The organism is Psychroserpens sp. (assembly GCF_034670085.1).
GTDB lineage: Bacteria > Bacteroidota > Bacteroidia > Flavobacteriales > Flavobacteriaceae > Psychroserpens.
In genome coordinates this window covers 1-57,671 of the sequence record NZ_JAXMOD010000006.1, presented here as the reverse complement: position 1 = coordinate 57,671, position 57,671 = coordinate 1, and the positions used below count along the sequence as shown (strand labels likewise).

At 32.8% G+C, this 57,671-nt stretch carries 56 protein-coding genes (1 of these 56 running past the window's edge); 28 read left to right on the top strand and 28 right to left on the bottom strand.

Annotated features, from left to right (window positions below; translation table 11 throughout):
* The 19 genes from VOI25_RS11110 to VOI25_RS11020 form a co-directional block, all read left to right on the top strand.
* Positions 1 to 132: the 3' end of an HTTM domain-containing protein gene (locus VOI25_RS11110; protein WP_323789149.1), read on the top strand. 1,191 nt of this gene lie to the left of the window's left edge; the window shows 132 of its 1,323 coding nt (coding positions 1,192-1,323); the start codon falls outside the window, past its left edge; the stop codon is at positions 130 to 132.
* A 35-nt stretch (positions 133 to 167) separates the two neighbouring features.
* Positions 168 to 1,436, top strand: coding sequence for a serine--tRNA ligase (serS, locus tag VOI25_RS11105; RefSeq protein WP_323789148.1), 1,269 nt, complete (start codon positions 168 to 170; stop codon positions 1,434 to 1,436).
* A gap of 389 nt (positions 1,437 to 1,825) precedes the next feature.
* Positions 1,826 to 3,604, top strand: a complete 1,779-nt coding sequence (locus VOI25_RS11100) for a tetratricopeptide repeat protein (RefSeq protein WP_323789147.1) — start codon at positions 1,826 to 1,828, stop codon at positions 3,602 to 3,604.
* A 22-nt stretch (positions 3,605 to 3,626) separates the two neighbouring features.
* Positions 3,627 to 4,139: a GNAT family N-acetyltransferase gene (locus tag VOI25_RS11095; RefSeq protein ID WP_323789146.1), complete on the top strand. Its 513-nt coding sequence runs from the start codon at positions 3,627 to 3,629 to the stop codon at positions 4,137 to 4,139.
* Positions 4,140 to 4,148: 9 nt separating this feature from the next.
* Positions 4,149 to 4,472 carry a DUF4286 family protein gene (locus VOI25_RS11090; protein WP_323789145.1) on the top strand — a complete coding sequence of 108 codons (324 nt, stop codon included), beginning with the start codon at positions 4,149 to 4,151 and terminating at the stop codon, positions 4,470 to 4,472.
* 5 nt (positions 4,473 to 4,477) lie between these two features.
* Positions 4,478 to 5,257 (top strand): 16S rRNA (adenine(1518)-N(6)/adenine(1519)-N(6))-dimethyltransferase RsmA, encoded by a 780-nt coding sequence (rsmA, locus tag VOI25_RS11085; protein WP_323789144.1) that lies wholly within the window; start codon positions 4,478 to 4,480, stop codon positions 5,255 to 5,257.
* Between the two features lie 14 nt (positions 5,258 to 5,271).
* Complete coding sequence (gene mgtE / locus VOI25_RS11080; RefSeq protein WP_323789143.1) at positions 5,272 to 6,642, top strand: magnesium transporter; 1,371 nt, start codon at positions 5,272 to 5,274, stop codon at positions 6,640 to 6,642.
* 112 nt (positions 6,643 to 6,754) lie between these two features.
* Positions 6,755 to 7,120 (top strand): cupin domain-containing protein, encoded by a 366-nt coding sequence (locus VOI25_RS11075; RefSeq protein ID WP_323789142.1) that lies wholly within the window; start codon positions 6,755 to 6,757, stop codon positions 7,118 to 7,120.
* Positions 7,117 to 8,106 carry a 2-hydroxyacid dehydrogenase gene (locus VOI25_RS11070; protein ID WP_323789141.1) on the top strand — a complete coding sequence of 330 codons (990 nt, stop codon included), beginning with the start codon at positions 7,117 to 7,119 and terminating at the stop codon, positions 8,104 to 8,106. The genes VOI25_RS11075 and VOI25_RS11070 overlap by 4 nt, the downstream gene beginning before the upstream one ends.
* 70 nt (positions 8,107 to 8,176) lie before the next feature.
* Entirely contained in the window at positions 8,177 to 8,587 is a 411-nt protein-coding gene (locus VOI25_RS11065) for a response regulator transcription factor (protein ID WP_323789140.1), read from the top strand.
* A 107-nt stretch (positions 8,588 to 8,694) separates the two neighbouring features.
* The gene (locus tag VOI25_RS11060) at positions 8,695 to 9,066 is read left to right on the top strand and encodes a VOC family protein (RefSeq protein WP_323789139.1); all 372 of its coding nucleotides are present in this window, start codon (positions 8,695 to 8,697) and stop codon (positions 9,064 to 9,066) included.
* Positions 9,067 to 9,102: 36 nt separating this feature from the next.
* On the top strand, positions 9,103 to 9,564 hold the full coding sequence (locus VOI25_RS11055; RefSeq protein ID WP_323789138.1) for a DUF4199 domain-containing protein: 462 nt from the start codon (positions 9,103 to 9,105) through the stop codon (positions 9,562 to 9,564).
* 11 nt (positions 9,565 to 9,575) lie between these two features.
* A complete protein-coding gene (locus tag VOI25_RS11050) occupies positions 9,576 to 10,034 on the top strand; it encodes a DUF1801 domain-containing protein (RefSeq protein WP_323789137.1) in 459 nt (152 codons plus the stop codon).
* 1 nt (position 10,035) lies between these two features.
* Positions 10,036 to 10,422 carry a VOC family protein gene (locus VOI25_RS11045; protein ID WP_323789136.1) on the top strand — a complete coding sequence of 129 codons (387 nt, stop codon included), beginning with the start codon at positions 10,036 to 10,038 and terminating at the stop codon, positions 10,420 to 10,422.
* Between the two features lie 79 nt (positions 10,423 to 10,501).
* Entirely contained in the window at positions 10,502 to 10,957 is a 456-nt protein-coding gene (locus VOI25_RS11040; protein WP_323789135.1) for an NINE protein, read from the top strand.
* Between the two features lie 109 nt (positions 10,958 to 11,066).
* A complete protein-coding gene (locus VOI25_RS11035; protein ID WP_323789134.1) occupies positions 11,067 to 11,390 on the top strand; it encodes a metalloregulator ArsR/SmtB family transcription factor in 324 nt (107 codons plus the stop codon).
* 24 nt (positions 11,391 to 11,414) lie between these two features.
* On the top strand, positions 11,415 to 11,912 hold the full coding sequence (locus VOI25_RS11030; protein WP_323789133.1) for a DUF6428 family protein: 498 nt from the start codon (positions 11,415 to 11,417) through the stop codon (positions 11,910 to 11,912).
* Between the two features lie 18 nt (positions 11,913 to 11,930).
* Positions 11,931 to 12,503, top strand: coding sequence for a hypothetical protein (locus VOI25_RS11025; protein WP_323789132.1), 573 nt, complete (start codon positions 11,931 to 11,933; stop codon positions 12,501 to 12,503).
* Between the two features lie 83 nt (positions 12,504 to 12,586).
* A complete protein-coding gene (locus VOI25_RS11020) occupies positions 12,587 to 13,006 on the top strand; it encodes an arsenate reductase ArsC (protein WP_416376069.1) in 420 nt (139 codons plus the stop codon).
* Here the strand turns inward: VOI25_RS11020 and VOI25_RS11015 are convergent.
* Genes VOI25_RS11015 through VOI25_RS11005 form a run of 3 tightly spaced genes read right to left on the bottom strand, consistent with a single transcriptional unit; the run spans position 13,001 to position 16,597 of the window.
* On the bottom strand, positions 13,001 to 14,845 hold the full coding sequence (locus tag VOI25_RS11015) for a lysophospholipid acyltransferase family protein (protein ID WP_323789131.1): 1,845 nt from the start codon (positions 14,843 to 14,845) through the stop codon (positions 13,001 to 13,003). The genes VOI25_RS11020 and VOI25_RS11015 overlap by 6 nt on opposite strands.
* Positions 14,846 to 14,865: 20 nt before the next feature.
* Complete coding sequence (locus VOI25_RS11010) at positions 14,866 to 16,116, bottom strand: aspartate kinase (protein WP_323789130.1); 1,251 nt, start codon at positions 16,114 to 16,116, stop codon at positions 14,866 to 14,868.
* A gap of 1 nt (position 16,117) precedes the next feature.
* Positions 16,118 to 16,597, bottom strand: a complete 480-nt coding sequence (locus tag VOI25_RS11005) for a GNAT family N-acetyltransferase (RefSeq protein WP_323789129.1) — start codon at positions 16,595 to 16,597, stop codon at positions 16,118 to 16,120.
* Positions 16,598 to 16,718: 121 nt separating this feature from the next.
* On the opposite strand from VOI25_RS11005, the gene fbp reads away from it, so the two are divergent.
* Positions 16,719 to 17,723 (top strand): class 1 fructose-bisphosphatase, encoded by a 1,005-nt coding sequence (gene fbp, locus VOI25_RS11000; protein WP_323789128.1) that lies wholly within the window; start codon positions 16,719 to 16,721, stop codon positions 17,721 to 17,723.
* Between the two features lie 52 nt (positions 17,724 to 17,775).
* On the opposite strand, the gene VOI25_RS10995 is transcribed toward fbp, so the two are convergent.
* Positions 17,776 to 18,207 carry a TerB family tellurite resistance protein gene (locus VOI25_RS10995; RefSeq protein ID WP_323789127.1) on the bottom strand — a complete coding sequence of 144 codons (432 nt, stop codon included), beginning with the start codon at positions 18,205 to 18,207 and terminating at the stop codon, positions 17,776 to 17,778.
* A gap of 97 nt (positions 18,208 to 18,304) precedes the next feature.
* Between VOI25_RS10995 and mfd the strand changes: the two genes are divergently transcribed.
* Positions 18,305 to 21,706 (top strand): transcription-repair coupling factor, encoded by a 3,402-nt coding sequence (mfd, locus tag VOI25_RS10990; protein ID WP_323789126.1) that lies wholly within the window; start codon positions 18,305 to 18,307, stop codon positions 21,704 to 21,706.
* Between the two features lie 88 nt (positions 21,707 to 21,794).
* A complete protein-coding gene (locus tag VOI25_RS10985) occupies positions 21,795 to 23,099 on the top strand; it encodes a TlpA disulfide reductase family protein (RefSeq protein WP_323789125.1) in 1,305 nt (434 codons plus the stop codon).
* Between the two features lie 153 nt (positions 23,100 to 23,252).
* On the opposite strand, the gene lysM is transcribed toward VOI25_RS10985, so the two are convergent.
* A complete protein-coding gene (gene lysM / locus VOI25_RS10980) occupies positions 23,253 to 23,750 on the bottom strand; it encodes a peptidoglycan-binding protein LysM (protein ID WP_323789124.1) in 498 nt (165 codons plus the stop codon).
* Positions 23,751 to 23,913: 163 nt separating this feature from the next.
* A complete protein-coding gene (locus tag VOI25_RS10975) occupies positions 23,914 to 24,864 on the bottom strand; it encodes a nicotinic acid mononucleotide adenyltransferase (protein ID WP_323789122.1) in 951 nt (316 codons plus the stop codon).
* Positions 24,865 to 25,073: 209 nt separating this feature from the next.
* Here VOI25_RS10975 and VOI25_RS10970 point away from each other — a divergent pair, with 209 nt between their 5' ends.
* The gene (locus VOI25_RS10970) at positions 25,074 to 26,075 is read left to right on the top strand and encodes an NAD(P)H-dependent glycerol-3-phosphate dehydrogenase (protein ID WP_323789121.1); all 1,002 of its coding nucleotides are present in this window, start codon (positions 25,074 to 25,076) and stop codon (positions 26,073 to 26,075) included.
* Here VOI25_RS10970 and VOI25_RS10965 read toward each other — a convergent pair whose 3' ends face one another.
* The 4 genes from VOI25_RS10965 to VOI25_RS10950 form a co-directional block, all read right to left on the bottom strand.
* Positions 26,076 to 26,375: a hypothetical protein gene (locus VOI25_RS10965; protein ID WP_323789120.1), complete on the bottom strand. Its 300-nt coding sequence runs from the start codon at positions 26,373 to 26,375 to the stop codon at positions 26,076 to 26,078.
* A 10-nt stretch (positions 26,376 to 26,385) separates the two neighbouring features.
* Positions 26,386 to 26,781 (bottom strand): hypothetical protein, encoded by a 396-nt coding sequence (locus VOI25_RS10960; protein ID WP_323789119.1) that lies wholly within the window; start codon positions 26,779 to 26,781, stop codon positions 26,386 to 26,388.
* Positions 26,782 to 26,881: 100 nt separating this feature from the next.
* Positions 26,882 to 27,901, bottom strand: coding sequence for a phenylalanine--tRNA ligase subunit alpha (gene pheS, locus VOI25_RS10955; RefSeq protein WP_323789118.1), 1,020 nt, complete (start codon positions 27,899 to 27,901; stop codon positions 26,882 to 26,884).
* Positions 27,902 to 28,066: 165 nt separating this feature from the next.
* Complete coding sequence (locus VOI25_RS10950; RefSeq protein WP_323789117.1) at positions 28,067 to 28,423, bottom strand: hypothetical protein; 357 nt, start codon at positions 28,421 to 28,423, stop codon at positions 28,067 to 28,069.
* A gap of 123 nt (positions 28,424 to 28,546) precedes the next feature.
* Here VOI25_RS10950 and VOI25_RS10945 point away from each other — a divergent pair, with 123 nt between their 5' ends.
* Positions 28,547 to 29,068, top strand: coding sequence for a CvpA family protein (locus VOI25_RS10945; RefSeq protein ID WP_323789116.1), 522 nt, complete (start codon positions 28,547 to 28,549; stop codon positions 29,066 to 29,068).
* Positions 29,069 to 29,123: 55 nt separating this feature from the next.
* Here VOI25_RS10945 and VOI25_RS10940 read toward each other — a convergent pair whose 3' ends face one another.
* The 14 genes from VOI25_RS10940 to VOI25_RS10875 all read right to left on the bottom strand — a co-directional run bounded on the left by VOI25_RS10940 (position 29,124) and on the right by VOI25_RS10875 (position 44,596).
* A complete protein-coding gene (locus VOI25_RS10940) occupies positions 29,124 to 29,753 on the bottom strand; it encodes a carbonic anhydrase family protein (RefSeq protein ID WP_323789115.1) in 630 nt (209 codons plus the stop codon).
* 12 nt (positions 29,754 to 29,765) lie between these two features.
* Positions 29,766 to 31,628: a SulP family inorganic anion transporter gene (locus VOI25_RS10935; protein WP_323789114.1), complete on the bottom strand. Its 1,863-nt coding sequence runs from the start codon at positions 31,626 to 31,628 to the stop codon at positions 29,766 to 29,768.
* A 79-nt stretch (positions 31,629 to 31,707) separates the two neighbouring features.
* On the bottom strand, positions 31,708 to 32,505 hold the full coding sequence (locus VOI25_RS10930) for a universal stress protein (protein ID WP_323789113.1): 798 nt from the start codon (positions 32,503 to 32,505) through the stop codon (positions 31,708 to 31,710).
* A 5-nt stretch (positions 32,506 to 32,510) separates the two neighbouring features.
* Positions 32,511 to 34,091 carry a SulP family inorganic anion transporter gene (locus VOI25_RS10925; protein WP_323789112.1) on the bottom strand — a complete coding sequence of 527 codons (1,581 nt, stop codon included), beginning with the start codon at positions 34,089 to 34,091 and terminating at the stop codon, positions 32,511 to 32,513.
* Positions 34,092 to 34,180: 89 nt separating this feature from the next.
* Entirely contained in the window at positions 34,181 to 34,480 is a 300-nt protein-coding gene (locus VOI25_RS10920; RefSeq protein WP_323789111.1) for a hypothetical protein, read from the bottom strand.
* A 59-nt stretch (positions 34,481 to 34,539) separates the two neighbouring features.
* Positions 34,540 to 35,298, bottom strand: a complete 759-nt coding sequence (locus VOI25_RS10915) for an SH3 domain-containing protein (RefSeq protein WP_323789110.1) — start codon at positions 35,296 to 35,298, stop codon at positions 34,540 to 34,542.
* A gap of 11 nt (positions 35,299 to 35,309) precedes the next feature.
* Positions 35,310 to 37,088, bottom strand: a complete 1,779-nt coding sequence (locus VOI25_RS10910) for a BatD family protein (protein WP_323789109.1) — start codon at positions 37,086 to 37,088, stop codon at positions 35,310 to 35,312.
* Positions 37,089 to 37,098: 10 nt separating this feature from the next.
* A complete protein-coding gene (locus VOI25_RS10905) occupies positions 37,099 to 37,977 on the bottom strand; it encodes a tetratricopeptide repeat protein (RefSeq protein ID WP_323789108.1) in 879 nt (292 codons plus the stop codon).
* Between the two features lie 82 nt (positions 37,978 to 38,059).
* Positions 38,060 to 39,097, bottom strand: a complete 1,038-nt coding sequence (locus VOI25_RS10900) for a VWA domain-containing protein (RefSeq protein WP_323789107.1) — start codon at positions 39,095 to 39,097, stop codon at positions 38,060 to 38,062.
* Between the two features lie 119 nt (positions 39,098 to 39,216).
* Entirely contained in the window at positions 39,217 to 40,221 is a 1,005-nt protein-coding gene (locus tag VOI25_RS10895) for a VWA domain-containing protein (protein ID WP_323789106.1), read from the bottom strand.
* Positions 40,221 to 41,834, bottom strand: coding sequence for a hypothetical protein (locus tag VOI25_RS10890; RefSeq protein WP_416376070.1), 1,614 nt, complete (start codon positions 41,832 to 41,834; stop codon positions 40,221 to 40,223). The genes VOI25_RS10895 and VOI25_RS10890 overlap by 1 nt, the downstream gene beginning before the upstream one ends.
* A 78-nt stretch (positions 41,835 to 41,912) precedes the next feature.
* The gene (locus VOI25_RS10885; RefSeq protein ID WP_323789104.1) at positions 41,913 to 42,776 is read right to left on the bottom strand and encodes a DUF58 domain-containing protein; all 864 of its coding nucleotides are present in this window, start codon (positions 42,774 to 42,776) and stop codon (positions 41,913 to 41,915) included.
* Positions 42,777 to 42,872: 96 nt separating this feature from the next.
* Positions 42,873 to 43,874, bottom strand: a complete 1,002-nt coding sequence (locus VOI25_RS10880) for a MoxR family ATPase (protein WP_323789103.1) — start codon at positions 43,872 to 43,874, stop codon at positions 42,873 to 42,875.
* Positions 43,875 to 44,026: 152 nt separating this feature from the next.
* Entirely contained in the window at positions 44,027 to 44,596 is a 570-nt protein-coding gene (locus VOI25_RS10875; RefSeq protein WP_323789102.1) for a DUF4382 domain-containing protein, read from the bottom strand.
* Between the two features lie 104 nt (positions 44,597 to 44,700).
* Here VOI25_RS10875 and VOI25_RS10870 point away from each other — a divergent pair, with 104 nt between their 5' ends.
* Positions 44,701 to 45,564, top strand: a complete 864-nt coding sequence (locus VOI25_RS10870; protein WP_323789101.1) for an aldo/keto reductase — start codon at positions 44,701 to 44,703, stop codon at positions 45,562 to 45,564.
* A 6-nt stretch (positions 45,565 to 45,570) separates the two neighbouring features.
* Complete coding sequence (locus VOI25_RS10865) at positions 45,571 to 46,704, top strand: ATP-binding protein (RefSeq protein WP_323789100.1); 1,134 nt, start codon at positions 45,571 to 45,573, stop codon at positions 46,702 to 46,704.
* A 383-nt stretch (positions 46,705 to 47,087) separates the two neighbouring features.
* Here VOI25_RS10865 and VOI25_RS10860 read toward each other — a convergent pair whose 3' ends face one another.
* The 3 genes from VOI25_RS10860 to VOI25_RS10850 all read right to left on the bottom strand — a co-directional run bounded on the left by VOI25_RS10860 (position 47,088) and on the right by VOI25_RS10850 (position 51,338).
* Positions 47,088 to 48,278, bottom strand: coding sequence for a DUF1501 domain-containing protein (locus VOI25_RS10860; protein WP_323789099.1), 1,191 nt, complete (start codon positions 48,276 to 48,278; stop codon positions 47,088 to 47,090).
* A 2-nt stretch (positions 48,279 to 48,280) separates the two neighbouring features.
* On the bottom strand, positions 48,281 to 49,654 hold the full coding sequence (locus tag VOI25_RS10855) for a DUF1800 domain-containing protein (RefSeq protein ID WP_323789098.1): 1,374 nt from the start codon (positions 49,652 to 49,654) through the stop codon (positions 48,281 to 48,283).
* 130 nt (positions 49,655 to 49,784) lie between these two features.
* The gene (locus tag VOI25_RS10850; protein ID WP_323789097.1) at positions 49,785 to 51,338 is read right to left on the bottom strand and encodes an aldehyde dehydrogenase family protein; all 1,554 of its coding nucleotides are present in this window, start codon (positions 51,336 to 51,338) and stop codon (positions 49,785 to 49,787) included.
* A gap of 288 nt (positions 51,339 to 51,626) precedes the next feature.
* On the opposite strand from VOI25_RS10850, the gene VOI25_RS10845 reads away from it, so the two are divergent.
* Positions 51,627 to 57,212: an alpha-2-macroglobulin family protein gene (locus VOI25_RS10845; protein ID WP_323789096.1), complete on the top strand. Its 5,586-nt coding sequence runs from the start codon at positions 51,627 to 51,629 to the stop codon at positions 57,210 to 57,212.
* Positions 57,213 to 57,215: 3 nt separating this feature from the next.
* A complete protein-coding gene (locus tag VOI25_RS10840) occupies positions 57,216 to 57,527 on the top strand; it encodes an antibiotic biosynthesis monooxygenase (protein ID WP_323789095.1) in 312 nt (103 codons plus the stop codon).
* 1 nt (position 57,528) lies between these two features.
* Here the strand turns inward: VOI25_RS10840 and VOI25_RS10835 are convergent.
* Positions 57,529 to 57,671 (bottom strand): T9SS type B sorting domain-containing protein (locus tag VOI25_RS10835; protein WP_323788488.1); only part of this gene is annotated, 143 nt, incomplete at its 5' end.

Genomic DNA, 57,671 nt, shown 5'->3' with positions numbered 1-57,671 from the left:
GCCTTTGTTAGCGTTAACGGAAAACCTAGTCGACAACTTATTGATCCTAAAGTTGACTTGGCTCGCGTAAAATGGCATCCTTTTAAACATCATGAATGGATTTTACCTTCAAAACAAGATGAGAATAACTGACAATTCATTAAATTTGCAGCTTAAATTTTTTACACATGTTACAAGTTGCTTTTATTAGAGAACACAAAGTAGACGTCATTAAAAGATTAGCAAAACGAAATATAGATGCTACTCAAATGATTGAAGACGTGATTGACTTAGATGAAGACAGAAGAGCTTTACAAACTCAATTAGATAACACTTTGGCTGAATCTAATAGTATTTCAAAGGAAATAGGCAATTTGTTCAAATCTGGAAAAGCTGCTGAAGCGAACCTTCTGAAAGCAAAAACAATACAATTAAAAGAAGATTCTAAAACTTTAGGCGATCAACTTAACGAAAAAGCTGAAGCCCTAACGAATTTGCTTTATAAAATTCCTAATGTACCTCACGAAAGTGTTCCTAGTGGAAATTCTGAAGAAGATAATGAAGAAATTTATTCAGAAGGTGAAATCCCAAAGCTTATAGAAGGTGCTCTTCCGCATTGGGAATTAGCAAAAAAATATGACATCATTGACTTTGAACTCGGCAATAAAATTACTGGAGCAGGTTTTCCGGTATATAAAGGCAAAGGTGCTAGACTACAACGTGCTTTAATCTCTTACTTTTTAGATAAAAATATTGAAGCTGGTTATACAGAATACCAATTGCCTCATTTAGTAAACGAAGCATCTTGTTATGGTACAGGTCAATTACCAGATAAAGAAGGACAAATGTATCACGATTCTCGTGACGATTTATATTTAATCCCTACTGCAGAAGTTCCTGGAACAAATGTATTTAGAGATGTTTTATTAGCTGAAAGTGATTTGCCAATCGGTATTACAGGTTATACGCCTTGCTTCAGAAGAGAAGCTGGTAGTTATGGAGCACATGTAAGAGGATTGAATAGACTGCATCAGTTTGATAAGGTTGAAATCATTCGCGTGGAGCATCCTGATCATTCATACAAAGCCTTTGATGGCATGGTTGAACATGTAAAAGGTATTTTACGTGAATTAAAATTACCGTATAGAATTTTACGTTTATGTGGTGGTGATACAGGTTTTCCTTCAGCAATGACTTATGATTTTGAGGTGTTTTCTACTGCTCAAGACCGTTGGTTAGAAATTTCTAGCGTATCAAATTTTGAATCTTATCAAGCAAATCGTTTACGCTTACGTTACAAAAACAGTAATGGTAAAAACGAATTAGCGCATACTTTAAATGGAAGCTCTCTTGCTTTACCAAGAGTTTTAGCAGGTATTTTAGAGAATTATCAAACCGAAGATGGTATCCAAATTCCAGACGTTTTGATTCCATATACAGGATTCGATAAAATATAAATTTGTAAGAATATTCATATATTAAGTCGTTTAAATGCTAAAAAAAGACGTTGTTCAACGAATTTTTAGCAAATTCTTTTGATTTTTCAAGAATAATAAAGAAGTTAGTATTCCCAATTACGAACAAACCTACTTATTATGAAAAATATTAAACGCATCGTACTTCTAGTAACATTAATCGTTATGGCCAGCAAAGTATTATTATAATCTTACCTCTTTAGATAATCCCAGAAAATAGCCACAGCAGAATAATTGAATCATTTTTAATTAGTGATTAATAGCACATTTATTTTGGTTGGTAATGCCTAAACTTGCGTTTAGGCATTTTTTTATAAAAACATTCACAATATGTAAGCTTGGCTTAAGTTATATTTACATAAATTAGTGGCATGAAGCAGTTTCTTCTTATAATCTTTCTTTTTAATTGTGTAATTGGTTTTTCACAAGACGAACAATTAGCAGATAATTATTTTAAACGTGGTGAGTTTGAAAAAGCCCTTATAACGTATCAAAAATTATACGAAAAAAATAAAGGCAATTATACATACATCTACAAACTCGTTGAAACCTATCAGCAATTAGAGCAATATGATAATGCTCAAATTCTTTTAATTGAACACATTTCTAAAAGTAATAATCCAACATTATTAGTCGAATTAGGTTACAATTATCAATTAAAAGGCAATACTGAAATTTCACAGACCTATTACACAGATGCCATTATTGGCATTGACCAAAATCCAGCGTTTTCATATAGCGTTGCTAAGCGTTTTCAAGATCATAGCCTTTTAGAAAAAGCCATTATTGTTTACAAAAAAGGAATGGTTCTCAATCCAAAGCAAAATTTTAACGTACAACTTGCTCGTATTTATGGCGAACTTGGAAACATTGAACAAATGTTCTCAAATTACATTGATTATATTGAATCTAAACCTACCTTTCTTAATAATGGAAAACGAGCGTTTAGTGATTTTATATCCGAGAGTAGCGACAACGAAAATAATAGTTCACTCAGAAAATTACTCCTCAAAAAAATTCAAGCACAACCTGACGAAATTTGGTATGATATGTTAAGTTGGCTCTATATTCAAGAAAAAGCCTATAACAAAGCCTTCATTCAAGAGAAAGCACTATACAGGAGAAATCCAGAAAGTTTATCGCGCATTACAGATTTAGCACTTACAGCTATTAACGAAAAAGATTATGACACAGCGAATTCCATTTTCAATTATATTTTAGATAATTCTCAAGATATTGAAACCAGACTTACAGCGCATCAATACCTTTTAGATCTTGAGGTTACTAATGCCAATAAAAAGGATTTCAAAGACATTCAAGACAAATATTTGGCGCTTTTCGTTCAATATGGAACTTACGAACAGACCATTGCGCTTCAAATAGCATATGGCGAATTTCTTGCTTTCAATATACATGATCCGGAAGCAGCTAGTTCATTTTTGAAAAAGAGTCTTAAATTAGAATTGTCTCAATTTCAAGAGGCAACAGTTAAATTAAAATTGGGAGACATCTTAGTTTTTCAAGAAAAGTTTAATGAAGCCTTAATTTACTATTCTCAAATTCAGGCGAATCTTAAAAACAGTACCATCTCTCAGGAAGCTAGATATAAAGTGGCAAAAACAAGTTATTATAAAGGAGATTTTGAATGGGCAGAATCACAGCTTAAAATTTTAAAATCATCAACATCTCAACTTATTGCAAATGATGCTTTAGATTTAAAATTATTAATTTCAGATAATATTCAAGAAGACTCTTTGCACACCGCATTACGTTTATACTCAAAAGCTGATTTATATGCGTTTCAGAATAAAAACGAAGAAGCAATATCACTTTTAGATAAAATTCTTAAAGAGCATAAAGGTGAAACCATTGAAGATCAAGCGTTGTTTATGCAGGCTAAATTGTTTGAAGACTCAAAACAATTCGATAAAGCTGTGGCAAATTACGAATATATTATTGCCAACTACAGAGATGAAATTTTAGCAGATGACGCTCATTTTTATTTAGCGCAATTATACCAAACAGAACTTGGTGAACCTGAAAAAGCAAAACCACTTTACGAAAAAATCATTTTTAATCACCAAGACAGCATCTATTTTATTGAAGCACGAAAACGCTTTAGAATGTTACGAGGTGATGCGATTAACTAAGCTGTAGTTATCTAAATTTCTCATGATAATAGCCGAAACCGACAGACTTATACTTTCAAAAATCACCTTAGATGATGCACCTTTCATTTTAAAACTTGTGAATACGCCTGATTGGATTAAGTATATTGGAGATCGTAATATCAAAACCGTTGAACAGGCAGCAAATCATATAGAAAACAACCAACTTAAGTGTTATGAAACACATGGTTTTGGCTATTACAAAGCCCAATTAAAAGACGATGGTTTAAAAACCATTGGTACTTTTGGCTTATTAAAACGAGACACTTTAGAGCATATTGATATTGGATTTTCAATGCTTCCCGAATATCACGGTAAAGGTTATGGTTTTGAAGCTGCTTCAGAAGTCATGAAACTCGCAAAAAACAGGTTCAAAATACAAACATTGTGCGCAATTACACTTCCAATAAACCAGCCATCCATTAATCTTTTGGGAAAATTAGGCTTATCTTACCAAAAAACAGTAAAACCCTTTGAAGACGACGAAGAACTTCTGTTATTTGCAAAGAATTTATAATTAAATCACATGTACATATATAACGTGACTGTCAATATTGACGACAGTATTCATGACGAATGGCTACTTTGGATCAAAGAACATATTCCTCAAGTGCTATCTACCGGAAAATTTGAAAAGGCAACTCTAACCAAAGTTTTAGTTGATGAAGAGATGGGAGGACAAACCTATTCTATTCAATATAGATCCTATTCTAGAGAAGCTTTAGATGCCTATTACAAAGAAGACGCAGATAAATTACGTCAGGACAGCTTAAAGCGCTTTGCAGACAAATCAATTGCCTTTAGAACAGAACTACAAATTGTAGATGAATATTCAGTGAAATTTAAGTAAAAACTATGTCTGTAAGAGCCAAGAAACATTTAGGTCAGCATTTTTTAACTGACGAGTCCATTGCTGAAAAAATTGCTAATAGCTTAAGTCTAACTGGCTATAAGCATGTTTTGGAAATTGGTCCAGGAATGGGTGTGCTCACAAAATATTTGCTCAAAAAAGACATCAAAACACATGTCATAGAAATTGACCCAGAATCTGTAGATTATCTCAAGGCTAATTATCTCAATTTAGCAGATCGCGTTTATGAAAAAGATTTTTTAAAGTATGATTTAACCGAAATCTTTAAGGATGAACCTTTTGCTATTATTGGTAATTTCCCATATAACATTTCTACACAAATTGTATTTAAGACCTTAGAAATGCGTGAGCAAATTCCTGAATTTTCAGGAATGTTTCAAAAAGAAGTAGCGGCTCGAATTTGCTCAAAAGAAGGGTCTAAAGTTTATGGTATTCTTTCGGTTTTAACCCAAGCTTTTTACGACGCAGACTATTTATTTACCGTGCCACCAACCGTTTTTAATCCACCACCAAAAATTGATTCTGGAGTCTTGCGATTAAAACGAAAAGAAAATTTCACACTTCCCGTAGATGAAAAACTATTTTTTAGAGTTGTAAAGACCGCGTTTCAACAACGCAGAAAAACCTTGCGTAATAGTTTAAAAACATTCAATCTTTCAGATAATTTAAAAGCAAATGTTATATTTGACAAACGTCCTGAGCAACTTAGTGTAGATTCATTTATTGAACTTACTCAACATATTGAAAACGACGACAAAGCATAACAAATTCATCAAACTTGGTAGAAGAAAAAGACAATATACAATTTGAACTTACCGATGAACTCATTGAGAAAGTAGAACTTCTTGTTTCCAATTCTGAAGACAAAGGGTTAAAAGCGCTTTTAAATGAGTTTCACTTTGCTGATGTTGCCGAAATTTTAGATGAATTAGACTTAGACGATGCCGTATACGTCATCAAATTGTTAGATTCTGAAACAACTTCTGATATTCTTACCGAACTTGATGAAGACACCAGAGAAAAAGTGCTTGAAAACCTTTCAGCTAAAGAAATTGCTGAAGAGGTTGAAGAATTAGATACCGATGATGCAGCCGATCTAATTGCCGAATTATCTGAAGAACGCCAAGCAGAAGTTATCTCCCAAATAGAAGATGACGAACACAGAGAAGAAATTACTGAGCTTTTAGCGTATGATGAAGATTCTGCTGGTGGACTAATGGCAAAAGAACTTGTTAAGGTATATGAAACTTGGACTGTTGCTGGATGCTTACGTCGCATTAGAGGTCAAGCCAAAGAAGTTACAAGAGTGCACTCTATTTATGTTGTAGACAAAGAAGAAAAGCTTATTGGTCGGTTGTCTTTAAAGGATCTAATTGTTGCTAAAAGCGAACAAAAAATCTCAGATATTTATAAAGATACGGTCGATTGGGTCTATGTAAATGATGATGTTGAAGATGTTGCGAGAGTCATGGCCAAATATGATTTAGAAGCTATTCCTGTTGTAGATGACAACCAAAAGTTGTTGGGTAGAATTACAATTGATGATATTGTTGATGTTTTAAAAGAAGAAGCTGATAAAGATTACCAAATGGCTGCAGGTATCACAGGTGATGTTGAAGCAGATGATAGCATTCTTGAATTGACCAGAGCACGATTACCTTGGCTATTCTTAGGTCTTGTAGGTGGTATTGGAGCCTTTTTAATTATGGAAGGCTTTCATGGTATTTTTGAAAAATATGCACTGTTATTCTTTTTTACACCTTTAATTGCTGCAATGGCAGGTAACGTAGGCGTTCAATCAAGTGCGATTATTGTGCAAGGTTTAGCTAATGATGATGTTAAAGGAAGTATCAATAGCCGACTCATAAAAGAAATGCTACTCGCTGCATTAAACGGAACCATTTTAGCTTTGTTCTTGTTTCTTTTCGTTTGGGCAACCAAAGGAGAACCATTAACGGCTCTTGCTATATCTGTCTCGCTTATTGCGGTCATTATTATTGCAGGTTTAATAGGTACGTTTGTTCCGCTTTTTCTAGACAAACGTGGCATTGATCCAGCAATCGCAACTGGACCATTTATTACGACAAGTAATGATATCTTTGGAATTCTTATCTATTTTTGGATTGCAAAATTGATTTTAAATATTTAGAGCGTTCCCTTTCAGGTCGTGCTCTCGCAAGTCGCTCTCTTCGAGGAGCTCCAACAGTTGCTCCATCACTAACGCAAAACTTTGTAACTTTAATGCCACTAAAACTTGCATCATGAAACCCATAAATATTAAAGATAAACATGCGCTGTTCTCAAAACAATGGCATCCACATCGCATTGCAACTGTAGACAATATGCAAGTCATACTAGCCAAAATAAAAGGCGAATTTGTATGGCATAGTCATGAGGATGAAGACGAATTATTTCAAGTTATTAAAGGCACTTTATACATGCAATTTAGAGACCGTACAGAAGTGGTAAACGAAGGTGGACTCATTGTTGTACCCAAAGGCGTAGAACATAATCCTAGTACAAAAAATGATGAAGAGGTTCATCTCCTTTTATTTGAAAAACTAAGTACTGCTCATACAGGAAAAGTACAAGCAGAATTAACACAAACCGAATATCCAGAAATTTGAAAATACTCCATCTAGATACAAATCATCCGCTATTAATTGAGCAGCTCAATGCGTTAGGATTCACTAATGATGAAGATTATACATCATCTAAAGAAGCCATTGAAAATATCATGCATGAATATGATGGCTTTGTTATTCGTAGTCGATTTAAAATTGATAAACAATTCTTAGATGCAGCCAAAAATCTAAAATTTATTGGTCGTGTTGGTGCTGGATTAGAAAATATCGATTGTGATTACGCTCAACAAAAAGGGATACAACTAATTGCTGCTCCAGAAGGCAATAGCAATGCCGTTGGTGAACACAGTTTAGCCATGTTGTTGTCTCTTTTCAACAAACTCAATAAAGCAGATCGTGAAGTTCGTAATGGGAAATGGTTACGTGAAGACAATCGTGGATTAGAACTTGACGGAAAAATTGTTGGTTTAATAGGTTACGGAAATATGGGTAAAGCCTTTGCGAAAAAACTTCGAGGTTTTGATGTTGGAGTCATATGCTATGATATCAAAGCTAATGTTGGAGATCAAAATGCTAAACAAGTCAGTTTAGAAGAGCTACAATCCAAAGCAAACGTGCTAAGCTTACATACACCAGAAACACCATTGACAATTGATATGGTAAACACATCCTTTATTGATGCATTCCAAAATCCTTTTTGGCTAATTAACACCGCTCGCGGAAAAAGTGTGGTTACCAAAGATTTAGTTTCTGCATTGCAATCAGGTAAAATTTTAGGTGCTGGATTAGATGTTTTAGAATATGAAAAATCATCATTTGAGAATTTGTTCAAAACGAACTGTCACACTGAGCGCAGTCGAAGTGCAATTAAAGAAATGCCAGAAGCTTTTAAATATCTAATTTCAGCAGAAAACGTTTTACTTTCACCACATGTGGCTGGATGGACTATAGAAAGTAAAGAAAAACTAGCGCAAACCATTGTCGATAAAATAAAGTCCTTTGTCATTCAGAATGAACGCAGTGACTGAAGAATTTATTTTGCAAAGATTCTTCGCTTTGCTCTGAAAGACATCCTACTATTTTGTTTAAATTTAAAGCATGAGAAAAACTATAATCGTTTTCGGATTGCTTATTTTAGGATTACTGTTATTGTTTCAGTTTAGCAAGTATGCTGTTATTTCTGGTGATTTAGATTCAGAATTTACCATTGCAATCATTGCTGTCGTTTTCTTCTTTGTCGGTGTCTACTTAAATAAAAGAAGTCTTCAAAAACGTCATTCGGCTTCAGAAGATATCGATCACAAAAAAATTAAATCACTTAATATAAGTAAACGAGAATATGAAGTCCTTTTAGGGATTTCAGAAGGGCTTTCAAATAAGGAAATCGGAGAAAAATTATTTGTTTCAGAAAGTACTATAAAAACCCATGTGTCCAACCTTCTTTCAAAACTCAATGCAAAACGACGCACTCAGGCATTACAAAAAGCAAAAGACTTCAATATTATTTAAAAAGCCTACTTTTAAACTAAAGTATGAGTGGTTTGGTACTTTAGTATGAACTGATTTTAAAGGACTTCTCATAGTTTTGTGTTGTATTAATCTAAAAACTAATCCATATGAAATTAGGTGCATTTTCGGTGAGTTTGAATGTGAAAGACATTCATGCTTCTAAAACATTTTATGAAACTTTAGGCTTTACAGTTTTTGCTGGAGATATTGAACGCAATTACGTAATCATGAAAAATGGCGACTCCATTATTGGTCTTTTTCAAGGCATGTTTGAAAACAATATATTGACATTTAATCCTGGTTGGGATCAAAATGCAAATACATTAGAATCCTATGATGATGTGAGAGCAATTCAAAATCATCTAAAGACCAATGCTGTTACGTTAGAAAAAGAAACCGATGGCAGTACATCTGGTCCAGCGAGTATTGTCTTTTTTGATCCTGATGGAAACACCATTCTTATTGATCAGCATGTATAATTAGGCGCCTAAACACAACACTAAAATCATCATATTATGAAACAAACAGTTCTAAAATACGGTCTTTACGGACTCCTAACAGGATTCGTGATTTTTACAATTCATCTCGTTGTTGGGATTAATAAATTTGACGATTCAACGAATGAAATACTTGGTTATATTTCTATTTTCTTATCCCTTTCATTTATCTATTTCGGCATCAAACATTATAGAGACCACCTCAACAATGGTTTAATTACATTAGGAAAAGCTATATTAATTGGTGTCCTTATCTCAATATTAGTTGGTTTAGGAATTGCCATTGCAGATTTCATCTACACAAAATTTGTAAACCCTTCTTTTTTTAGTGATTATGAAAAAACATTAGTTGATCAAGGCAGAGCAGATGAAATTTTTGAAATGACAAGTACTACCGCAGCACTTTTTATGCTCGTCCTTGTAACTATTATAGGATTTATTATATCTTTAATTTCGGCATTAATCCTTCAACGTAAATAAAATACACCATTATGCAATCCGATTCAACAACACCAGAAGACTATATTAGTCAACTTCCAGAAGACAGAAAAGCACCAATTACAAAATTAAATAACCTTATAAAAAAGCATATGCCTAAAGGCTTAGAGGCTGGAATGGGTTATGGCATGTTGGCCTATTATGTTCCGAAGTCTATTTATCCAAATGGCTATCACTGTAAACCATTTCCGCCATTGCCTTTTATAAATTTGGCTTCACAAAAGAATTTTATTGCACTTTACCATTCAGGTATGTATGCCAAAAAAGAATTATATGATTGGTTCGTTTCTGAGTATCCAAAGCATTGCAAATACAAATTAGATATGGGTAAAAGTTGCGTTCGTTTTAAAAAAATCGATGATATTCCATATGATTTAATTGAAGAACTTCTTGGAAAGATGACTGTAGACGAATGGATTGATATTTATGAAACAGCACTAAACAAAAAATAAAATGAAAAATAGAGTTACAGGAATAGGTGGATTGTTTTTTAAAAGCAAAGACCCAAAAGCTTCTAAAGATTGGTATAAAAAACATTTAGGATTTAATACAGACGACTATGGCTGTACCTTTTGGTGGAAGGATAAAGAAGGAAAAGATTGTTCTACGCAATGGAGTGCTTTTCCTGAGGACACGAAATACTTTGAGCCTTCAAAAAGAGAATTCATGTTTAATTATCGTGTTGAAAACTTAACAGAATTATTGATAGCATTAAAAGATGAAGGTGTGACCATAATAGGTGAGATGCAAGAATACGAATATGGAAAGTTTGGCTGGATCTTAGATAACGATGGTAATAAAATTGAATTATGGGAACCCATAGACAAAGCCTTTTTGTAACAATTGAATTGGTTTATAGACTAATATCTTGAACAAATTTATTAAATTTATAACCTAACCAATTAAAAATCATAAAACTATGTCTGACGATAACAAAAATTTAAGTGACGACCTTAACGATATGTTAGGAGATGCAAAAGATGGCGCAAAAAAAGCAGCCGATAAAGCAAGTGAATTTGCAGGTGAAGCAAAAGAAAAAGCTAGTGAGTTTGCTGAAGATGCCAAAGAAGCTGCTTCTGAATTTGCAGATAGCGCAAAAGAGGCATTCAATAGTGCTTCTGGAGATAATAAAAAGGTTTTAGCTGGTGTCCTAGGAATACTTTTGGGCTGGGCTGGAGTTCACAAATTTGTTTTAGGTTATAGTAAAGAAGGCGCAATAATGCTAGTTTCATCTATAATTCTATATTTTGTTACTTGTGGAATAGGGACGCTTGTTGTTAGTATTATCGGACTTGTAGAAGGTATTATTTACTTAACAAAATCTGATGAAGAATTTTATAACACATATCAAGTTGGTAAAAAACCTTGGTTCTAAATAAATATTAAAAACCAGAGAATTCATTTTTCTGGTTTTTTTAAAATCTTTATTATCGTAATATTGCAATATTACGATAATATGTTATATTTGTATTAAATTACACATCATGGGAGTTACTAAACGATTCATTTTTACCGATCAAATAAATGATATTGCAACTTTTGCAAAAGTATTTGCACATCCTGCTCGTGTTGCTATATTAAAATATATAAGTGAACAAGAAGGTTGTATTTGTAACGACCTAGTAAGCGAAATAGGCTTGTCTCAAGCCACTATATCCCAACATCTAACCGTGATTGGTGACGCAGGACTACTTCAAGGTCGTTTTGAAGGCAAGAAAAAATGCTATTGTCTCAACATCACTCGCTTTGAAGAAATACAAATGATTTTAAACTCCTTTTTTAAAAAAACTACTAATAATTGTTGTTAAACTAAATACCAAAACTAAGAAAAGATGAAAACTCAAGAATTTTTTAATCTATTAGAAGAACATAAAGACAAAGTATTGCAATTTGAATATGCTACAAATCAATATGTAGCTGCAAATTATCATATCACTGAAGTAAAACATATCACAATAGATTCTGTCGACTGTGGAAGTCAGGCAGATCGATGGAATGAAACCATAGTGCAACTTTGGGAAAGTCCTGCTGAAGCTTTTAAAACAAATCACATGTCTGTTTTAAAAGCATTTGGTATCCTAAAAAAAGTAGGTCAAATGAAAGCCTATGATCTAGATTCTGAAATTAAATTTGAATATAGCAATGCTACATTTCATACTGCCCAGTTGTTTGTTAACGATTTCGAAATCCGCGATAACAACTTTATTGTTAAGCTAACAATTGAAAAAACAGACTGTAAAGCCAAAGAGTTATGCGGTGTTCCCGAACAAAGCAAAGACACTCCTATTAATGAAGAACCATGTTGTTCTCCAACTGGTAACTGTTGTTAAATTAAAACCAATATAAACATGGAAATCTTATTTTATTTGTCATCCGCATTCCTTATTTTATTTATGATTCTAGCTACCTATGATGGCTTCTATCTACATATATGGAAATATGAGCTTTTCAACAAAAAAGAAAGTGCCTTTGAACATAAAACTCATACAATTAGAGCCATTTTATTTCCTTTAATTATTTGGTTTTTATTTATTGATACTGAAAATTCATTGAGTTTTTATATTGGCTTAAGTTTGGTTCTTATTGATCTCATTACTCTTGGTCTCGATGCTTATTCCGAAAAAGACAGTCGAGAGTTCATGAATGGCTTACCCAAATGGGAATATATAATTCATTTGTTTTCTAACAGTTTTCATTTTGCGGCAATTGTTCTTATAATAGCAGTGCGCTTAACAATTAATGAAGGTGTTTTAAGTTTTACTACAGCTTTACCAAATAGCTTTGCAAAAGATATGCTACAGTTTATTGCAGTTAATATTATTCCAGGAAGTGTGGTATTGGCTTTGATTCATTTAATTGTAATATATCCAAAAGGAAAGTTGTTTTGGAATACCAATCGTTTAAAAATAACGTGTTGTTAGAATCATAGTAAGTGTTATATTTAGACCTTTTTTTAAAACTCTTAATAATATTCGTTTAAAAAAGCGAAACCAATAAATAGAAAATGATAAAAAATATTCTCGTTCTTTGCACTGGAAACTCTTGTAGAAGCCAAATGGCTCATGGTTATCTTAATTTACTTGCCAACGAAAAAGCCAAGATTTATAGTGCTGGGATTGAAACCCATGGATTAAATCCAGGAGCTGTAGCAATTATGAAAGAGGATAATATTGACATTACCTCTCATACTTCAAATAATGTTGAAGAGTATAAAACTATTAATTTTGATTTTATCATTACAGTTTGTGATCATGCCAATGAAAATTGTCCATTCATTCCAAGTGAAAACGCTTTGAGGTTGCACCATAACTTTTTTGACCCTTCAAAAGTGGTAGGAACAGATACAGAAAAGCATGCTGCATTTTTAAAAGCCAGAGAGGAAATAAAAGATTATTGTACAGACTTTGTTGAACGTTATTTATAATTCAGCTTCATCATTAGTTCCGTTAGAAAACTTTCGTTCTAACTCAGCTTGAAACTCTTCCATAACAGGTTTAACTGTACTTTCAGGTAAGTCGGCAATTTTTATATACATCAATCCATCAACAGAATTGTTGAATAAAGGATCAACATTAAACGCAACCAATCGTGCATTTTGTTTGATATACTTTTTCAAGAGAACTGGTAAGCGCAATGCGCCAGGTTCAACTTCATCAATAATCTTATCAAACTTATTCAAATCAGCTTCAGTTTCATCAAACACAAAATCCTTATCTGCATCTTTAAGTACAACCTTGAATTCTTTTTTAGGATGTACATATTGAGCAACATATGGATCGTAGTAATGCGACTTCATAAATTCAATCATCAATGATTTTGAAAAATTAGAAAACTGATTACTAATACTAACACCTCCAATAAGATATTTATGCTCAGGATAACGCAATGTTGTGTGCACAATCCCTTTCCATAGCAAAAATAAAGGCATAGGTTTTTGCTGGTATTCTTTGATGATGAAAGCACGACCCATTTCGATCGACTCACTCATCATTTTATACAATTCTGGTTCAAAACGGAATAAATCCTGAAGATAAAATCCGTCAATTCCATACTTAGCAAAAATCTGAGAACCCAATCCCATTCTATAAGCTCCAGCTAACTGATTAGTCTCTGTATCCCATAAAAACATATGATGATAATAGGTGTCAAAACCATCAAGATCGATCGCTTCATTAGTACCTTCACCAATAGCTCTAAATGTAATTTCTCGCAAACGACCTATTTCATGCAGAATATTAGGGATTTGATTAGCACTGCATAAATACACTTCATAATTTTTACTTTCAAGTAATCTAAAATCTCCTTTGCGTAGTGTTTCAACCTCAGAAATCATTTTATCTTGACTCACACCTCCAACGATTCGCTTTGGTGGTTTTGGTGGATTCTTTAATGTATTTGAGAGGTTATCTAAAATTTTTGGTTTGTCTTCGAAAGCATTAGACAACATGTATGTTTTACGTCGTAAAAATTCTGAAAAACTAGAAAGAGTATCGTGTTCTTTCTGGTCACCAACAGAAATTGGCCTTCCTATTCTCACCTTAATAATACGATGTTTTTGGGTAAGTAATTCTGATGGCAATTTAGCCGTTCTGAACGTATCACTAATTTTTGATAGTTTATAAAACAATTTACTATTCTTAGCATGAAAGTAAATTGGCACCACTGGAACTTCTGCTTTTTGAATTAATTTCATTGCAGCTTCTTCCCAAGGTTTATCTACTACAAGTTTACCATCTCTGTAAGTAGAAACTTCACCAGCAGGAAAAATACCCAATGGATGACCTTCCCTTAAATGTAAAATTGCATTTTTAAAACCAGCAATACTCGACTTCACATCCTTTCGATCTTCAAAAGGATTTACTGGCATGATATAAGGCTTTAAGGGTTCAATCCTGTGCAACAAAAAGTTAGCGATAATCTTAAAATCTTTTCGCTGTTCTATCATTAATTTTAATAATAGAATGCCATCAATTCCACCTAAAGGATGATTACTAACTGTGATGTAAGCACCATCTTTGGGTAAACGTTTTAAATCTTCATCTGGAATTTCAAATTTGATTTGAAAATCATCTAAAATTCCATCTAAAAATGCACCATCACTTAAATGCTTATTGCGTTTGTAGATTTTATTCAGTGTAGATATTTTAAGAAGCTTCATCAATAGCCAACCAACAAAAGTTCCTAAAAAACCATACTTGTCCACATTAATGGCTTTTGCAACTTCTTTTGCGGTAACTAATCCTATATCTGGTGGCTTGGTCATGACTGTAAATGTACTAAATGTTATTTAGTTACGATTTGAATTGTTTCTTGTGTTAATTGTTTTAATAACAGGGTTTTATCTTTTTCAATGGACGTGATAGCCTTGTCATTATAATGTCTCACAGTATAAAGACTCACATTTTCATGACATGTTACTTTAAATTTTGCTTTTAAATGCTGAAGTAAGCGTTCTAAATTATTATATGTGTTTTCAAAACATACCGAAAAACTAATTGCAGAATTCTGTATGACATCAACTTTCATTTTATAAAAATGTAATAGCTTAAAAATTTCACTAATATTTTCTTCAACGATATAGCTAAAATCTAATGATGACAGTGATACTAACACTTGATTTTTTTTAACAATAAAACATGGTATGTTTGGAGTTATTCCGGTCACTTTATCAACTTTTGTGCCTTCATCTTTTGGATTCAGAAACGATTTCACATATAAAGGAATTTCTTTTTGCTGCAAAGGTTGTAACGTTTTTGGATGAATTACGGAAGCTCCATAAAATGCAAGTTCAATAGCTTCTCTATAAGAAATACTGTGAAGTAACTGCGCTTTTTCAAAATAACGTGGATCTGCATTGAGTATTCCAGGCACATCTTTCCAAATCGTAACACTTTGTGCATTTAAGCAATAGGCAAAAATTGCCGCAGTGTAATCACTTCCTTCACGACCTAAGGTGGTCGTAAAATTATTAGCATCACTTCCCAAAAACCCTTGCGTAATATTCAGTGATTTTTTATCAAAATTTTCTGTTATAGCAATTTGCGTTTGTTTCCAATTTACATTTGCTCTTCGGTAATAATCGTCTGTTTTGATGAAATTCCGAACATCAATCCAATTGTTTTTAATACCAATTGAATTTAAGTATGCACTAATAATTGTGGTTGAAATTAATTCACCAAAACCAATGGTTTGATCGTAAACAAAATTATAATCTGGAGATTTATTATGATTTAAGAAATGATTTAAATCCTCAAAAATAGTTGTAACTTTTTTAAAGATGGGATGTTGAGTGTTTGCAAAAAGATCTAATAAAATTTCGTTATGATATTTTTTTACCTCTTGTATTGAACTTTGTAATTCACTTGTATTATCTAAATAATTTTTGACCACTAATTCAAGAGCGTTGGTGGTTTTTCCCATCGCAGAAACCACAACCAATGTATTATCATAACCAACGTCCTGCAAAACTTTTGCTAAATTTTTAACACCACTAGCATCTTTTACTGAAGCGCCTCCAAATTTGAATACTTGCATATTATATTTTTGATAAATAATTTTTTATTCCTACTTCATCTAAATTTACTGAATCCCATTCTGAATCTATTTTAGCACCTTTCTTTTTATAAAACTCTATGGCTGATGTGTTCCAATTTAAAACTACCCAAGTTATTCGTTTTACCCCTAATTGATTTCCGTATGCCACAACTTCATCTAGCAAAGCTGTACCCAAACCTGAACCTCTCATTTTTTGGCTCACAATTAAGTCTTCAAGATGCAAAACTGGACCTTTCCATGTAGAAAATCGCTCATAAGTCAAAGCCATTCCCTGTACTACTCCATTTACTTCACCAACAAAACAGTGAAACCTTGGATTATTATTAAAGCCGTACGTTTTCAAATCTTCAACACTAATACTAACTGCATCAGGCTCATTTTCGTACACAGCCAATTCTATAATCAATTCTAAAATAACTGGAATATCGTCTTCGGTAGCGACTCTTATCACAAAACTCATAACAAATTTGTTTCCGTAAAGATAGTTTAAAAGTTATGTTTAAAAAACATTAAAAGCCTAACGATAACGTTGTAGTTTGTTAAAAAATACGATATTTGCATAAACTAATCATTTAGAATAAATGTCTCAAAAAAATCAAACTCTTGGTGAGTTTATTATCGAAAACCAATCGTCTTTCAAATATACTTCAGGAGAGTTATCAAGACTTATAAATTCAATTAGGCTAGCTGCAAAAGTTGTTAATCACGAAGTTAATAAAGCTGGTTTAGTAGATATTATTGGAACTGCAGGTGATACAAACATACAAGGTGAAGATCAACAAAAATTAGATGTTTATGCTAATGATAAGTTTATTCAGACCATGACTAAACGAAATATTGTTTGTGGAATTGCTAGTGAAGAAGAGGATGATTTTATATCTATAAATAGTCAAGATGAAAACCACCAAAACAAATATGTTGTTTTAATAGACCCCTTAGACGGTTCATCTAACATTGATGTTAATGTATCTGTAGGAACTATTTTTTCAATCTACAGAAGAGTTACACCAGTTGGAACTCCTGTAACAATTGAGGATTTTCTTCAAAAAGGAAGTCAACAAGTTGCAGCTGGTTATGTAGTTTATGGAACATCAACGATGCTTGTTTATACAACTGGAGATGGTGTAAATGGATTCACCTTAAATCCAGCCATTGGATCCTTTTATTTATCACATCCTGATATGGAATTCCCAGAAGATGGGAAAATTTACTCTGTAAATGAAGGGAATTATATTCACTTCCCACAAGGGATTAAAAATTATATCAAATATTGCCAAGAAGAAGATGGAGACAGACCTTATACGAGTCGATACATTGGATCTCTAGTTTCCGATTTTCATAGAAACATGATTAAAGGTGGTATTTATTTATATCCTAAAAGTTCTATGAATTCTAATGGGAAGTTAAGGCTCCTTTACGAATGTAATCCTATGGCATTTTTAGCAGAGCAAGCTAATGGTAAAGCTAGTGATGGATTTACAAGAATTATGGATATTCAACCTACCGAATTACATGAACGTGTTCCTTTTATCTGTGGAAGCAAAAATATGGTAGAAAAAGCTGAAGAATTTATGCGTAATGCATAAAAAAAGCAACCTAAAATAGATTGCTTTTTTCTTTTATATAAGTAGTAAACTATTACTTATTCATGTTTTTCATTTCTTCTATAAAAGTATCAGCATCAACTTTTTCATAGGCAAGAGCCAAAGCCTTATCTGCAATATATTTTACATTTTGAGCATGAAATCCTAATCCAACACAAAGTTTTTCTAATAACCAATGTTGATTTGGTCCTTCTAGATCATCTGCCCAAACCATTCGTGCTAAATCGTATAATCGTTCTAATCGATCATCATAGGAATGTGGTGCATTTAAAGGATGACTTTTATAATCCTTTAATATTTGTTTATAATCGTGTTCTGTTATATCTAATCTAGTCGCCAATCGATCTAAAAAAGCTTTTTCAGCATCAGTTATTACACCATCGCTCATTGCAACTCTAACTATTGAAGCAAAATGGTCTTCATTACGTTTTTTAAATCCGCTTTCGAATAATTCTGAAAATGACATATGTTTTGATTTTTAGTGGCACAAAGATAGTTTTATTAATACATTTTAACAATACGCCAAAGCACAAATATTTTATATTTGCACAAAATATAATGTCTTGAGTAAAACCATTCTCTCGCAAACGTATGCAGAGGCTTTGCAAATGCAAAATCTGCAAACTACTATTGCTCAAACTGGAGCAAAATTACACATCAAAGGTTTAGTTGGGTCCTCGTTGTCATTAGTCATTTACGAAGCCTTTAAAGCTTCTGAGCTTCCATTTTTACTTGTTTTTAATGATAAAGAAGAAGCCGCTTTTTATCTTAATGATTTAGAAATACTGCTTAATGATAAGGATGTGCTTTTTTATCCTGGAAGTTATCGTAGACCTTATCAAATTGAGGAAACTGATAATGCTAATGTATTATTAAGAGCCGAAGTTTTAAACCGAATAAATTCTAGAAAAAAACCAGCTATCATAGTCACCTATCCTGATGCGCTTTTTGAAAAAGTAGTCACGCGTCGTGAACTTGAAAAGAATACCTTAAAGATTTCAGTTGGTGATGAATTATCTTTAGATTTTGTAAATGAAGTCCTGTTTGAATATAAATTTAAACGCGTCGATTTTGTAACCGAACCAGGTGAGTTTTCGGTTCGAGGTGGTATTGTTGATGTCTTTTCATTTTCGCACGATGAACCTTATCGAATTGAATTTTTTGGGGATGAAGTCGATAGCATAAGAACCTTTGATGTTGAAACACAACTCTCAACAGAGCAAATTAAAAAGATAGGCATCATACCCAATGTTGCTAATAAATTTTTAGAGGAAAGCCGACAGAGTTTCCTAAAATATATTGCTCAAAAAACAGTGGTGTTTTCTAAAAATACTGATTTGCTGTTTTCAAGAATTGATGATTTCTTCGGTAAAGCAGAAGAAACATTTAAAACTATTTCTTCGGAATTAAAGCATTCGGCTCCTGAAGAATTGTTCTGTAATTCTAAATTACTAAAGCGTCAGCTTATTGATTTCAGCCTAGTAGAATTTGGAACGGCAGCTCACTTCTGTGTCACATCGAGCGTAGTCGAGAGGTCAAAGAACAAAAACGGTGAAAATGCCCTCGACTACGCTCGGGATGACAGCAAGGTTATTAATTTTAACACCACACCTCAACCATCGTTTAATAAGCAATTCAACCTTTTAATTGAAGACCTCAACACAAATCATGAAAAAGGGTACACAAATTATATTGCTTGTGTAAGTGAACAACAGGCTAAACGATTTCATGATATTTTTGAGGATGTAGAAGAAGATGTGCATTACAAAACAGTCGTGCTATCTCTTTATCAAGGATTTATAGATCATGACCAAAAGATTACCTGTTATACTGACCATCAGATCTTTGAACGGTATCATAAATTCCATCTTAAAAATGGATATGCTAAAAAGCAAGCCATTACACTAAAGGAATTAACCAATTTAGATATTGGAGATTATGTAACTCATATTGATCATGGGATTGGAAAATTTGGTGGACTTCAAAAAATTGATGTTGAAGGCAAAAAACAGGAAGCTATTAAATTAGTGTATGGTGAACGTGATGTTTTGTATTTAAGCATTCATTCGCTTCATAAAATCACCAAGTTTAATGGTAAAGACGGTAAACCTCCTAAAATTTATAAACTAGGAAGTAAAGCCTGGAAAACACTAAAGCAAAAGACAAAATCTCGTGTTAAGGAAATTGCATTCAACCTGATTAAAGTCTATGCAAAGCGTAAACTCGAAAAAGGCTACCAATACAAACCTGATAGTTATCTTCAGCATGAATTAGAAGCCTCTTTCATTTATGAGGATACACCAGATCAAATTACATCTACTGCAGATATTAAAGCTGATATGGAAAGCGAACGACCAATGGATCGTCTCGTTTGTGGTGATGTAGGTTTCGGTAAAACTGAAGTCGCTATTCGAGCTGCTTTTAAAGCAGTAGATAACGGAAAACAAGTTGCTATATTGGTTCCAACGACCATTCTTGCCTATCAACATCACAGAACCATAAGCGAACGTCTTAAAGATTTTCCAGTGACTGTTGATTACCTAAACCGTTTTAGAACTGCTAAAGAAAAACGAGAAACCCTTGAGAAGTTAGAAAAAGGTCATGTAGATATTATCATTGGAACTCATCAACTGGTCAATAAAAATGTAGTCTTTAAAGATTTAGGTTTGCTCATTGTAGACGAAGAACAAAAGTTTGGTGTTGCCGTAAAAGAGAAACTAAAAACACTCAAAGATAATGTTGATGTGTTGACTCTAACTGCAACTCCTATTCCTCGAACTTTACAATTTAGTTTGATGGCAGCTCGTGATTTATCTGTCATCACAACTGCTCCTCCAAATCGATATCCTATAGAAAGTCACGTGATTCGTTTTAATGAAGAAACTATTAGAGATGCAGTGACTTATGAAATCCAACGTGGTGGACAAATTTTCTTTATCCATAACCGTATTGAAAATATTAAAGAAGTGGCTGGAATGATTCAGCGCTTAGTTCCTGATGCAAAAATTGGTATTGGCCATGGACGAATGGAAGGTAAAAAACTAGAACATCTCATGCTCGCATTCATGAATGGTGAGTTTGATGTTTTGGTAAGTACAACCATTGTTGAAAGTGGATTAGATGTACCAAATGCAAATACCATTTTTATTAATAATGCGAATAATTTTGGGTTGAGTGATTTACACCAAATGCGAGGTCGAGTTGGTCGAAGTAATAAAAAAGCCTTTTGTTATTTCATCACTCCAGAATATTCAGCAATGACAAATGATGCTCGCAAACGTATCACAGCCCTAGAACAATTTACTGAACTTGGAAGCGGTTTTAATATTGCAATGAAAGATTTAGAAATTCGTGGAGCTGGTGATTTATTAGGAGGCGAACAAAGTGGATTTATAAATGATATTGGTTTTGATACCTATCAAAAAATCTTGAACGAGGCCATTGATGAACTTAAAGAAAATGAGTTTAAAGATTTATATCAAGACGATGGAAAAGAAAAAGAATATGTCAAAGACATTACGATTGATACTGATTTCGAATTGCTTTTCCCTGATGATTACGTCAATAATATCACAGAACGTTTGAATCTATATACCAAACTCAATACGCTTAAGACAGAAGAAGAACTTACAACATTCGAAACCGAAATTATTGACCGCTTTGGAGAGTTACCTGTTCAGGTAGTTGATTTATTAAATAGTGTTCGTGTAAAATGGGTTGCTACTAAAATCGGATTAGAAAAAATCATCATGAAAAAGGGTCGCTTCGTTGGTTACTTCATCAACGATCAACAAAGTCCGTTTTACCAAAGTGATAGATTTACTAGAGTTTTGAAATATGTTCAAACCCGTCCGAAAGACTGTAAGATGAAAGAAAAACAAACTAGAAATGGCTTACGTTTACTTTTAACATTTGAACACATAAAATCGGTTAAACAAGCACTAAGCAGGCTTCAAGACATATAAAAACAATAAAATTCAGATATTTGGCTTAATATTTGAAATCAGATTAACGGTGAAATAAGGCGTGTTTCACTTTAATTAATTCATACCTATGAGATACGTATTTATTTTCCTTTTTTTAATTCCATTTAGCATGTTTTCACAACATAGTATCAATGGTACGTTTTCACCTGCAGCAGATTACACCTATGCTTTTTTATATCATGCAACTCCAACAGGATCAGATTATGTAGATAGAGCACAAATTGATGAAGCCGGTAATTTTACAATCCCATTAGATCCTTCTGTAACTGCTGGAATTTATAAAATAGTTTATGCACTTCCGCCTGAAGACAACAATTTTGATCTTATATATAATGGTAAGGAAAGTGTTGCACTAACCTACAGTAATGACAAAGGTTTAGAATTTACCCAGAGTATTGAGAATAAATTGTGGTCATCTTACACGAATAGTATGGAAATGGTAAATAGAACCATTAGCAATTATTACACTCAAGAAAGCGTAAATGAAAAAGCATTTCATGATATTTTTAAAACTTTAAAAGACACGCAGATTGCGTTTGAAGAGGCTTCAAAAGGAACCATGGCTTCTAAATTCATCAAAGCAAATACACCATATATCCCAAAATCTTATGAACATGTTTCTACCTATTCTAAAAACTTAAAGCGTACCTTTTTATCACATGTAGATTTTAATGATGACTTACTTCAAAGTTCAGATTTTTTGGTTGATCGTGTATTAGCTTATATCTTTGGAATGACTGAAAACACTACTAATGACGTTTATAAAGCAGATATAGATCATGTTATGAATAGCATTGGTGAAGACAAAACGGAAATTAAAACCATACTTCTAGAAATGGTTTGGAGTCGTTTTAAAGACATGGACAATACGGAGGTTGCAAATTATATTTCAGATTCCTATTTAATGGCATTGAGTACTACAGGAAATTACCTGAACTTAACCGAAGCACAAATCGTATATCAAAACAACCAGATAGGTAAAACAGCTCAAGATTTTGATTTAGGGCTAACCGAAAATGGCACTAAGAAAACACTTCATAATTTAAATATTGCTGAGCAATACTTAATTATATTTTGGAGCAGCACTTGTGGACACTGCCTTGATGAATTACCAAAAGTAAAAGCAATTTTAGATTCTAAACCAAATATAAAAGTAATTGCTATTGGTCTAGAAGACGAGGCCGAAGGTTGGCAAAAAACCATTTCTAAATATTCAGATTTCATACATGTACTCGGTTTAGGGAAATGGGACAATCCAATTTCTAATGCTTACGGAGTAGGTGCAACACCAACTTATGTGTTGTTAGATAAAGACAAAACTATTATAGCCAAACCATATGATTTTGAAGCTTTAAAGAAAGTTTTAGATTAAAAAACCAAAAAAGCGCAACATTAAGTTGCGCTTTATTCAATTAATTTATTATAACCTGTGTTTCGTCATCTTGAACTTGTCTATACTAAACCTGTTTCAGTAACTAGGATCTCATTCAAGTAGTTTAAGCATCCAGTGCGGAATGACAAAAAATTATCCCAAATGTGGAATACGTAATACTTGACCTGGATAAATTTTATCTGGATCTGTCAACATTGGCTTATTAGCTTCAAAAATTAAAGGATACTTCATAGCGTTACCATAATATTGCTTTGCTATTTTTCCTAATGTATCTCCACTTGAAACCGTATGAAACTGTGCTTCTGGCTCAGTATGTTCAACTGTCATTTGATCATCAACAGTTGCAATTCCAGCTGTGTTTCCAACAACTAAAATCACTTTTTCTCTAGTGGCTTGATCATAGGCCATTCCAGAAATTCTAGCCATATCATCATCTACAAATACATTTAGTCCTTCAACTTGTAATTGTAAATCGTTAATTGTTTCTTCAAGATTTCTTGCAGCCGCTTCTTCAGCTTTTAATTCTGCTGCATTAGCTTTTGCTCTTGCTTCTGCCGCTTCTTCTTCAGTTGTTTTCCCTATTCCAAAAACTTTTGCTCCTGCGTTTTTAATAAATGAAAATAGTCCCATAATGTAATTTTGTTTTAATATTAATAGTTAATTCTTAAAGTTAAAGATATCTGATGAATATCTATGCTTTAGACACATAAAACTTTAATAAGTCACTACAAAAGAAAACGCCCAACTCAAATTAATGAGGTGGACGTTTCTGGGCTAAATAACCAACCAAAATTTAGCTCCTTTTATTTACCCTAGGGTTTTCTTTTTTAGCAGTTTTCTGCTTACGTTTTTTAAGTTCTTTTTTACCTTCAATTTTTCTTCCTTCAGCATCTGTCTCACGCAAGAACTGAATGTATCCTCTTCCTGTAAACTCATATACTGTATTAGAAGTTGGATGGTACAATTCTATTCTTTGATCATTAATAACGCTCAATTCGAAGAATTCATTGTCGAAAAAGTCATAATCTAATGTTAATGTTTTCAAGTACATATTATTGCTAATATTTCCAACGCCATAAACTCCAGTATAAGCCCAATAAATGTTATTTGGATTCCCAATGTTTGAATCTTGAGAGCTTCTAAACTCAGAGTCATTACCACCAGCTAAAAACTGTAAATAGTTTTCATTATCAAATTCGTTTAGCATTCCCATTTGACTGGTATATGTTTTTTCCCATGCTTCATATTCCTGAAGGAAATAATGAATGTTATCATAAAACACATAGTCATAATCAAAATTGCTTCTTTGGTATCCATTCAAGAAATAAGAGGTATCGTTATATGGGTTATATAACTCAATAGTATTATTATCAATTTGATAGACATCAAAGGTCTGGTAACCATCAATATCATGGTAGATATCTAAAATCATATTGTATGCATCGTATGTTCCAACATCAATCCCAAATCCACCACCTTGATTTCCAAAACCAACCAAATTATTATTAGCATACACCAATCCGTTTCTAAATGACATCGTAAATGCTATTTGTAAGAACGGTGTTTCTCCTGGACCTAAAGTTTGATTGATATCAACATACCATAGCTCATAAGAACCCAATAATTGATTTAGAGAAATACCTGGTTGATTATCAAAATCATTAATAATCACTTCTTCAGTATAACAAGATGTTAAAAGTGTAGCACTTAGAACAAAGCCTAAAAGTATTTTTATTGTTTTCATATGTTCATGTTTTATAAAAACCAATGTCAAATGGAATTCACAAAACTTTTAAAAATCTTATTTCTAAAATTCAGATTCTAAAAGTTTATGTTCATTTCATGATCCTCAATTTTTGGGTTACTATGGTAACTAATCCAAAACGCGTGCCAAAATTAAAAGTCGCTATATTTTATGTATTTTTGAATAACTAAACCATTGATGATCCATTTATGAATCAACCTTTAAAATATGCCGTTTTTGGAGCAGGAAGTTGGGCAACAGCTATTGTTAAAATGCTTTGCGAAAATTTAGATGAAGTAGGTTGGTACATGCGAAGCGTGTATACTAAAGAGCATTTACTAAAAGAACAACACAACCCAAGTTATTTAAGTTCAGTAGAGTTTAAAATTGAACAACTCAAATTAAGTAATGATATTAATGAATTGGCTGACTGGGCTGATGTATTGATTTTTGTTATTCCTTCGGCATTTATGCATTCTGAGTTAGAAAAACTCACAGTTGATATTTCTCAAAAAACGATTGTCTCTGCTGTGAAAGGTATTATGCCTCAATCTGGATTATTAGTAGGCGAACATTTTCATGATATTTACAACATCCCGTTTGAGAACATTGCAGTTATTGCAGGACCTTGTCATGCTGAAGAAGTAGCACTCGAGCGTTTATCGTATTTAACGATTTCTTGTGCAGATGCTGTAAAAGCTCAAACTATTGCAGATGTTTTGTCAAGCGATTATATCAAAACTAAAATTAGTGATGATATTATTGGTACTGAATATGCTGTCATGCTGAAAAATATATATGCCATTGCCGCAGGAATTGCTCATGGTTTAGGTTATGGTGATAATTTTCAAAGTGTATTAATGAGTAATGCAATTCGGGAAATGAAACGTTTTATCAAAAAGATGCACAAAATGAAACGAAACATTAATAACTCGGCCTATTTAGGCGATTTATTAGTAACTGGTTATTCTACATTTTCGCGAAATCGTATGTTCGGTACCATGATTGGGAAAGGCTACACTGTTAAATCGGCTCAAATGGAAATGAGTATGGTTGCTGAAGGATATTATGCTACCAAAAGTGCACATGAGCTTAATCTCAAAAACGTTAAAAAGACAAGATTACCAATAATTGAAGCGGTTTACGAAATTCTATATGAGAATAAAAACCCTAAAAAAGTATTTAAGAAACTCACGGATAAATTAGATTAGCTACTCCTCTTCAAACACTTGGTCTAACTCTTCTATTTTATTTTGTGTCTCAACTATTTTTCTTTTTAAAAAAGAAGGCACTACGAAAATTGAAACCAGGAAAATAAGATTTACGGGAATATATACATATAGCATCCATTTTACCCATTGGTGATCCCAAAATATATAGAATAAAACAATTGCTATAATAGTTCGTATGGCATACATGATAAGCTTTTTTCGTTTGTATTCGCGAGAAAGCACAATACCATTTTGGGCTCTTGTTAATTCGTTATCAAATTGTTTTTTTAAATCTTCCATTTGGTAGCACCTACTTCACTAATACACCTTTCAATTGCATTAAAGGAATGGTCTGTAATGCTTTAATATTAATCGTATTCTTTCTGAATACATATGTTTTATCTAACATTTGATTGCCTTCAAAAAAAGTGACTTTAAACTCATTATTAAGCTCAAGCACATCATTTTGCATAAACTCTATTTTTGCATAACTTCTTGCTGGCAATAGCTTTATGGAATGACGCATGACAGGTGTTATCTTTTTTTCTGAATAACCATTAGACACAATTAAAACAGTATCTAGATCAACATCTTTATTGTTGATGATATACGCATTCCAATCTTGGGTTTTATATTCTGGATGTTGCTCTTGAACTACAGCTACAAAAACGTCTTTAACTTCTGGAATTTTGATGTCTTTTTTCATGATTTTGATAGTTGTCATTGCGAAACTGACTTTTTAGTCAGTTGTGGCAATCTTTATGTAATATGAGATTCCTCACATCGTTCAGAATGACAAAGTTCATCTAAAGTGCACTTTTAAATTGCTCAAGGAAACGCACATCATTTTCGCTAAGCAAACGAATATCACTAATTTGATGCAGCAGTAATGCAATACGATCGATTCCCATACCAAAAGCAAAACCTGAGTATTCTTTAGAATCAATACCGCAGTTTTCTAACACATTAGGATCAACCATTCCGCAACCCATAATCTCTAACCAACCTGTTCCTTTGGTCATTTTATAATCGGTTTCGGTCTCTAATCCCCAATATACGTCTACCTCAGCACTTGGTTCTGTAAATGGAAAATATGATGGACGTAAACGTATTTTAGACTTCCCAAACATTTCGGTGGTGAAGTATTGTAAGGTTTGTTTTAAATCGGCAAAACTCACATCTTTATCAATATACAAACCTTCTACTTGATGGAAAAAACAATGCGAACGTGCCGAAATAGCTTCATTACGAAACACGCGACCAGGAGAAATTGTACGAATAGGCGGTTTATTATTTTCCATGTAACGCACTTGAACTGAACTCGTATGGGTACGTAATAAGACATCAGGATTTGTCTGAATAAAGAACGTATCCTGCATATCTCTTGCTGGATGGTATTCTGGTAAGTTTAAAGCCGTAAAGTTGTGCCAGTCATCTTCAATTTCTGGACCTTCACTAACGTTAAATCCGATGCGTGAAAAGATATCAATAATTTGATTTTTAACGATAGAAATAGGATGACGTGCACCAATTTGGATTGGTTCTCCAGGACGTGATAAATCACCATAAACACCTGCAGTATCTTCTTTACTTTCTAACTCCTCTTTTAAAGCATTTACTTTTTCTTCAGCTGTTTTTTTAAGCTGATTTATGGTTTGACCAAATTCTTTCTTTTGTTCGTTAGCTACATTTTTAAACTCAGCAAAATAATCATTGAGTAGGCCTTTTTTACCTAAATATTTGATACGAAATGCCTCAACCTCTTCTTTAGATTGTGCTTTAAATGCTTCGGCTTCTGCTATGAGTTCTTTTATCTTATCTATCATGCCTGTGCTGAATTTAGTTCAGTAACTTAAAAATGAATGGCAAATTTATGAATTTTATCGCGATTTGCGTTAGTGATGGAGGCATTTGTTGAAGCTCTTATATTTGACTTTTATGCAAATATAAAGCGACTGCCGAGAGCGCGACCCTTGTGGTAACGCCCAAAATTAATCTATAAACTTGGTTTCTATAAAATAGTTGACAATGGCATCTTTCATTAAAACACTCTGCTCACCAGCTTTTAACGTTGGTAATTGCTCCTTAACCATATAATGAGGCCAACCGTCTTCGTCTACATAATCGAACTCATAATAACCGTATGGTGACAATAATTTACAGATGGCAATATGCATTAAATCGATTTTATGATCTTTTTTGAATTTACGTTCAAACTGCCCTAATTCTTGCACTCCTATTAAATATATAATGGCATCTAAATCTAAGGTATCTCCATCTGCAAATTGATCTGATAACTTTTTTACTACCAAATCCCATCGTTCTTTTAATTGTTCATCTCTCGCCATAGTGTTCCCTTTTCAGGAATGTATTTAATTACAATTTGCAAAGTTAATAAACTATACCCTCTTGAAAAGCGTTATTATTTTAAAATAAGAAAAATTATGTACGTTTGTTAAAACTGATTCACTATGGCTTTAATTGATATTATTTTAGGTTCCCTTTTACTTTTCGGTCTTATACGAGGTTTTATGAAAGGTCTTTTTGTAGAAGTTGCTTCTTTAGTTGCACTAATAGCTGGTGTGTATGGAGCAATTCATTTTAGTAATTTTGCAGCAGGATTTTTAGACAGCAAATTAGATTGGGATGAAAAATACATCAATATTGTTGCTTTTGCTGTCACTTTTGTCATTATTGTTTTGGTCATTGCGCTTGCAGGAAAAGCATTAACTAAACTTGCCAATTTTGCTGCCTTAGGAATTTTGAACAAACTACTTGGTGGTGTGTTTGGAGCTCTAAAAATTGGTTTGATTTTAAGTGTCTTACTTATTGTTTTTGATACTATGAATAATACCATTCCGTTTGCAGATGAAAAAGATCTGGAAGACTCTATTCTTTATGAACCTGTGAGAAATTTAGCACCACTAATTTTCCCAAGTATTATAAACAAAGGAAAAGACGAAACCAGTGAAGATTCTGATGGTGATTCGTAAAAACAAAAAACTGCCTATATAAATAGACAGTTTTTGCGTATTGTAAAAAATACGTCTAAATCATTTCTACTTTCCCTGTGTGAAGACTATATACACCTCCAACAATTTGGATCTCTCCATTAGCTTCCATATCTGCTAATATTGGACTTTTTTCACGAATTCTATCCATAGTAAGTGCAACATTATATTTTACTGTTCTGGCAACAAAAGCTTTGTTTTCTGATGTTGTTAATCCATCTTCTTCTTCGGTAGCTTTTCTAACTGCAGGCACAATATTATCTAGCATAGCAGTAATATTTCCAAGCTCTACACCATCGCAAGCCGCTTTAACAGCTCCACAACTTTCGTGACCTAGAACTAAGACCAATTTACTACCTGCTACTTTACATGAATATTCTAGGCTTCCTAAGATATCTACATTTTCGAAATTTCCAGCGACTCTGGCAACAAATATATCACCAATAGCCTGATCTAAAACAGTTTCAACTGGCACACGAGAATCAATACATGATAGTACAACGGCTTTAGGAAATTGTCCACCAATAGTTTGATTTACTAATGCTGAATTATCTGTAGTTTGAGATTGACCGTTAACAAAACGATTATTTCCATCTAATAAATCTTGTAATACTTGATTTGGTGATAATGCGCTTTGTACGTCTTTTGTAATTGCTATATTTTTCATTTGATAAAATTTTTAATACTTGTTTTTTACGTTTAATTTAATCCAAGACAAACAATTTTTAAACGATTTAAAAATGTGTTCTTCAGGCACAAAATCGGGAATTATGTCGATTCGTTCCATCATATATCTTGGTTGTTTTAATAGGTCTACAAATAGAACATCTACATTTCTAGCTTTTAATTCTAGAAGCATGTCTTCCATAGCATATAATCCAGATTGATCCATATATTGCATACGTCCCAATCTTAAAATCACAATAGAAGCTGTACTTGGTATTTGTAGGGTAAGTTGTTGAAAATCTGAAGTTGATCCAAAAAATAATGGCCCTTTTAAGTGTTTAATAAAAACTTCTTCTTTTAACTTATTAGGAAAATCAGCTTCATCATCCCAAGCTTCTTCTTTTAGAGGTTTTACATCCGAACGTTCTGCAGTAAGGTCTCCAATTTTTTTCATAAACATCAATGATGCGATTACTAATCCAATTCCTACTGCATATACTAAATTCCAAAAGGTTGATAACAATAGTACTATTAACATGATTAACACCTCTGAGCTTAATTTAAGTGGTCCTAATTTTATGTCTTTTGGTAAAGCAGGAATAGCCTTTAAACCTTTATAATCCATAACACCAATACCAACAGTAATTAATATCCCAGCCAAAACAGCCGCTGGAATTTTTGATGCAATAGGACCAAGACCAAGCAAAATTATAAGTAACATTACTCCTGCAATCATTCCCGATAATTTTGTCTTTCCGCCTGAGCTAATATTAACAACGGTTCTAATGGTTGCACCTGCACCTGGAATTCCGCCAAAAATAGCCGCAATACTATTACCAATACCTTGACCAACCAATTCTTTATTAGGTTTATGCTTCGTTTTTGTCATATTATCTGCAACAACACTTGTTAATAATGAATCAATTGCTCCTAACAATGCAAGAGTTAAAGCTGTAAAAATATATGGCGTAATACTGTTTAAGCTAAACGCCGTGAATATTTCTAAATTAGGAATTGGAAGTCCACTAGGTATTTCTTCAATAGGTCTGTAATCTAAACCAAAACCAACTGCGATACCAGACATTACGATTAATGAAACTAGAGTACTCGGTACTGCCTTTGTTATGCGTTTAAATCCGTAAATAATAAAAATTGTACCTAGCGCTAAAAGGAGTTCTAACCAATTAATATTCATTATTGCTTTTGGTATTGCTCTAATGGCTCCTAAAGCTCCAGAAGTTTCTTTTGCTGCCAATGTTTGTGATTCTTTTAAAATATCGGCTTGAGAGATTTCACTGGCTCTAGAAATAGTTTCCTTGAAATTTTCAAGTACTAAAATCCCTTCACCTGCTTCTTCTTTCAAAATATTTTCTAAAATAACCTCTTCAGCTGCTGGCTTAAACTGATCAACAAACGCCATATCTTCCTTTGGATAATATCCTAAAGAAGGTAAAATTTGAGTCAACAAAATAATAACACCAATGGCTGTCATAAATCCTGAAACTACAGGATAGGGAATATACCTAATGTACTTTCCTAAGCCTAAAGCTCCTAGGCCAATTTGCATTAATCCGGCTAATAAAAAAACAGTTAAAATTACGGGAAGTGCCTTATTAATATCTCCATCATTTGTAGCAATAATTCCAGCTATAACAACCATACTTACGGCAGTCATAGGTGCAGTTGGACCAGAGATTTGAGTGCTAGTACCACCAAAAAGTGCTGCAAAAAAACTGATGAAAATTGCGCCATACAATCCAGCAGTTGGTCCTAAGCCAGAGGACACACCAAATGCTAAAGCAAGCGGTAAAGCAACAATTCCAGCAGTAATACCACCAAATGCATCGCCTTTAATATTTGAAAATAAGTTCTTCATATATAATTAATTAGGATATCCCTAAATTTAATGCTTTTTCATTATAAAAAAACTATTAAGCAACTTTCAATAACTTAAATTAGTTGCATGATATTAATAATGACACATTCACCTTACTAATCACATTCTTAAAATCGGATTTATTATTGGCTTTACTCTTATGTCCCCGATTTACACACAACAAATTCACATCACTTTTAGTTAAATAATTTGACAAACTTTTAATTGAATTTGCACCATTATCAAATACAACCTCAACTGTGTTTTTGTTGATAGAAGCTTTACTATCCTTTGAATCAACTTTAGACAGATCTGTTGTAAATGACCTTAATGGCTTTTGTGTATGATTGAATAAGCTATGAGCAAACTCCAGATTGAACGAATTATTATCACCATTTAACACTCCCAATGACAACTCTGTATTAGGCATTAAAGCATTTTCCTCTGAAGCGATAATTACTGCGCCTTCGTGGTTTTTAATAACGAAATCAGTAATATTATCACCGAGTAAATTGGTTGATTTTGATTTTCTTTTTCCTAAAACAATAATATCAGGTTTTAGCTCTTGTATGCAATCCATTATTTCAGTTTTCACATTACCAAATGCATGATTACATGTTATATTAATGTCATAATCTTTAGAAATTGGCTCAATTAGAGTTTTGATTGCATTATCTCTTTCAAGATAAGATTTATTGATTGTTCTAATAGCCGATAATTGGCTTTCAATTGCTACAATTTCGGTAGGCTTTTTTACATGGAATACATGTAAATCTGCGTTAATCATTTTAGCGAAACTAACACCACTTTTAATAGTGTTTCCCGAAGCACTTTTCATATCTGAAAGTACTAAGATTTTATATTTATTTTTTTTCATAATTTTTAAGCTGTTTTTGGTCTGAGTTTAAAGAATTCAATAAAACTATCAGGATTCTCAACAATTCCTCTTTCTGAAATCAGTTGAATATCAATGTCTCTCTCTTTTGCTTTAAATGCAAAGTCATCTAGAATTTCGACAATATCGTTATCTAAATACCTTGTTTTTGTGACATCCAAAACTAATTGAGTATCTCTTGGCAAGCTATCTAATTCTTTCAAAATAGCACCTTTATTAAAAAATGTTACTTCTTCAGCAAGTGTCATTTTTATTTTATGCTTCCCATTACTTTTATCTTCAATATGTAAAAAGTGAGAGTTTTGATAGCTTTTGATTAAAATCACAACGATTCCAACGGCTAATCCCATACCAATTCCTACCAGTAAATCTGTAAAAACGATTCCTAGAACTGTTACAAAAAATGGTATAGATTGTTTCCATCCTAAATCGTACATTTTCTTGAAGAGTGATGGTTTTGCTAATTTAAATCCAACTATAAATAATATTGAAGCCAATACAGATAATGGAATCATGTTTAGTAATCTAGGAATTAAAATCACTGAAATCAACAAGAAAAATCCATGAATGATTGCCGACATCTTACTTCGACCTCCAGATTGAATATTAGCTGAACTTCGCACAATTACCTGAGTAATAGGCAATCCACCAATCATACCTGAAATGATATTACCAGTTCCTTGAGCTAAAAGCTCTCTATTGGTTGGTGTTACATTTTTGTGAGGATCTAGTTTATCTGTTGCTTCAACACATAATAAAGTTTCTAAACTCGCTACAAGAGCAATTGTAAAGGCAACAATCCATATTTCAGGATTAGTTATTTCCGAAAAATTAGGAAAACTAAATTGTCCTAAGAAAGATGCGGCATCTTCTGGTATAGGCACACTTACAAGGTGTGATTGATCAATACCTAAAGTCTCATGCGATTTTGTAAGGACGAAAAAGATAATACCAACTACAACAGCAACTAAAGGCCCTTGAACAAGTTGAAATATTTTTCCTTTTTTTGATAGTACTTTATCCCATAATAACAAAATACCTAAACCAATTGTACCAATTAAGGCTGAACCTGGAGCAATATGATTAAAGGCATTAATAATTTCAGAAAATGTATTTTCCCCATCTACCTGAAAAAAAGCAAAATCGCCTTCTGGATCTGGATCATATCCAAAAAAGTGAGGGATTTGCTTTAGGATAATAATAATACCAATACCTGTTAACATGCCTTTAATTACAGATGATGGAAAATAGTAACCAATAATTCCTGCTTTAAGTAAGCCAAAAATTAATTGAATAATTCCACCTAAAACAACTGCAACTAAAAAGTTTTCATAACCTCCTAAAGTTCCAATAGCTGTTAATACAATTGCAGCTAATCCTGCAGCTGGACCACTTACTCCAATTTTAGAGCCACTCAATCCACCTACTACAATTCCTCCCACGATTCCTGCTATAAGTCCAGAAAAAAGTGGAGCTCCACTGGCTAATGCAATACCTAAACATAATGGTAATGCGACAAAAAACACTACGATACTAGCAGGTAAGTCGCTTTTAATAGTTTTAAACATATATAAATTCATTTATGCTAAAGACTTTAGTCTAAAGCTAATTTTTAATACTTTTTATGGACGAAATTGTCCGTTTTCAAAAAAAATTATTAAACGAATTCGGGAGGTGGGAAAATTAAATTGAGATGAGGCTTTTGATATTTTTTAAAGGCATACTCGAGATGCTCTCTATTATTTGGAGTCACAAAACCTTCTAATTCAGTATCTAAATCGACAACAAACTTTTCAAATCCTTTATTACCTTCTTTTCCTTTCTCTTCCTCTTCTTCGGAAATATTATAAATAAAAGAGATATCAATTGAATCATCAATAGCCATTATAATAGTTGGCGCAGTAACAAGCGACAAAAATATAAATGAAAAGAAAATAGCTAATATAGTTTTGTTCATGGTTGATTTAGAAAAAAGCAAATATAAAGTATGATTATGAGAATTTTGTTAAATAAAATTTAAAAAGTCTTCAACATTTTAATGTCGTCATTCATTACCCAACCTATCTTGCCATCAGATAATTTGATTTTTTTCCAGTTACTAACCGTATCTAAGACTTGAACTTTTGTGCCTTCATGAAGCACAAAAGCTTCAGAACTCCTCAAATTTGGTTCACTCTTAATCTTTGTTTCCTGAGCAAATACAATTGCAGGTTGATCATTACTAACCAATTTGAACTTATGAAAAGCAAAACCTAAAGACACAAACGCTAAGAGTATTGAAAGATTACTAGTTACAAAAGCAAATCGTTTTTTTGAGGTTGAATAGGTAAAATAATACGCTATAAATAACACCACAAAAAGCAAAACGAATACAACAGAAGCCATAGCCCAAGCATCAAAGCTCAACATATTGGTTGCATTTTTAATCAATTTCGAAATACCAACTTCAGGCACTGAATCTATGGCATCAATAGTCATATTTCTTGCAAATGCAATATTGTTTTTAATGTCTTTGTCGTTTGGCTTTAGTAATAAAGCTTTCTCATAAAAATAAATACTAGGCGCTATATGATTTAGTTTGTAATGCGAATTGGCGATATTGAAATACAATTCTGCAGAATGTTCCCCTGAATCTAAAATAGCTTTATATTTTTCCAGAGCTTCGGTATAATTTGCATCATTGTATAAGGCATTTGCTTCCTCAAAAAGTTGATTATTTTGAGCAAATGTTAGTGTGCTTGCAAAAAACGCTAAAATGTAAATTAGTTGCTTCATTACGTTGATTACTATCTTAGTTCTTTATCAATTATGGAAATTGTTTTAGCTGCCTTATCATAATCTTGTTGCATTTCAACATTTGTAATTGGTGTATATCTAGCCAATTCACAATGCTCTAAAATTTTTATAAACTCTTGAATTGAATCCGTGTTGACTAGTCGTTCAGTTAAAAGGGTTTGTATTTTTTCTTTACTGAAATCGCTTGTTTCAATGTGTAATTTAGCTTTAAGATAATTATGTAAAGCCTTCTCTAATGCAATATAAAAAGCCTCTTTTTGTCCTAAAGATTTTTTAGCTTCACTTAAGTATCGTTTTGCTAATTTATCTGCTTTTCTTATTCTATTTCCAAATACATCTGCATTACGTTCCTCTTTTTTCTTGCGATATACCAAGGCTAACGGAATTGCTAAAAAAGGCAATAATAAAGAGGTCCAAAATGCCGTACTTTTAAAGAAATAATTTGCACTTACAGGTTTTAAATTAGCATCTGTTTTAACAAATGCAAATTGATCACTACGTAATACAACATCTTGTTTACCATTGTTTACTGAAGCAAGATTATTATCTGAATTTGTCGTGTTCACTGGACCTTCGAGTACATTTATTACAATCTCTCCTGAGGATACTGTTTTATAACTTTCAGTTTTGAGATCAAAATAAGAAAATGAAATACTCGGTACAGGATATTTACCTTTGTATTGTGGAATAATCGTATAACTATCTGAAATTGAACCATACATTCCATCTAGGTTTGTATTTACCTTCTCATTATGCTCTGGCTCATAAACTTCAAGTGAGTTTGGTAATTTTAATTTGGGTAATTCAAACAGTTTTAAATTTCCATTTCCTGTAACTTCCACAGTTGCTTGCAATGATTCAGAAGCATTCAATTCGGTTTTACTAGTGATGACATTAAATTTCAAATTACCTACAGCACCCGAGAAATTATCAGGTTTTCCTTGATCTGGTAAGGGCTTTACATTTATGGTTCTACTACCAGCCGAAACACGCTTATTAACTTGTGTCATTAGTCTTCCACCAAAAATATCTCTACGTTTGGTTGGCACCTCAACTGTCACATCTAAACTAAGAGGTTCTATTTCTAATTTTCCTGTTTTTTGAGGATATAAGACTGTTTTACGTAGCACTACATAGCGATAGTTTTCATCACCATTATATGATCCATTCTGAATCTTTAAACCTTTGATGTTGATATTCTGACTCCAAAAATCATTATACCTAGGATTGTCAATTTCTCTCCAATTACTTACGCCAGTGTTTTGGGACACATAAAGTTTATACACGACTGTAATCGCTTCATTGAGGTAAGGATTTGCCTTAGAAACTTCTGCAACCAAATGAATGTTTTCAGACGCTACATTTTCGGCATTATCAGGATCGTTTGGACGTTTAACAGCAGCAGTAACGTTTACGGTTACAACCTGCGTTTTATAGACTTCACCATCAATTTCAATTGTTGCTTGTGTAATTTTTATTGGTCCTCTTTTTTTGGGAGCTAGGAAATAGCTATATGTTTTTTTATAAGATCGTTTGCCATTTAACCACGATTGACTTACAGACGTATTTGGTCCTCCAACCACAGTAAAACCATTAAAATCTGGTGGTGTAAAATTATCACCATCCTTATTCATTTCAAAATCGATGCGCAAACGTTCATTAATCCCAAGCTTCGTCTTACTTACTTTTGCTTCAAATTCTATTTGAGCAGAGGCAATGCTTGTACTTAGTACAATTAATAATAACGATATGTGTTTTATTAGTTTCATTTGAAAAGTACTACCAATCTTTTTCTGTCTTTACTTTGACTCCTTTTTGCTTTTCGGCATTCATTTTTTCCTGAACTTTCTGTTCTTGATTATTCATAGCCTCTAATAAATTCTTTATTTGTTGAGGAGACAATTGCCCTTGTTTTGGTTGTGGCTGACCTTTTTGATCTTTATTTTCACCTTCTTTTCCATCTTTTTCATCTTTAGGTTTCCCTTGATCATCCTTTTGATCATCGCCATCCTTTTTATCCTGGTCACCTTCGTCTTTTTTATCTTGATCGTCTTCTTTGTCTTCGTTTTCTCCTTTATCTTTTTCGTCGTCATCTCCTTCCTTGTCTTGCTCTTTTTCCTGTTCATCATTTTCATCCTGCTGATCTTGTTGCTGCTCTGCACATGCTTTCGCAATGGCGAAATTGTAACGTGTTTCGTCATCAGTAGGATCGTTTCTCAATGCATTTTTAAAAGCTTCAACAGCTTCTTGGCACATTTTATTTTGCATTAGGATATTCCCAATATTGTGATATGCCTTATGTTTTTCTTCTTTCGATGTTGCTTTTTCAGCGGCTTGAGAATGACGAAATAAGGCCTCATCATATTGCCCTTTTTCATAATAAGAATTGCCTAAGTTATAAGTTCCAGCGATATTAGTTGGTAGCTCTGAAATGGCTTTTCTATATTCCATTTCTGCCGAAATATAGTCTTCAGAGCCAACGAGTTCATTCCCTTCATAAACATAATTATTCGCTTTTTGAAGTTGGAGTTCTTTCTCTTTGTCTTTGTCTTGGGCAAAAGTGATCGTAGGTATTAAAACCAAACAAATGACAAACAATTGTTTCAAGTTCTGACCAATTTTAAACTTAGAATTATATGTAAATATATTGACTTTCATGGTATGTAAACAGCAATATAAAAAACTGTGTGACGTGTTATAGTTAAAGATTTTATAAAATATTTTAATACTATATTAAAGGTTAAAAATTCTCGTTAAAAAGGTTCAATCGTTTCAACCATCCTGTTTTTCGTTCTAAAAAGAAAATATCTAGAAATAAAAAGAAGATGGCAAATGCTAAAAACCACTGAAACTGATCTTTAAAATCGGCGAATTCTTTGGCTTCAAATTCTGTTTTATCCATTTTGTTTAGGATATCTCTAATAGCATCAACCACTTCATTAGTATTACTCCCATTGATGTAGGACCCATTAGCTTCTTCGGCAATTCCTTTTAGAGTTTCCTCATTTAATTTAGTAATAACCGTTTCACCATTATTATCCTTTTTATAATTTAAAAGAATCCCGTTTCTTTTAATTGGAATTGGTCCACCTTTTACATCACCAACACCAATAGTGAAAATACGAATACCTTCATTACTCGCTTCTTCTGCAACACTAGCTGCTGCATCTGTATGATCTTCACCATCTGAAATAATGATGAGGACTCTATTGGTTTGTTCTTCATTATCAAAATAGGTTTTTGCCAATTCTATCGCTTCACTAATTGCCGTTCCTTGTGAAGACAACATATCTGTATTCATGTTTTGCAAAAACATTTTGGCTGATGCATAATCTGTAGTAATTGGTAACTGCGGAAACGCTTTTCCTGCATAAGCGATAATACCAACACGATCACTTGCTAAATTATTGATGATTTGCGTGACCAATTGTTTAGATTTTTCTAATCGGTTTGGCGCGATGTCTTCAGCTAACATACTTTTTGAAACATCAACCGCAAATACAATATCAACACCTTCTCGTTTAACTGTTTCTAGTTTAGTGCCAATTTTTGGATTCACTAAAGCAATTGATAAACAGGCAAAAGCTAAACACAACACAATGAGCTTTAAAACAGATTTAAATAAGGACTGATTCGGACTTAAACGTTTAAGAAGTGTTTTATTAGCAAAGCGTTTTTGAGCTTTATACTTCCAAATTTGAAGCACAATAAAAAGCACGATAATTACTGGAATTACCATTAAAACCCAAAACCATATTTTTTCTTCTAATTGAAACATAAATTAGTATTCAGTAATTAGTATTCAGTAAGCAGTTTGCCATGAATACAGTATAATTTTAAAATTCATTTTCGAATATTAAATAATGAATGTCTTTCCTCTTTTTTACTTTTTACTTTTTAAACAAAACTTCTAAAAATCGTATTTCTTAATAATAGTTCTAATAATAGAAGCAAACTAGCTAAAATCACTAGTGGTCTATATTTTTCTTCGTAATTATAGAATTTAAATTCTTCAACTTCGGTTTTTTCTAACTTATTGATTTCACCATAAATTTCCTCTAGCTTTTTATTATTGGTTGCCCTAAAGTATTTACCACCTGTGACTTCAGCTATTTCTTTTAATAATTCTTCATCTATTTCAACTTGCACTCTTCCATATTGAAATGATCCATTTGGTTTTATAGCAATTGGAGATAATGCCATTCCGTTAGTTCCTAAACCAATTGTATACGTTTTAATGCCATATTCAACGGCAAGTTCACTCGCAATTTTTGGATCAATAAAACCTGAATTATTCACACCATCTGTCAATAAAATGATGACTTTACTTTTTGCTTTGCTATCTTTTAATCTATTTACCGAAGTTGCTAAACCCATTCCAATTGCTGTTCCACCTTCAATAATGGTATTATATTTTATATCTCTTAATGAACGTAATACAATAGCTTTATCACTTGTAATTGGCGTTTTTGTGTAGCTTTCTCCAGCATACTCGACAAGTCCAATTCTATCATTTGGCCTGCCTTGAATAAACTGTGCGGCAACTTTTTTTAAGGCTTCTAATCGATTTGGTAGTAAATCTTTTGCCAACATACTTGCAGACACATCAATTGCCATAACAATATCAATACCTCTAGTTGTTTTCGTTTTTGAAGACACATCTACTGTTCTAGGCCTTGCCAGAGCTGTAATTAATAATCCTAAAGCCAAAAGTCTTAATACAAATAGGAATGGCTTCAAACTTGCTAACCACGATTTGGTGATTTGAAAACCTTTGATACTTGACATCTTAAGTTCTGCCGTTTGTTTTTTGATGGTCAACACATACCAAACAATTGCTAATGGCAATAGTAAAAGCAACCAGAACATTTCTTTATTTAAAAACTCTATCCCTTCTAACATTACTCCTCTGCTTTTTTAAGTTCTATTGAATCTAAAATTCGATCAATCATTTGATTAGCGTAATCATCATTTTTCCTCCATTGCAAGATAATTTGTTGTCTAACGTTTTCAGATTTAAACAATATAATAGCATAACTAGCTGGTTCAAGAACACCTTTGATATCTAGGTTCATTGTACCATAAGTTTTTAATCCTTCAGCTGCATTTGGTGTAATAAACTGTTCTCTTTTAACTGTTATATCTTTAGCGCCTTGAGACTCTAATCGTTCTATGAATTTTTCAGAAGTAGCTAATAACTCTTGAGCTTTGGCTTCATCTGTAGCTTGTTGTTTTTTCTCTTCTTCGGAATAATTAAACCCTGTTGTACTGACTTGAATATCGATTCCCGAATTAAGAGAAACATATCTAAATGTCGTATTTTTTATTTTGTCTTTAAACTCTTCAGGCAACTCTACTACTTCTCGTTTTAAAACCTTAGGTGTACTAATCGTAATTGGAGGCACGCCATATTCACTTCTTACCCAATCACCTTCTAAAAGCGCTATACTTTCGTGACCTGTAAGAGTATCTTTCACGTAAGAAAATCCATATTTCATACCAAATCCAACAAAAGTTGCAATAATTAACAACACCGAAATAAGAACAGTAATCCATATTTTTCTACGCTTCTTTTTGCGTTCTTGTTCTTGTTTATATTGCTCATTAAGCAGTTTTTCTTCTTCGGTTGGCTCTGGAAGCGCTTCTTTAACGTGATCTATTTCAATATCGATAGTATTTCTATCTAACTTGGCAAGTTCGACATCTGGAGCAGACTTGGCGAACTTTACTAAATCGGCACGCTTTAAAATAGTTTCGAGGTTTCGGATATCATCTTTACTTAATTCGATTTGATTAGCATCTTTTAAAAGATTCAGTCTAGAGATTAATTCATCGGTTGTACTTTCTAAAGCTTTATCATAAACTTTCTCGTCAAGATATTTTCTGATGATGAAGGTCAATTCTGAATAGTAATCTTTCAGTTCTGAATTCTCCAAATACGTGCTTTCATCTAATGTTTTCAGAGCCAATTTCGCTCTATCATAAGGTGGAAGCAATGCTATTTTAGCTTCTTCGGTTAAAGGTTTCTTCCTCCAAATAAACCAATACAATAAAAATGCAACCAATGCTACGGCCAAGAGAATCGCTAAAATAATTAACCAACGATTACTGCTTTTCTTTTGTACCTCTATAAAAGGTTTAATATCATAAAGTCCTTGTTTTGTGGTGTCGACGTCAATATTATTAACTTCAACACGTAACGAATCTGTGAAAAATGTTTTTGTGCCAATAATAATTTTTTGCCTTGGAATTGTATACGAACCCGAATCAAATTGTGTTAATCCGTACCTTTTAATTAGTTGATATTTGGCATCATTTTTTGTGGTGTCAACTTTATAGGATTCAATCATTTCTAGAGGAACAAATGTTTGACCTTCTGGAAATACGACCAAATCAGTAGTATCGGCTTCGACCTCAACCTTAAATGTGATTTGCTGACCGATTTTAATTTTAGTAGAATCTATAGAAGATTTGACCTGTGCTGATAAATAAAACGGCACAAATAAAAAGGCAATAGCAAATAACCAAAGCCTTGTAACTCTGTTATTATTTTCATTTATATGCGTTTTTATGCTCTTCACTTTTTAACTGTATTACCTTGTTTTAAAATAGCCTAATAACTTTTTTACATAACTTTGATCAACACGACAATCGATGGTTCCAGCGCCAGATTTTGTGAATGTCTCCTTATAGAAATTCACTTTGTCGTGGTAGAATGAACTATAATTAGTCCTAATTTTTTTAGAACTAGTATTTACTAAAATAAGCTCTCCACTTTCTTCATCTTGCATTTGAACCATTCCTAAATTTGGAATACGTTCTTCGTGTTTATCATAAATTCTAATGCCTGTTATATCATGTTTGCCTGCTGCAATTTTAAGCGTTTGTTTATAGTCGTCTGCAATAAAATCACTCAGCACAAAAACAATAGCTTTCTTTTTCATCACATTTGATAAAAATTTTAACGCTTCAGAAATATTTGTGAGTTTACTTTTAGGTTTAAATTCAATAAGCTCACGTATAATTCTTAATACATGAGAGCGTCCTTTCTTTGGGGGAATGTAAAGTTCTATTTGATCTGAAAATAAAATCAATCCAATTTTATCATTATTTTGAGTTGCAGAAAACGCTAGCGTAGCTGCTATTTCAGTAGCTATTTCATTTTTAAATTGTTCATCAGTACCAAACAACTTTGATCCTGAAATGTCAACCATAAGCATCATTGTAAGCTCGCGTTCTTCTTCAAAAACTTTTACATAAGGTTCATTATATCGTGCAGTAACATTCCAATCAATATTTCTTACATCATCACCAAACTGATATTGTCTTACTTCAGAAAAAGTCATACCACGACCTTTGAAAGTCGAGTGGTATTCGCCTCCAAAAATATGATCAGACAATCGCCTTGTCTTAATCTCAATTTTTCGTACTTTTTTTAGTAATTCCTTAGTATCCATTTACATTCGCTTTCGCTCATTTAGTATTAGGTAGTGAGTACAAAGTTGTTAGTACATACTAATTACTTTATACTTTGTACTGATGCGTAGCATTTACTATGGCACTTCGATTTCGTTTACAATCTTATTTATAATGTCTTCTGAAGTTATATTTTCAGCTTCGGCTTCATAGGTAATTCCAATTCTATGACGTAATACATCATGAACAATTGCGCGAACATCTTCTGGAATTACATAGCCACGTCGTCTAATAAACGCATAACATTTTGCGGCTGTTGCTAAATTTATACTACCACGAGGTGAAGCACCAAATGAAATTAGTGGCTTTAAATCTCCCAATTTATATTTTTCTGGATAACGCGTGGCAAAAATAATATCAAGAATATACTTTTCAATTTTCTCATCCATGTAGACTTCTCTAACTGCTTTTTGAGCATTTAGAATTTGCTGCACTGAGACTACTGGATTTACTTTATCCCACGAACCTTTAAGATTCGCTCTCATGATCAGTTGCTCCTCATCTTGTTTTGGATAATCAATTACTGTTTTCAGCATAAAACGATCCACTTGAGCTTCTGGTAACGGATAGGTTCCTTCTTGCTCAACTGGGTTTTGTGTTGCCATAACTAAAAAAGGCTTATCTAAAATAAAGGTTTCGTCACCAATAGTCACTTGTTTTTCTTGCATGGCTTCTAATAATGCCGATTGCACTTTTGCAGGTGCTCTGTTAATTTCATCTGCTAAAACAAAATTGGCAAAAATAGGGCCTTTCTTAATCGAGAAATCGTTAAGCTTCATATTATAAATAAGTGTCCCAACAACATCTGCAGGCAATAAATCTGGTGTAAATTGAATTCTACTAAAACTACCATCAACAGCTTGCGACAAGGTATTAATAGCTAAAGTTTTTGCCAGACCTGGAACACCTTCAAGTAAAATATGTCCTTGACCTAATAATCCAATTAATAATCGTTCGACCATATGCTTTTGACCAACAATCACTTTGTTCATTTCCATGACTAATAAATCAACAAAAGCACTTTCTTTTTCAATTTTCTCATTGATCGATTTAATATCGATTGTCCCTGTTTCTTCCATTATTTATATATTTTAAAACGAATAATTATATCTAACTTATTTAGTACCGCAAATTGTTAAAATTTTTCTTTGTTTCCTGTTAAGAATTGGTTAAAAAATAAAGAGCAGTACTATCAGCACTGCTCTTTTATAATATAAGATTTTTAATCGGTTTAAAACAGATTATATAGTCGCATTAATGTATTCATTTTTGGATCAAGTTTAACTTCATTTTGAGAAGAAAAACGAACAGATTCATCAATATTTAATTCTATTGTAAAATCATAGAGTTTATTTTCAACTAACTGTTTTTCAAGGATATTGACTGAAGCGTTATCGTATTCAGTCTCTATATTGATGAGATACTCCATACCGTTTTTCACTAAAGTATTATGATCTCCTAAAACTAATTTGATAGTATATACAAATTCAGAAGGCACTTGTTCAAAATCAACCAAAGTTAGTACTTGATTGTCTGTATAATCTGTTAAATCATGTATTCCAGTGTTAATTGCATTCAAACTTAACCAAGCATTTGGGTCAGTCTCGTCTTCTAAAACTCTTAATTGCACATCTAATATTTCAAGATTAAATTTACTTAATTGAGTTTGTGTGCCAACGAGCTTCACATTAACTAAGCTATTTTCCATTAGAGAAGACTCATCTTCTTTCGTACAACTAGTTAGCAATACTATGGCTAGTAAACTAATTAATACTACTTTCGAATGGTATAAAAAAGACATGATTTTGGTTGGTTAATAATTACAAAACAATAATACCTCATTACACAAGATTTGACTATTTTTATACATGAATTGCATAAAAATCTATATAAACTGAAAAAAAAGTGACATATTCTCGATTAATTGCAGGTACCATGACTTGGGGAAGTTGGGGAAAGCAGTATACAAAAAAAGACATGATTTCATTAATGCATCACTGTCTTGAACATTCCATTACAACATTTGATCACGCTGATATTTATGGTGGTTATACTACGGAAGCTGACTTTGGAAATGCTTTTACTGAAAGTGGTATAAAAAGAGAGAACATTCAACTCATTTCAAAATGTGGTATTCAATATACCAGTGACAATAGACCAAATACAGTAAAACACTACGATTATAGTAAAGAGTATATAATATGGTCTGCTGAAACGTCTTTAAAGCATTTAAAAACAGATTATTTAGATCTCTTTTTATTACATAGACCGAGTCCGTTAATGCATCCCGATGCCATTTCTGAAGCTATAACAATGTTAAAACAACAAGGGAAAATCAGAAATTTTGGGGTCTCAAACTTTACACCTTCACAAGTTGAATTGGTTTCAAATACTGAAGCTATTTCCGTGAATCAAATTGAATTTTCTTTAACCCAACATTCGGCATTGCATAATGGATCGTTAGATCAAATGGTATTAAAAAACATAATACCAATGGCTTGGTCGCCTTTAGGTAATGTTTTTAAAGAAGACACAGAACAAACAAGACGAATTCACAAACAACTAGGTCAACTCATGGACATTTATAATGCCACTGAAGATCAATTATTGTTAGCTTGGATTTTAAAACATCCTGCTAACATCCATCCTGTTATTGGTACCACTAGTAAAAACAGGATCACTGATGCAAAAAACGCTGTACGCATAGAATTAACACTAGAAGATTGGTTTAAAATACTAGTAGCTTCACAAGGTCATAAAGTGCCCTAATTATATATGATTAACAAACGCCTTTTAATTAAAAATTTATTGGCTCACAATGATGAGAACAGTTTTTATGATAAAAAACGAAAAATTGACATTACACATAAGGAAGGAAAAGCAAAGTTTTTAAAACACGTCTGTGCCCTTTCAAATAGTAATCCTAAAAACAACTCTTACATCGTTATTGGTGTTGAAGACGAAGACAATAAAATTGTTGGTGTTAACTTTTTTGATGATAGCAAAATTCAGAACCTCATCAATGCCTATTTATCACATCCTCCAATTGTTCAATACGAAAACATTCCATTTCCACACTTACCAGACAACAAAGTTGTAGGCTTAGTGACTATTCGGTCTATTGATAAAATCACATCACTTAGAAAGAACATTTGGAAATATTATGGTGGCTCTGTATTTTTTAGAGATGGAAGCATGAGCATGCCTAAGGTTTTTGATATAGAGATTAAAGATGTAAATTCAAAAATCGTTTCAGAAATTGAATCACATGCTCAAAACAACATTCAATATACACTTGATGGTGTTTTTGATTTCCTGAATAAAAGAAAAGATTTCAATCCGCAGTACAAAGTGTTTAAAGAATATTTTGTGTTGTGTTGGTCTGGTCAGAAAAAAACGGTTAAAAATAAAGTCTATTACTCTAGAGTAGATATTGAATTGATAAATGAACAAGTTCGTTTATTTTTTTCTACGCTAGACGAAGTAACGATAACGTTTAATGAAAACTCTTTCCAAATTGTTGAATATGTAAGTCTCGGACTCCAAAACTCGTTTAAATATTATGAATTAGAAGAAACCATTATTCGTTTTGAAGATAATGCACATTATAATATTGATACCAAACTCCTATTTGAACCGCCTCAATTTGATAAAAAGGTATTGCATCATATTTATAATTCTAATAATGCTTTAGTAGAAAAACTGCAAAAAGGACTTTCGTTAACCAAAAATGATATGTTAGATTTGAGGAATCTTCCTGCAACTTATCTTATTTGTTACCTCAATTTATTTCATGATGCAATTGATAAATTAAATGAGGCAAAACCCTATTTAAAAAAGCATAGCGAGGCAATTTATGATTCCTATCAGGAAGTAACACGAATTTTAAGGAAAGTTAAATACAGTTAATCGAAGAAATTTAGCACGAATTGTCATTCGACCATTTTTTTCTGCTAATTATAGAATTAATTGTAATTGAACTTAACTTTTCACGAGATTTGTCTTGCTATTAATCAATTACATATAACCTTATTTCAATGTCGACTTGTCGAATAAGAAATAAGGTTTTTGTTTTTTATACGATTGCTATTCTTCTGAAAATCTATTAGAATTTTATTTTTTTACCAAGTTGAAAAGAATAAATACCATTCATACAGATTTATTTACCACTCATAGTTTTTTTTGAAATACAGCTCTTATTTTCACCATATTTGTCTTGCTATTAATCAATTACAAAAACCTTGTTTCAATCGGGTAACCGATAAAGAAACGAGGTTTTTGTTTTAAGTGCATTAAATGAAATCTAATTTTGAAAAGCTGTTGTCTAATACAGCTTTATCTTCAACTGCCAGCCACTTACCCAATATGGTTGCATAAATAGATCTAAAATCTATCGTATATTTTATATCTCCATTTTCATCTAAGTTTGACAAACTTGCCATTTCGTTATAGAATCCTGGTGTTTTTAATTGATGTCCAATAATAAACACATTACTTGCTGCTCCATGATCTGTTCCATTTGCTGCATTTTGTTTGACACGTCTTCCAAATTCAGAAAAAGTTAAAATTAGCGTATCCTTAAATGTGCCTTGCTGTTTTAAATCTGAAACAAAAGCTTCAATGCCTTCTGCATACATTTTTAGCAATCGTGATTGCTTAATAGGTTGTCCAGCATGTGTGTCAAAACCACCTAATGACGAATAAAACACTTTAGTTTCAATTCCAGAATTAATGAGTCTTGAAGTGGTTTTTAACTGATTTGAAAATTCGTTATTTGGATACTCTTGCTTGTTATACCCTGTTTTATGCTTTTCAAAAATATACTTAGCAGAAGATTCTGCAGCAATCATCGTTTTATATAAATAACCTAAATTATGCTCGCTCAAATGTTCGTCTTGATAGTGCTCTAAAACATTTTTAAAATAAGGATCTTGAGACGTTCTAAAAAGTACTTGCGGATTTTTAGTCGCTATCCCATTTATGTTTTGTCCTTTTAAAGCTAACGACAAACTATCATCGATCTCAATAGCATTGTATGGTTTATCACCATATGTATCTAAATAACGACCAATCCAACCTGTCTGTAAGTATTGATCTGAATGACTTGCGGTTTGCCAAATATCTGTCGATCTGAAATGTGAACGATTCGGATTTGGATAGCCAACATTATTAATAATTGTGAGATGACCTTGATCGTATAATTTTTTTAAGGGTTGCAAATTGGGATGAAAACCAAGCTCATTTGTAACCTTAATTAAATTATTTTTTTGAATGCCAATTGATGGTCTGTTGCGATAATACACATCATTATTAAAAGGAATAATAGTATTTAAACCGTCATTTCCTCCTGCAAGTTGTATGATCACCAAACGCTTATATCCTAAACTAGAAGCTGACATGTTTTCGAATGCTTTTACAAAATTAGGCGCGAAAAATAAGCTACTTACTAATGAGGATTGCTTTAAGAAATGTCTTCTATCCATAATTAACACATTTGATATTCGGGTAATGACATCAGTTGAACACAAAAATTTCGTTTTGAGTTTTGACTTAAGGTCTTTACATAGGTTTCGGTTCCTTCACTTAATTTCGGAATAATAAGCTGCTGCTTTAAATCTTCAAAGGAAGATTTCTTGTATTTTCTTTCAAACGCATCCCAATCAATCTTTGCCGATACGAATCTGTTTTTAGTCTTTTTTGAATAATACTTTTCAAAGCTATCTTCAAATTCCCCTTTTTCTTTAATCGAAATTTTAGCATTTGCTAATATGATCGACGGCAGCTTCAATCGTAACATTATGGTATTACTATCAATCCAGCTTTTTCCTCCTTTCCATCCAGCAACATTTGGAGGATTTAATAACATCTGTCCTAATAGTTTCTGTATTTTAAGTACATCTTTAGTGCTTTCAAATTGCACTGGAACTGTTCTAGACATTCCTACTAAAAACTCAATTGGTGATTTTATTTTTGAACCAATATGTAATTCATCATAAAACCAATCTGACATAAATAAATGTCTCATTAGGTTTTCAATATTATAGTCTTTATAAAAAACGCTTGCTAATTCTTCAACTTTATCTTCGTCAATGATATCATTTACAAAGTAGCTATATACTTTTCTGCAGATAAAACGAGCACATTGTTTTTGTTCTAATATCATATCAATAATATCATCACCATCATAACGTCCTGTGTGCCCAAAAAATGTTTTAAAATCATAGTCATGTTGAAGCTTCCTTAGTATAAATTCACCTTCAAAACTATGACTATAACCTGTAAATGCTCTTGCACTCTCTTTAATATCTTCCTCAGTATACTGACCTTCTCCAAGCGTAAATAACTCCATTAATTCCCTAGCAAAATTCTCATTTGGTTTTTGTTTTCGATTTTGCTTATTGTTCAAATATTTTAGCATTGCTGCTTCTTTAGAAATGGCTTTTACAAAATCTCCAAAGTTACCTAAAGCATTATGTCTTAATGTATTATTATATTGCTGAACATGAAAAATATTATTATCTCGACACACAAAATGATTGGCCCAAAATAAAGTCATTTTTTCTCTTAAAAACTGATCGGTTATGACAAGTTGGTTGACCCAAATTGCATTTAATTCTTTTAATTTATCTGTGCTTTTATTTATGAACTCACGTCGTTTAATTTTGTCCTTCAAAATTGACATCCCAGAATACGGCTGTAAGTCTGACGTATCAATTTCTAAATAACTTGGATTTGAAGAATTTTGAAACAACTCATCTACCACTTGATATTTATCCATTGTAGATAAATTATTAAGCTGACTTGGTGTTGCTCCAAATCCTGCTCTCCAATACAAATGTTGAATATCTTGTTGTTTCATAGATATATGACTCGATAACTTATGTTAAGTTTAATTATAAGCTTTCAAAAATGATTCCAAAAATTTAGATACAAAAAAACCGTCTCAATAATTGAAACGGTTTTTATAAGTCTTTGTTTTAAAGTAATCGCTATAAATCGAATTTTATACCTTGTGCTAAAGGCAATTCATCAGAATAGTTAACTGTATTAGTTTGTCTTCTCATGTATATTTTCCAAGCATCAGATCCAGACTCACGTCCACCACCTGTTTCTTTCTCACCACCAAAAGCACCACCAATTTCAGCACCAGATGTTCCGATGTTTACATTAGCAATTCCACAATCTGAACCTGCATAAGACAAGAATTTTTCAGCTTCTTTCAGTTCGTTTGTCATTATTGCTGAAGATAATCCTTGAGCAACACCATTTTGTTTAGCAATAGCGTTTTCAACATCTCCAGAGTATTTCATTAGATATAAAATTGGAGCAAATGTTTCGTGTTGTACAATTTCAAAATGATTTTCAGCCTCGATGATTGCTGGTTTTACGTAGCATCCACTTTCGTAACCTTCACCTTCTAAAACACCACCATCAACTAATACGTTTCCACCTTCAGCTTTTGCTTTTTCAATTGCTGCTAAATAGGTGTTTACCGAATCATGATCAATTAATGGACCAATATGATTTTTTTCATCTAAAGGGTTTCCTATAGTTAATTGACCATAAGCACCAACAATAGCATCTCTTACTTTATCGTAAACAGATTCGTGTATAATCAATCGTCTTGTCGATGTACAACGTTGTCCGCATGTTCCAACAGCACCAAATACAGCACCAGGAACTACTACTTTTAAATCTGCAGTTGGTGTAATAATGATGGCATTGTTTCCACCTAATTCTAATAAAGACTTCCCAAAACGTTCAGCAACAGTTGCACCAACTATGCGTCCCATTCTTGTAGAACCCGTTGCAGAAACTAGAGGAATTCTAGTATCTGTTGTCATCATTTCGCCTACTTTATAATCGCCATTGATGATACAAGAAATACCTTCTGGTAAATTATTTTCTTTTAGGATATCTGCGATAATATTTTGACAAGCAATTGAGCATAAAGGTGCTTTTTCAGAACCTTTCCAAACACAAACATCACCACAAATCCAAGCCAAAGCTGTATTCCAAGCCCAAACTGCCACAGGGAAATTAAAAGCAGAGATAATTCCAACAACACCAATAGGATGCCATTGCTCTCTCATGACGTGTCCTGGACGTTCAGAAGGAATTGTTTGTCCGTTTAACTGTCTAGATAATCCAACAGCAAAATCACAGATATCAATCATTTCCTGAACTTCACCGTAACCTTCTTGTAAAGATTTACCCATTTCGTAAGACACTAACTTACCTAATGGTTCTTTTAAATCTCTTAATTTGTTTCCAAATTGACGTACAATTTCTCCACGTTGTGGCGCTGGTTTATCTCTCCAAGATAAAAATGCGCTAGTAGCAGCATCCATTACTTTTTCGTAATCTGCTCTTGTTGTCGTTTTTACTTTTCCAATTAATTGACCATCAACTGGAGAATACGATTCAATAATGTCTCCACTAGAAAAATTATTTGAACCTGTAGACGTCCCTTCATTTATATCTTTAACACCTAATTGCAGTAAAGCTTCTTTTATTCCGAAATCGGTAGCGATTGCTTCCATATATGATACTATTTTATGAATTATTAAATTTTGACGCGAAGTTACTAATAAAATGTCAGTTTTGCTTGATGTAATTTATTGAATAATGTAACTTTAAAGCACTTATAAAATCTTTATTGAAATGAAAAAAAACGAATTCTTTGAAACTAACAACGAATTCTATTTTAACAATAACACATAACATAATCGAAGCATATGAATGCATAGAATACTTTAGTTTTACTGTATTCAACTATCAAAATGGTGGTTTGAAATTTAAGTACAAATCATAAAAACAGATCTTAAACCATGAAAATAAATCAGCTTTCACTGCTTATAATATGTCTGATGCTTGTGTTTTCTTGCAAGAAAAAAGACAGCATTACTCAAGAAACAGACAATCTATTTAAATATAGAGATTATATAAGTTATACCACTTCTGGATTGCAATCTGTAACAGAACCAATCACTATTAATTTATCGAAAGATGTTGATAGTTGGGAAATAGGACAAGAAATTACTCATGATCTTATTAAAATTTCTCCACATACTGAAGGCACTCTCAAAACCTTAAACAAACATACCTTGGTATTTACACCAGATGAATATCTAGAATCTGCTACAGAATATACTGTCATGGTTAAGCTAGATAAAATCTACAAAAACATGCCTAAAAATTATGAGGATTATGTGTTTCAATTTAAAACCATCACACCAAGTTTTAGTCTAAATACAAAAGACTTACAGTCGTATTCTAAAAAGTGGCAATACTTAGAAGCGGTTATTAAATCTGCTGATATCATTTCAATTGAAGATGCCAAAACATTAGTAGAAGCTTCACAAAATGGTACACCTTTAAAGATTCATTTTAATGAGTTGATAGAAAACTCAAAGTATTTTGAATTTAGAATAGATAGTATTAATCGTATGGTAGATGATTCAGAAATCATTGTAAAATGGAATGGAAAATCGATAAAAGCAGAGAATAAAGGTGAAAACAAATTAGCAATTCCCGGAATAAATAACTTCACAATAATTAATGTTGAATCTGTAAAAAGTCCTGAGCAATATCTTTCCGTGAACTTTTCAGATCCATTAAAAAAACAGCAAAATTTTGATGGCTTGGTCACTATTCAAAATGTAAAAAACCCAAAATTTAGTGTTGATGGAAATGTCCTCAAAGTGTATCCCGAAGGTAAATTAGTAGGAGATATTCAAGTTGATATTTTTCAAGGCATTTCTAATACAGATGGTTATAAACTAAAACAAGCGTTTTCTGAAGTGATTTCTTTTGAAGAACTAAAACCAACGATTCGTTTAATTAGCAACGGAACCATTTTACCAAATTCGAACGATCTTAAATTCAATTTTGAAGCCGTTAATCTTAGTGCAGTAGATGTTAGAGTAATTAAAATATTTGAAGATAACATCCTACAGTTTCTTCAAGATAATCCCATGAACAGCAATAACCAAAACGAAATAAAACGTGTTGGTCGACGTATTGCTAAACAAACCATTCAGTTACAAACTGCGGCCGAGAATTCCGGAAAATGGAAAGCCTATAGTATTGATTTATCAAAATTCTTTAAGGCAGATGCTGGAGCCATTTACCGAGTTGAACTTAGTTATAATAGAAATTACTCCTTATATGATTGTGAAGCAAATTCTAATAGTGAGTCAAGTGAAGAGGATGAATATGATGATTATTATGAAGATGATTACTATTACGAAGGCGATTATGCAGATACTAACACAGAAGACGAAGATTTAAAAGAAGAAGAATATTGGGATAATCGCACATATAGATACCGAAACTACACCTATAATTGGAGACAACGTGAAAACCCTTGTCATGATACGTTTTATAATGAAAGTAAAATCGTGTCCCAAAATTTGATAGCATCTAACTTAGGTGTGATCGCAAAACAAAGTGCTAATAACACCTATTATTTTGCGGTAACAAATATTCTAAACACAAATCCTGAAACTGGAGCTTCTATTAAATTGTTCAACTTTCAGCAGCAAGAAATTGCTTCCACTTCTACAAACAGTGATGGTTTAGCAACGGTTGAAGCTAATAAATTTGCAAGTTTCGCTATAGTTTCAAAAGGCAGTAATACAAGTTACTTAAGGCTTACTGATGGCAATTCTTTATCCTTAAGTAAGTTTGATGTCTCTGGTAATAGGTTGCAACGCGGACTTAAAGGTTATATCTATGGCGAAAGAGGTGTTTGGCGACCTGGAGATTCGTTATTCTTAACGTTTGTGCTGAATGATAAAGCAAATGAACTTCCGCAAGGTCATCCTGTAAAATTGGAAGTGACTGATCCAAACGGAAAACTCATCTACAAAAATGTAACTTCAGACAACCTTAATAATTTTTATACATTTATTGTACCTACATCTTCTGAAGGTAAAACAGGTAATTACAATGCTAAAGTATCTGTTGGTGGCGCACAATTTTATAAGGCTTTAAAAGTTGAAACTGTAAAACCTAACCGACTAAAGATTAAAATTGATTTTGAGGAAGAAGTCCTTTCGGGAACAGATCCTCTAAACGGAACTCTCGATGTAAAATGGTTACATGGAGCTCCAGCAAAAAACATCAAAGCTGAAGTTAAAGCAAAATTTAGCACTTCATATACCAGTTTTAAAAATTATAAAGGTTACATTTTTAGAGATCCTACACGACAATTCAATTCGGAAGAACTTAATGTATTTGAAGCTAATCTCGATGAAGACGGAAAAGCTACAATTAATACCAAACTCGATATTGGTAAAAATGCTCCTGGCATGTTGAATGCTCAATTTTTAGTAAGAGCCTTTGAAAATGGAGGTGATTTCTCATTAGATGCTTTTACTAAAACATATTCACCATTCGAATCTTATGTAGGTTTACGATCTCCTGATGGCAACTATTATGGATCTTACTTTACAGATACTAATCAAACATTTGACCTAGCTGTAGTTGATAAAAATGGTAATCCTGTAAAACGTGATAATCTAGAAATTAAAGTCTATAAAATTGAATGGCGCTGGTGGTGGAATTCCTCTTACGATAACTTATCAAACTATGTGTCCAGTAGTTACCATAGGCCAATTCTTGAACAAAAAGCTTCAACTGGAGCAAATGGAAAAACTTCGTTTACTGTAAAAATTCCAGAAAATGATAGAGGACGTTACCTCATAAGGATTTATGATCCTGTAAGTGGTCATGCAACTGGACGAACCGCATATTTCTATAAAAATTGGTCAGGCTTCTCAGCTGGAAATGATAAGGAAGCTGCTAAAATGTTAGTATTTGCTTCAGATAAGGATAAATATAATGTTGGTGAAACTGCTACTGTTAAATTTCCGTCTGGTAGTGAAGGTCGCGCATTAGTCAGTATTGAAAATGGTTCAGAAGTTATTGAACACAAATGGGTGAAAACTAAAAAAGGTGAAACAACTGTTAACATTCCGATTACGTCTGAAATGGCTCCAAATGTGTTTCTCAATATTTCCCTTTTACAACCGCATGCCATAACAAGTAACGATTTACCAATTCGGTTGTATGGTGTTATTCCAATTTTAGTTGAAGATCCAAAAACAATTCTCGAACCAGAACTTAGGATGGCAAGTGTCTTACGACCTGAACAAGAGTTTGAAGTATTTATCACTGAAAAGAACAATAAATCAATGACCTATACTATCGCTATGGTCGAAGAAGGTTTATTAGACTTGACTCGATTTAAAACACCGAATGCATGGAATGAGTTTTATTCTCGTGAAGCGCTTGGTGTGAAAACTTGGGATATTTTTGATGATGTTATTGGTGCATATTCAGGAAGTATAGATCAAGTCTTTGCAATTGGTGGTGATGGCAGTGCTGCTAAAGGAAAAAACAAAAAAGCGAATCGTTTTAAGCCTGTCGTCACCTATTTAGGCCCATTTGAATTGGAAGCTGGTGGGCGAAAATCTCATATGATTAAACTCCCTAATTATATTGGTGCAGTGCGTACAATGGTTATTGCTGGAAATAATGAAACGGAAGCTTATGGAAGCACAGACAAATCTGTTGAGGTTAAAAAACCATTAATGGTATTAGCAACCTTACCTAGAAAATTAAGTCCTGGTGAGAAAGTTACACTTCCCGTTACCGTTTTTGCCATGGAATCTAAAGTTAAAAACGTCAATTTGAGTTTAAAATTAAGTGATGGAATTTCAGTGGTAGGCAATACATCACAACAATTATCATTTTCAAAACCTGATGAGAAAATGGCGTATTTCCAATTAGATGTTAGAAAAGCAAAAGGCATTAATACTGTGGAAGTGATTGCAACTGGAAATGGAGAAACATCGACTTATAAAGTAGAATTAGACGTCGTTAATCCAAATCCGATAACTTCAAAATTCGAAAATGCAGAACTAGAAGCAAACGCAACAGAAACATTAGAATTTTCAACATTCGGAGTTCCTGGATCTAATTTTGCAACGGTTGAGTTTTCAACGCTTCCACCAATGGATTTCTCTAAACGATTACAATACTTAATTAAGTATCCTCATGGTTGTGTAGAACAAACAACTTCTGGTGTATTTCCGCAGCTGTACTTGAATGATATTTTTGATTTAAAATATGAGAAAAAGCAAAAAATTCAATCTAATATTGAGAATGGCATTAAGCGTTTGGGTAATTTCCAAAGACCACATGGAGGATTGAGTTATTGGAGAGGAGAAAATAGTGCTAATGATTGGGGAACAAGTTACGCTGGACATTTTATGATTGAAGCTGAAAAGAAAGGGTTTGTGTTGCCTTTGACATTTAAGAGTAATTGGTTGCGATATCAAAAGCAAGCAGCTCGAGATTGGAGACCAAGTTATAGACGATATAATTCAGATTTAGCACAAGCCTACAGACTATATACCTTAGCTTTAGCTGGAAGTCCAGACCTTGCATCAATGAACAGATTACGTGAATTCGAGGAAATTTCGAATGAAGCAAAATGGCGATTAGCAGCTGCTTATGCTTTAGCTGGACAAAAAGAAGCAAGTGAACAATTATCAAGAATAGCTAATATTGACTTTCAGCCTAATGACAATAATTATTACTCTTATGGATCTGTAAATCGCAATAGAGCTATGGCACTAGAAACCATGATAATTACTAAAGATCCTAAAGTAATAGCACTGTCAAAAGAAATTGCTAAAGATTTGTCTACCGACCGTTGGATGAGTACACAAACCACCGCATACAGCCTTTTGGCAATGGCAAAATTGGTGGAAGCTAATGGTGGAAAAAACATGAAATTCACCTACAGCTTTAATGGTGAAACTCAAACTATTGATACTAAAAACTCTATCGCACAGCGAGAACTCACGGTAGTTGATGGTTCAAATACTTTAATTCTAGAAAATGCCGAAAGGAACTTAGTTTACATAAGAGTTTTAAATTCTGGTAAATTACCTTTAGGACAAGAATTAGCCGAACAACGTGGATTAAGTGTGTCTGTAATTTATACAGATTTAAAAGGCAATCGGGTTGATGCATCAAAGCTCCAACAAGGCCAAGATATAGTTGCTAGAATCAGTGTTAGTAACCAAGGTAAAAGAAATTTAAATGATATTGCGTTGACTCAAATTTTTCCTTCAGGTTGGGAAATTGTCAATACACGGTTTACCGATTTTGGAGATACGACAACAAGTACTGCAAGATATACAGATATTAGAGATGATCGAGTAAACTTTTATTTTGATTTAGGTAGGAAAGATAGTAGTCGCGAAACCAAAGTTTTTACGGTTATGTTGAATGCAGCTTACTTGGGACATTATTATTTACCAGGAACACAAGTTGAAGCTATGTATGACAATGACTTTTTTGTTAGAACTAAAGGACGTTGGATTACAGTTGAAAAGTAATATATGAAAAACAATATAGCATACTACGCAGTTATATTTACGTCTACACATTCTGAAAACACAGAAGGTTATGATGACATGGCAAATCAAATGGAAACGTTAGCAAAAGCTCAAAATGGTTTTTTAGCTATTGAAAGTGCACGAGATTCTATTGGAATTACAGTCAGTTATTGGGACAGTTTAGAAGCAATCAAAAACTGGAAACAACAAACTAATCATTTAGTAGCGCAACAAAAAGGAAGACAAGATTGGTACAATTGGTATAAAGTCAGAATTTGTAAGGTCGAACGCGAATATGAGTTCTTTAAAGATTAAGTTACCTTTTAAGCGTAAAATGGGCTTTAAATTCTTTTTGTTGTAATGTATTAGGTTCTATGTACTCAACTACAAACCAGTAGTCACTTGTTGGCATTGGACTTCCATTATAGGTACCATTCCAACCCTCACTAGTAGGACTTA

Coding starts and splice junctions, on each gene's coding strand:
- VOI25_RS10925 (WP_323789112.1), bottom strand. CDS start 34,091: ATGTTTAAAACTATTAAAAGCGACTTACCTGCTAGTATCGTAGTGTTT.
- VOI25_RS10880 (WP_323789103.1), bottom strand. CDS start 43,874: ATGGAAGAAACAGGGACAATCGATATTAAATCGATCAATGAGAAAATT.
- VOI25_RS10845 (WP_323789096.1), top strand. CDS start 51,627: ATGAAAATAAATCAGCTTTCACTGCTTATAATATGTCTGATGCTTGTG.
- VOI25_RS11065 (WP_323789140.1), top strand. CDS start 8,177: ATGAGAAAAACTATAATCGTTTTCGGATTGCTTATTTTAGGATTACTG.
- VOI25_RS10985 (WP_323789125.1), top strand. CDS start 21,795: ATGAGATACGTATTTATTTTCCTTTTTTTAATTCCATTTAGCATGTTT.
- VOI25_RS11075 (WP_323789142.1), top strand. CDS start 6,755: ATGAAACCCATAAATATTAAAGATAAACATGCGCTGTTCTCAAAACAA.
- VOI25_RS11055 (WP_323789138.1), top strand. CDS start 9,103: ATGAAACAAACAGTTCTAAAATACGGTCTTTACGGACTCCTAACAGGA.
- VOI25_RS11035 (WP_323789134.1), top strand. CDS start 11,067: ATGGGAGTTACTAAACGATTCATTTTTACCGATCAAATAAATGATATT.
- VOI25_RS10970 (WP_323789121.1), top strand. CDS start 25,074: ATGAATCAACCTTTAAAATATGCCGTTTTTGGAGCAGGAAGTTGGGCA.
- VOI25_RS11050 (WP_323789137.1), top strand. CDS start 9,576: ATGCAATCCGATTCAACAACACCAGAAGACTATATTAGTCAACTTCCA.
- VOI25_RS10895 (WP_323789106.1), bottom strand. CDS start 40,221: ATGTTAGAAGGGATAGAGTTTTTAAATAAAGAAATGTTCTGGTTGCTT.
- VOI25_RS10865 (WP_323789100.1), top strand. CDS start 45,571: ATGATTAACAAACGCCTTTTAATTAAAAATTTATTGGCTCACAATGAT.
- VOI25_RS10885 (WP_323789104.1), bottom strand. CDS start 42,776: ATGGATACTAAGGAATTACTAAAAAAAGTACGAAAAATTGAGATTAAG.
- pheS (WP_323789118.1), bottom strand. CDS start 27,901: ATGATAGATAAGATAAAAGAACTCATAGCAGAAGCCGAAGCATTTAAA.
- VOI25_RS10935 (WP_323789114.1), bottom strand. CDS start 31,628: ATGAAGAACTTATTTTCAAATATTAAAGGCGATGCATTTGGTGGTATT.
- VOI25_RS10840 (WP_323789095.1), top strand. CDS start 57,216: ATGAAAAACAATATAGCATACTACGCAGTTATATTTACGTCTACACAT.
- VOI25_RS10950 (WP_323789117.1), bottom strand. CDS start 28,423: ATGGCGAGAGATGAACAATTAAAAGAACGATGGGATTTGGTAGTAAAA.
- VOI25_RS10940 (WP_323789115.1), bottom strand. CDS start 29,753: ATGAAAAATATAGCAATTACAAAAGACGTACAAAGCGCATTATCACCA.
- VOI25_RS10910 (WP_323789109.1), bottom strand. CDS start 37,088: ATGAAACTAATAAAACACATATCGTTATTATTAATTGTACTAAGTACA.
- VOI25_RS11045 (WP_323789136.1), top strand. CDS start 10,036: ATGAAAAATAGAGTTACAGGAATAGGTGGATTGTTTTTTAAAAGCAAA.
- VOI25_RS10965 (WP_323789120.1), bottom strand. CDS start 26,375: ATGGAAGATTTAAAAAAACAATTTGATAACGAATTAACAAGAGCCCAA.
- VOI25_RS10900 (WP_323789107.1), bottom strand. CDS start 39,097: ATGTTTCAATTAGAAGAAAAAATATGGTTTTGGGTTTTAATGGTAATT.
- fbp (WP_323789128.1), top strand. CDS start 16,719: ATGTCTCAAAAAAATCAAACTCTTGGTGAGTTTATTATCGAAAACCAA.
- VOI25_RS11025 (WP_323789132.1), top strand. CDS start 11,931: ATGGAAATCTTATTTTATTTGTCATCCGCATTCCTTATTTTATTTATG.
- lysM (WP_323789124.1), bottom strand. CDS start 23,750: ATGGGACTATTTTCATTTATTAAAAACGCAGGAGCAAAAGTTTTTGGA.
- VOI25_RS10975 (WP_323789122.1), bottom strand. CDS start 24,864: ATGAAAACAATAAAAATACTTTTAGGCTTTGTTCTAAGTGCTACACTT.
- rsmA (WP_323789144.1), top strand. CDS start 4,478: ATGTCTGTAAGAGCCAAGAAACATTTAGGTCAGCATTTTTTAACTGAC.
- VOI25_RS10855 (WP_323789098.1), bottom strand. CDS start 49,654: ATGAAACAACAAGATATTCAACATTTGTATTGGAGAGCAGGATTTGGA.
- VOI25_RS11095 (WP_323789146.1), top strand. CDS start 3,627: ATGATAATAGCCGAAACCGACAGACTTATACTTTCAAAAATCACCTTA.
- VOI25_RS10915 (WP_323789110.1), bottom strand. CDS start 35,298: ATGAAGCAACTAATTTACATTTTAGCGTTTTTTGCAAGCACACTAACA.
- VOI25_RS10860 (WP_323789099.1), bottom strand. CDS start 48,278: ATGGATAGAAGACATTTCTTAAAGCAATCCTCATTAGTAAGTAGCTTA.
- VOI25_RS11100 (WP_323789147.1), top strand. CDS start 1,826: ATGAAGCAGTTTCTTCTTATAATCTTTCTTTTTAATTGTGTAATTGGT.
- VOI25_RS11090 (WP_323789145.1), top strand. CDS start 4,149: ATGTACATATATAACGTGACTGTCAATATTGACGACAGTATTCATGAC.
- VOI25_RS10930 (WP_323789113.1), bottom strand. CDS start 32,505: ATGAAAAAAAATAAATATAAAATCTTAGTACTTTCAGATATGAAAAGT.
- VOI25_RS10850 (WP_323789097.1), bottom strand. CDS start 51,338: ATGGAAGCAATCGCTACCGATTTCGGAATAAAAGAAGCTTTACTGCAA.
- VOI25_RS11060 (WP_323789139.1), top strand. CDS start 8,695: ATGAAATTAGGTGCATTTTCGGTGAGTTTGAATGTGAAAGACATTCAT.
- VOI25_RS11015 (WP_323789131.1), bottom strand. CDS start 14,845: ATGACCAAGCCACCAGATATAGGATTAGTTACCGCAAAAGAAGTTGCA.
- VOI25_RS11020 (WP_416376069.1), top strand. CDS start 12,587: ATGATAAAAAATATTCTCGTTCTTTGCACTGGAAACTCTTGTAGAAGC.
- VOI25_RS10875 (WP_323789102.1), bottom strand. CDS start 44,596: ATGTCTTTTTTATACCATTCGAAAGTAGTATTAATTAGTTTACTAGCC.
- VOI25_RS11040 (WP_323789135.1), top strand. CDS start 10,502: ATGTCTGACGATAACAAAAATTTAAGTGACGACCTTAACGATATGTTA.
- VOI25_RS11010 (WP_323789130.1), bottom strand. CDS start 16,116: ATGCAAGTATTCAAATTTGGAGGCGCTTCAGTAAAAGATGCTAGTGGT.
- VOI25_RS10905 (WP_323789108.1), bottom strand. CDS start 37,977: ATGAAAGTCAATATATTTACATATAATTCTAAGTTTAAAATTGGTCAG.
- VOI25_RS11030 (WP_323789133.1), top strand. CDS start 11,415: ATGAAAACTCAAGAATTTTTTAATCTATTAGAAGAACATAAAGACAAA.
- VOI25_RS10960 (WP_323789119.1), bottom strand. CDS start 26,781: ATGAAAAAAGACATCAAAATTCCAGAAGTTAAAGACGTTTTTGTAGCT.
- VOI25_RS10945 (WP_323789116.1), top strand. CDS start 28,547: ATGGCTTTAATTGATATTATTTTAGGTTCCCTTTTACTTTTCGGTCTT.
- VOI25_RS10920 (WP_323789111.1), bottom strand. CDS start 34,480: ATGAACAAAACTATATTAGCTATTTTCTTTTCATTTATATTTTTGTCG.
- VOI25_RS11005 (WP_323789129.1), bottom strand. CDS start 16,597: ATGAGTTTTGTGATAAGAGTCGCTACCGAAGACGATATTCCAGTTATT.
- VOI25_RS10995 (WP_323789127.1), bottom strand. CDS start 18,207: ATGTCATTTTCAGAATTATTCGAAAGCGGATTTAAAAAACGTAATGAA.
- serS (WP_323789148.1), top strand. CDS start 168: ATGTTACAAGTTGCTTTTATTAGAGAACACAAAGTAGACGTCATTAAA.